The 56,611-nt window shown below is 73.3% G+C and carries 53 protein-coding genes and 1 pseudogene; 25 read left to right on the top strand and 29 right to left on the bottom strand.

Annotation, left to right across the window (positions count from 1 at the left end; translation table 11 throughout):
• Window positions 1-20: 20 nt before the first annotated feature.
• Entirely contained in the window at window positions 21-518 is a 498-nt protein-coding gene (locus LO763_RS16165; protein ID WP_230786175.1) for a tetratricopeptide repeat protein, read from the top strand.
• Between the two features lie 3 nt (window positions 519-521).
• On the opposite strand, the gene LO763_RS16160 is transcribed toward LO763_RS16165, so the two are convergent.
• The 4 genes from LO763_RS16160 to LO763_RS16145 are packed head-to-tail and all read right to left on the bottom strand — an operon-like array spanning window position 522 to window position 3,120.
• On the bottom strand, window positions 522-1,391 hold the full coding sequence (locus tag LO763_RS16160; protein ID WP_230786173.1) for an aminoglycoside phosphotransferase family protein: 870 nt from the start codon (window positions 1,389-1,391) through the stop codon (window positions 522-524).
• Complete coding sequence (locus tag LO763_RS16155) at window positions 1,384-1,932, bottom strand: AAA family ATPase (protein WP_230786172.1); 549 nt, start codon at window positions 1,930-1,932, stop codon at window positions 1,384-1,386. The genes LO763_RS16160 and LO763_RS16155 overlap by 8 nt, the downstream gene beginning before the upstream one ends.
• A gap of 12 nt (window positions 1,933-1,944) precedes the next feature.
• Entirely contained in the window at window positions 1,945-2,688 is a 744-nt protein-coding gene (locus tag LO763_RS16150) for a nucleotidyltransferase domain-containing protein (protein ID WP_230786170.1), read from the bottom strand.
• Between the two features lie 54 nt (window positions 2,689-2,742).
• The gene (locus tag LO763_RS16145; RefSeq protein WP_230786168.1) at window positions 2,743-3,120 is read right to left on the bottom strand and encodes a MerR family transcriptional regulator; all 378 of its coding nucleotides are present in this window, start codon (window positions 3,118-3,120) and stop codon (window positions 2,743-2,745) included.
• Window positions 3,121-3,228: 108 nt separating this feature from the next.
• Between LO763_RS16145 and LO763_RS16140 the strand changes: the two genes are divergently transcribed.
• Window positions 3,229-4,194, top strand: coding sequence for an aldo/keto reductase (locus tag LO763_RS16140; protein WP_230786167.1), 966 nt, complete (start codon window positions 3,229-3,231; stop codon window positions 4,192-4,194).
• An 18-nt stretch (window positions 4,195-4,212) separates the two neighbouring features.
• On the opposite strand, the gene LO763_RS16135 is transcribed toward LO763_RS16140, so the two are convergent.
• A complete protein-coding gene (locus tag LO763_RS16135) occupies window positions 4,213-4,632 on the bottom strand; it encodes a secondary thiamine-phosphate synthase enzyme YjbQ (RefSeq protein ID WP_230786165.1) in 420 nt (139 codons plus the stop codon).
• Window positions 4,633-4,692: 60 nt separating this feature from the next.
• Here LO763_RS16135 and LO763_RS16130 point away from each other — a divergent pair, with 60 nt between their 5' ends.
• The 4 genes from LO763_RS16130 to LO763_RS16115 are packed head-to-tail and all read left to right on the top strand — an operon-like array spanning window position 4,693 to window position 8,288.
• Window positions 4,693-5,241, top strand: a complete 549-nt coding sequence (locus tag LO763_RS16130; RefSeq protein ID WP_230786164.1) for a DUF1697 domain-containing protein — start codon at window positions 4,693-4,695, stop codon at window positions 5,239-5,241.
• A gap of 40 nt (window positions 5,242-5,281) precedes the next feature.
• A complete protein-coding gene (locus LO763_RS16125; RefSeq protein ID WP_230786162.1) occupies window positions 5,282-6,256 on the top strand; it encodes a tyrosine-type recombinase/integrase in 975 nt (324 codons plus the stop codon).
• 50 nt (window positions 6,257-6,306) lie between these two features.
• The gene (locus tag LO763_RS16120; RefSeq protein ID WP_230786161.1) at window positions 6,307-7,806 is read left to right on the top strand and encodes a DNA-3-methyladenine glycosylase 2 family protein; all 1,500 of its coding nucleotides are present in this window, start codon (window positions 6,307-6,309) and stop codon (window positions 7,804-7,806) included.
• Window positions 7,803-8,288 carry a methylated-DNA--[protein]-cysteine S-methyltransferase gene (locus LO763_RS16115; RefSeq protein WP_230786159.1) on the top strand — a complete coding sequence of 162 codons (486 nt, stop codon included), beginning with the start codon at window positions 7,803-7,805 and terminating at the stop codon, window positions 8,286-8,288. The genes LO763_RS16120 and LO763_RS16115 overlap by 4 nt, the downstream gene beginning before the upstream one ends.
• A 50-nt stretch (window positions 8,289-8,338) precedes the next feature.
• On the opposite strand, the gene LO763_RS16110 is transcribed toward LO763_RS16115, so the two are convergent.
• Entirely contained in the window at window positions 8,339-8,974 is a 636-nt protein-coding gene (locus LO763_RS16110) for an MFS transporter (protein WP_230786157.1), read from the bottom strand.
• Between the two features lie 8 nt (window positions 8,975-8,982).
• Here LO763_RS16110 and LO763_RS16105 point away from each other — a divergent pair.
• Window positions 8,983-9,474 (top strand): annotated as a pseudogene (locus LO763_RS16105) (LysR substrate-binding domain-containing protein); the annotation flags it as partial.
• Window positions 9,475-9,687: 213 nt separating this feature from the next.
• Here the strand turns inward: LO763_RS16105 and LO763_RS16100 are convergent.
• The 5 genes from LO763_RS16100 to LO763_RS16080 form a co-directional block, all read right to left on the bottom strand.
• Complete coding sequence (locus tag LO763_RS16100) at window positions 9,688-10,131, bottom strand: hypothetical protein (RefSeq protein ID WP_230786147.1); 444 nt, start codon at window positions 10,129-10,131, stop codon at window positions 9,688-9,690.
• Between the two features lie 216 nt (window positions 10,132-10,347).
• Window positions 10,348-10,986 (bottom strand): maleylpyruvate isomerase N-terminal domain-containing protein, encoded by a 639-nt coding sequence (locus LO763_RS16095; protein WP_230786145.1) that lies wholly within the window; start codon window positions 10,984-10,986, stop codon window positions 10,348-10,350.
• Between the two features lie 13 nt (window positions 10,987-10,999).
• A complete protein-coding gene (locus LO763_RS16090) occupies window positions 11,000-11,962 on the bottom strand; it encodes a VldE C-terminal domain-containing protein (RefSeq protein ID WP_230786128.1) in 963 nt (320 codons plus the stop codon).
• A gap of 57 nt (window positions 11,963-12,019) precedes the next feature.
• Window positions 12,020-12,799, bottom strand: a complete 780-nt coding sequence (locus LO763_RS16085) for an exodeoxyribonuclease III (protein WP_230786126.1) — start codon at window positions 12,797-12,799, stop codon at window positions 12,020-12,022.
• 24 nt (window positions 12,800-12,823) lie between these two features.
• Entirely contained in the window at window positions 12,824-15,088 is a 2,265-nt protein-coding gene (locus tag LO763_RS16080; RefSeq protein ID WP_230786125.1) for a hypothetical protein, read from the bottom strand.
• A 90-nt stretch (window positions 15,089-15,178) separates the two neighbouring features.
• On the opposite strand from LO763_RS16080, the gene LO763_RS16075 reads away from it, so the two are divergent.
• The 6 genes from LO763_RS16075 (at window position 15,179) to arfB (ending at window position 22,375) form a co-directional block, all read left to right on the top strand.
• Entirely contained in the window at window positions 15,179-15,979 is an 801-nt protein-coding gene (locus LO763_RS16075; protein WP_230786123.1) for an exodeoxyribonuclease III, read from the top strand.
• A gap of 52 nt (window positions 15,980-16,031) precedes the next feature.
• Window positions 16,032-18,524 carry a DEAD/DEAH box helicase gene (locus LO763_RS16070; RefSeq protein WP_230786122.1) on the top strand — a complete coding sequence of 831 codons (2,493 nt, stop codon included), beginning with the start codon at window positions 16,032-16,034 and terminating at the stop codon, window positions 18,522-18,524.
• A gap of 36 nt (window positions 18,525-18,560) precedes the next feature.
• A complete protein-coding gene (locus tag LO763_RS16065) occupies window positions 18,561-19,625 on the top strand; it encodes a hypothetical protein (RefSeq protein WP_230786120.1) in 1,065 nt (354 codons plus the stop codon).
• Between the two features lie 71 nt (window positions 19,626-19,696).
• Complete coding sequence (locus tag LO763_RS16060; RefSeq protein ID WP_230786118.1) at window positions 19,697-20,860, top strand: hypothetical protein; 1,164 nt, start codon at window positions 19,697-19,699, stop codon at window positions 20,858-20,860.
• Window positions 20,861-20,899: 39 nt separating this feature from the next.
• Window positions 20,900-21,946, top strand: coding sequence for an aminoglycoside phosphotransferase/kinase family protein (locus LO763_RS16055; RefSeq protein WP_230786116.1), 1,047 nt, complete (start codon window positions 20,900-20,902; stop codon window positions 21,944-21,946).
• Window positions 21,947-21,955: 9 nt separating this feature from the next.
• Entirely contained in the window at window positions 21,956-22,375 is a 420-nt protein-coding gene (arfB, locus tag LO763_RS16050; RefSeq protein WP_230786112.1) for an alternative ribosome rescue aminoacyl-tRNA hydrolase ArfB, read from the top strand.
• Window positions 22,376-22,438: 63 nt separating this feature from the next.
• Here the strand turns inward: arfB and LO763_RS16045 are convergent, their stop codons facing one another.
• The 9 genes from LO763_RS16045 to LO763_RS16005 form a co-directional block, all read right to left on the bottom strand.
• The gene (locus LO763_RS16045) at window positions 22,439-23,443 is read right to left on the bottom strand and encodes an NAD(P)-dependent alcohol dehydrogenase (RefSeq protein WP_230786110.1); all 1,005 of its coding nucleotides are present in this window, start codon (window positions 23,441-23,443) and stop codon (window positions 22,439-22,441) included.
• 94 nt (window positions 23,444-23,537) lie between these two features.
• A complete protein-coding gene (locus LO763_RS16040; RefSeq protein WP_230786107.1) occupies window positions 23,538-24,365 on the bottom strand; it encodes a DMT family transporter in 828 nt (275 codons plus the stop codon).
• A 3-nt stretch (window positions 24,366-24,368) separates the two neighbouring features.
• Window positions 24,369-24,896 carry a MarR family winged helix-turn-helix transcriptional regulator gene (locus tag LO763_RS16035; RefSeq protein ID WP_230786105.1) on the bottom strand — a complete coding sequence of 176 codons (528 nt, stop codon included), beginning with the start codon at window positions 24,894-24,896 and terminating at the stop codon, window positions 24,369-24,371.
• A 74-nt stretch (window positions 24,897-24,970) separates the two neighbouring features.
• On the bottom strand, window positions 24,971-26,428 hold the full coding sequence (locus LO763_RS16030) for an FAD-dependent monooxygenase (protein ID WP_230786103.1): 1,458 nt from the start codon (window positions 26,426-26,428) through the stop codon (window positions 24,971-24,973).
• A gap of 145 nt (window positions 26,429-26,573) precedes the next feature.
• Window positions 26,574-27,299, bottom strand: a complete 726-nt coding sequence (locus LO763_RS16025; protein ID WP_230786102.1) for a TetR/AcrR family transcriptional regulator C-terminal domain-containing protein — start codon at window positions 27,297-27,299, stop codon at window positions 26,574-26,576.
• A gap of 48 nt (window positions 27,300-27,347) precedes the next feature.
• On the bottom strand, window positions 27,348-28,304 hold the full coding sequence (locus LO763_RS16020) for a glycoside hydrolase family 43 protein (RefSeq protein WP_230786100.1): 957 nt from the start codon (window positions 28,302-28,304) through the stop codon (window positions 27,348-27,350).
• 31 nt (window positions 28,305-28,335) lie between these two features.
• Window positions 28,336-28,947 carry an IMPACT family protein gene (locus LO763_RS16015; protein ID WP_304608833.1) on the bottom strand — a complete coding sequence of 204 codons (612 nt, stop codon included), beginning with the start codon at window positions 28,945-28,947 and terminating at the stop codon, window positions 28,336-28,338.
• A 1-nt stretch (window position 28,948) separates the two neighbouring features.
• Entirely contained in the window at window positions 28,949-29,596 is a 648-nt protein-coding gene (locus LO763_RS16010; protein WP_230786097.1) for a response regulator, read from the bottom strand.
• Window positions 29,597-29,632: 36 nt separating this feature from the next.
• Window positions 29,633-30,013, bottom strand: a complete 381-nt coding sequence (locus tag LO763_RS16005; RefSeq protein ID WP_230786095.1) for a CBU_0592 family membrane protein — start codon at window positions 30,011-30,013, stop codon at window positions 29,633-29,635.
• Between the two features lie 488 nt (window positions 30,014-30,501).
• Between LO763_RS16005 and LO763_RS16000 the strand changes: the two genes are divergently transcribed.
• From LO763_RS16000 to LO763_RS15970, 7 genes are all read left to right on the top strand, one after another.
• Window positions 30,502-31,434, top strand: a complete 933-nt coding sequence (locus tag LO763_RS16000) for a LysR family transcriptional regulator (RefSeq protein ID WP_230786093.1) — start codon at window positions 30,502-30,504, stop codon at window positions 31,432-31,434.
• A gap of 87 nt (window positions 31,435-31,521) precedes the next feature.
• Window positions 31,522-32,862 (top strand): UDP-N-acetylglucosamine 1-carboxyvinyltransferase, encoded by a 1,341-nt coding sequence (locus LO763_RS15995; protein WP_230786091.1) that lies wholly within the window; start codon window positions 31,522-31,524, stop codon window positions 32,860-32,862.
• Window positions 32,863-32,909: 47 nt separating this feature from the next.
• Window positions 32,910-33,473, top strand: a complete 564-nt coding sequence (locus LO763_RS15990) for a hypothetical protein (RefSeq protein WP_230786089.1) — start codon at window positions 32,910-32,912, stop codon at window positions 33,471-33,473.
• 144 nt (window positions 33,474-33,617) lie between these two features.
• Window positions 33,618-34,166, top strand: coding sequence for a PadR family transcriptional regulator (locus tag LO763_RS15985; protein WP_230786088.1), 549 nt, complete (start codon window positions 33,618-33,620; stop codon window positions 34,164-34,166).
• A gap of 194 nt (window positions 34,167-34,360) precedes the next feature.
• Window positions 34,361-34,696 (top strand): hypothetical protein, encoded by a 336-nt coding sequence (locus LO763_RS15980; protein ID WP_230786086.1) that lies wholly within the window; start codon window positions 34,361-34,363, stop codon window positions 34,694-34,696.
• Window positions 34,697-34,825: 129 nt separating this feature from the next.
• Complete coding sequence (locus LO763_RS15975; protein ID WP_230786085.1) at window positions 34,826-35,386, top strand: hypothetical protein; 561 nt, start codon at window positions 34,826-34,828, stop codon at window positions 35,384-35,386.
• A 174-nt stretch (window positions 35,387-35,560) separates the two neighbouring features.
• On the top strand, window positions 35,561-37,522 hold the full coding sequence (locus LO763_RS15970; RefSeq protein WP_230786083.1) for a potassium transporter Kup: 1,962 nt from the start codon (window positions 35,561-35,563) through the stop codon (window positions 37,520-37,522).
• Here LO763_RS15970 and LO763_RS15965 read toward each other — a convergent pair.
• Both LO763_RS15965 and pnuC read right to left on the bottom strand, forming a co-directional pair.
• Window positions 37,519-38,598 (bottom strand): AAA family ATPase, encoded by a 1,080-nt coding sequence (locus LO763_RS15965; protein WP_230786081.1) that lies wholly within the window; start codon window positions 38,596-38,598, stop codon window positions 37,519-37,521. The two genes, LO763_RS15970 and LO763_RS15965, sit on opposite strands and share 4 nt — an antisense overlap.
• On the bottom strand, window positions 38,595-39,239 hold the full coding sequence (gene pnuC / locus LO763_RS15960) for a nicotinamide riboside transporter PnuC (RefSeq protein ID WP_230786079.1): 645 nt from the start codon (window positions 39,237-39,239) through the stop codon (window positions 38,595-38,597). The genes LO763_RS15965 and pnuC overlap by 4 nt, the downstream gene beginning before the upstream one ends.
• A gap of 354 nt (window positions 39,240-39,593) precedes the next feature.
• Here pnuC and LO763_RS15955 point away from each other — a divergent pair, with 354 nt between their 5' ends.
• Together LO763_RS15955 and LO763_RS15950 are read left to right on the top strand one after the other, a co-directional pair.
• Window positions 39,594-41,123: an alpha-N-arabinofuranosidase gene (locus LO763_RS15955; protein ID WP_230786078.1), complete on the top strand. Its 1,530-nt coding sequence runs from the start codon at window positions 39,594-39,596 to the stop codon at window positions 41,121-41,123.
• Window positions 41,124-41,300: 177 nt separating this feature from the next.
• A complete protein-coding gene (locus tag LO763_RS15950) occupies window positions 41,301-42,296 on the top strand; it encodes a LacI family DNA-binding transcriptional regulator (RefSeq protein ID WP_230786076.1) in 996 nt (331 codons plus the stop codon).
• 6 nt (window positions 42,297-42,302) lie between these two features.
• Here LO763_RS15950 and LO763_RS29910 read toward each other — a convergent pair whose 3' ends face one another.
• The 5 genes from LO763_RS29910 to LO763_RS15925 all read right to left on the bottom strand — a co-directional run bounded on the left by LO763_RS29910 (window position 42,303) and on the right by LO763_RS15925 (window position 49,075).
• On the bottom strand, window positions 42,303-43,055 hold the full coding sequence (locus LO763_RS29910) for a LuxR C-terminal-related transcriptional regulator (protein WP_230786074.1): 753 nt from the start codon (window positions 43,053-43,055) through the stop codon (window positions 42,303-42,305).
• A gap of 61 nt (window positions 43,056-43,116) precedes the next feature.
• Window positions 43,117-45,615, bottom strand: a complete 2,499-nt coding sequence (locus tag LO763_RS15940; RefSeq protein WP_230786072.1) for an FtsX-like permease family protein — start codon at window positions 45,613-45,615, stop codon at window positions 43,117-43,119.
• A gap of 111 nt (window positions 45,616-45,726) precedes the next feature.
• Window positions 45,727-46,323 carry a DUF305 domain-containing protein gene (locus tag LO763_RS15935; RefSeq protein ID WP_230786070.1) on the bottom strand — a complete coding sequence of 199 codons (597 nt, stop codon included), beginning with the start codon at window positions 46,321-46,323 and terminating at the stop codon, window positions 45,727-45,729.
• 5 nt (window positions 46,324-46,328) lie between these two features.
• Window positions 46,329-48,515, bottom strand: a complete 2,187-nt coding sequence (locus tag LO763_RS15930) for a peptidase domain-containing ABC transporter (protein WP_230786209.1) — start codon at window positions 48,513-48,515, stop codon at window positions 46,329-46,331.
• Complete coding sequence (locus tag LO763_RS15925) at window positions 48,515-49,075, bottom strand: hypothetical protein (RefSeq protein WP_230786068.1); 561 nt, start codon at window positions 49,073-49,075, stop codon at window positions 48,515-48,517. Before LO763_RS15925 ends, LO763_RS15930 begins: the two co-directional genes overlap by 1 nt.
• 283 nt (window positions 49,076-49,358) lie before the next feature.
• Here LO763_RS15925 and LO763_RS15920 point away from each other — a divergent pair, with 283 nt between their 5' ends.
• From LO763_RS15920 to LO763_RS15910, 3 genes are all read left to right on the top strand, one after another.
• The gene (locus tag LO763_RS15920) at window positions 49,359-49,598 is read left to right on the top strand and encodes a mersacidin/lichenicidin family type 2 lantibiotic (RefSeq protein WP_230786066.1); all 240 of its coding nucleotides are present in this window, start codon (window positions 49,359-49,361) and stop codon (window positions 49,596-49,598) included.
• 92 nt (window positions 49,599-49,690) lie between these two features.
• Window positions 49,691-52,828, top strand: a complete 3,138-nt coding sequence (locus LO763_RS15915; protein ID WP_230786065.1) for a type 2 lanthipeptide synthetase LanM family protein — start codon at window positions 49,691-49,693, stop codon at window positions 52,826-52,828.
• A 23-nt stretch (window positions 52,829-52,851) separates the two neighbouring features.
• Window positions 52,852-53,397 carry a thioredoxin-like domain-containing protein gene (locus LO763_RS15910; RefSeq protein ID WP_230786063.1) on the top strand — a complete coding sequence of 182 codons (546 nt, stop codon included), beginning with the start codon at window positions 52,852-52,854 and terminating at the stop codon, window positions 53,395-53,397.
• 49 nt (window positions 53,398-53,446) lie between these two features.
• Here LO763_RS15910 and LO763_RS15905 read toward each other — a convergent pair whose 3' ends face one another.
• Both LO763_RS15905 and LO763_RS15900 read right to left on the bottom strand, forming a co-directional pair.
• Complete coding sequence (locus LO763_RS15905; protein ID WP_230786061.1) at window positions 53,447-55,513, bottom strand: cellulase family glycosylhydrolase; 2,067 nt, start codon at window positions 55,511-55,513, stop codon at window positions 53,447-53,449.
• A gap of 136 nt (window positions 55,514-55,649) precedes the next feature.
• Complete coding sequence (locus LO763_RS15900) at window positions 55,650-56,264, bottom strand: LysE/ArgO family amino acid transporter (protein WP_230786060.1); 615 nt, start codon at window positions 56,262-56,264, stop codon at window positions 55,650-55,652.
• Between the last annotated feature and the right edge of the window lie 347 nt (window positions 56,265-56,611).

Genomic DNA, 56,611 nt, shown 5'->3' with positions numbered 1-56,611 from the left:
CCGGCGTAGGGTTCGCTTCCGTGACCGATGAGGCTTGGGAAGCGCGCTGCGCGGCATTGTGGGAACGGTTCGACGACATGGGCCGCGACGAGTTCGTGCAGGCCATGAAGGACCTCGCGGCCGAGTGCGGCCCCGACGACCCGGTGGCGCTGTTCGAGGTCGGCGGCGCCCACGACTCGACCGGGTACACCGAGGCCGCGGTCGGTTACTACGAGCGGGCCGTCGCCGCCGGGCTCTCGGGGGTGCGGCGGCGGCGCGTGTCGATCCAGATGGCGTCCTCGCTGCGCGAGACCGGGCGCCCCGAGCGGGCCCTGGCCCTCATCGAGGAGGAGAAGGCGCGCGGCTCGGACGGGTACGACGACGCCCTGGCCATGTGCGAGGCCCTGACGCTCGCGAAGCTCGGCCGCGACCGGGAGGGCCTGTCGGTCGCCCTGCGCGCCTTGGCCCCGCACCTGCCGCGGTACCAGCGGTCGACGGTGAACTACGCGCGGGCCCTGGTCGGCCTGGGCCCCCTCTGAGGGTCAGGCGACCGGGTCGGCCAGGACCGCCTCCAGGACGCGCTCCTGCTCCGGATCGGGCTCGGGGTGCGACAGGGTCATCACGAGCAGGGCCTTCCACAGGGTCCAGGCGCGGGCCCGGGCCCAGGTGCCCGCGTCCAGGCCCGCGGCCTCCCGGAAGGCCCGGCGGTCCCCGCCGGTGAAGTAGGTCCAGGCCATGGGGAGCTCGCAGGCGGGGTCGCCGACGCCGCAGGTGCCGAAGTCGATGAGCGCCGACAGCCGCCCGTCCTCGGTGAGGAGGTTCCCGGGGGCGATGTCGCCGTGGAACCACACCGGGTCCCCGGTCCAGACCGTTCGCATCCCCGCGGCCCACACCGCCGCGCACGCCGCGGTGTCGACGCGGCCCGCGAGGGTGTGCAGGTACTCCTGGAACTCGTCGGCGTAGGCGCTGGGGTGGCAGCCGCGGAAGAACGAGTGCCGGCCCCCGGCCGGGCCGTCGGCGGCGGGCACGGCCCGCAGGGTCCTCAACAGCGCGCCGAGGTCGGCGGCCAGGCGGGCCCGGTCGACGTCCGGTGCGTCCATGAGGGTCCGGCCCTCGATCCAGCGCCGGACCGACCACGGGTGCGGGTAGGCCGGGCCGGGGCGGCCGGTGGCGACCGGTTCGGGGACCGGGACCGGCAGGTGCGCCGCCAGCAGCGGCAGCCAGCGGTCCTCCTTGGCGACGGCCGCGACGTAGCCTTCGCCGCTGGGCAGGCGGACGGTGAGCTCGGTGCCGAGCCGGAAGGTGCGGTTGTCCCAGCCCTGGCGTTCGACCGGTGCCACCGGGAGGTCGGCCCAGGCCGGGAACTGGTCGGCGACCAGGTCGCGGACGAGGTCGGCGGTGATCTCAGGCATGGGGCTCCTTGGCGAGGTCGAGGATGCGGGCGGCGCGGGACCGCGGGTCGGCGGCCCGGACGCGGGCGATCGTGAAGCCGTACTCGGCGTAGGCCTCCAGGTGCAGCTGCTCGAAGCGGCGGGCGCCGGCGAGGTCGATGCGCCGGGCCGCGGTCGGGGTGACGAACCCGAGCAGGTCCAGGAACAGGACCCGCTCCCGGTAGGGGCGTTCGGTCCGGAGGCGGTCGAGTTCGGCGGCGAGGACGGGCCCGACGGGCCGGCCGGTGAAGCGGGCCAGCGCGAGCGTGCACACCGGGGACCGGTCGAAGTACTGGTCGGGGCCCGGGAGGGTCCCGGCGGCGAGGAGGCGGTCGCGTTGGAGGGCGGCGACCTCGTCGCAGAAGCCGTCCCGCTCCCACGGGGCGGCCTCGCCGGCCTCCTGGGCGGCGGCGATGCGGTCGGTGGCGGCCTCGGCCACGGTGGCGTGCCCGGCCGCGGCGAGCAGGCGCAGGACGGTGGTCTTGCCGGCGCCGGGGGCGCCGGTGAGGATGTGGCGGCGCACGGGCCTCCCGTTCTAGCTGTCGGTCAGGTGGCGGGCGGTGCGGACGACCGCCCGCCCGTTCGCGTCCAGGTGGTGGGCGAGGTGGTCGGCGGCGAGGCGGTACAGGGTCAGGGCGGCCCGGCAGCCGGCGTCGTGGCCCGCGCCGGTGACGCCGGCGGCGTCGTCCCACGCCCGCGCCCAGTCCGGGCCGGCCGCGGCGGCCAGGGCGTCCCACAGGGTGTTGTCGGAGTCCCATACGAGCCGGTGGGCCGCGGCCATGGGGTGGCCCAGTCGCAGGGCGAGGATCGCGCGGTTGGCGGCCGCGGCGCGGGCCCGGCCCGCCTCGAGCATTCCGGCGACCTTGTGGACCTCTTCGGCCAGGCCCACCAGTTCGCCCGCGGCCCACCGGTCCGCCTCGGGGCCGAGGCGGTCCCATGTCCATGCGCGCGCTGCGGCCTGGAGGGCGGCCAGGCGCCCGTCGGGGTCGTGCAGGAGGCGCGCGAAGCGCCAGGCCCCGGCGGCGGCGCCGGCCTCCCACGGGTGGTCGAGCGCCGCGGCGAGGGCCTCGGGGGTCTTGCGGGTGAGGGTGGCCATGCGGCCCTCCACGTGGCGGACCGCGACGCCCTCGCCGTCGGCGGCGATGACGAGGTCGATGTCGGAGCCGGGGTGGTCGGTGCCGTTGGCGAGGGAGCCGAGCAGGGCGATCCCGATCGCCTCGGGGGCGAGTTCGGCGGCGAGGCGGTCGGCGATGTCGAGGGCGTGCCGGGTGTGGTCCACGACCGGGAGTATGGACGACCGCGCCGATCCGGGTCGAATGGTTTTCCGGCCCGGCTACTCCAGGCCCCGGTAGTAGTCGATCTTCCCGGAGATGTAGTCGCGCTTGGCGTCCAGGTCGGCGATGCGCTCGTCCACGGCCTCGCGGTGGGTCCGCAGCAGTTCGATCCGCTCGGGCACCGTGGCGTCGCCGTCGCGGACCAGCTGCGCGAAGCGGCACATCTGCTCGATGGGCATGCCGGTGTCGCGCAGGCATTTGAGGGTGCCGAGCCATTCGAGGTGCGCCTCGGTGAAGCGGCGCTGGCCGGTGGGGGTGCGGTCGACGTCGTCGATGAGGCCCACGCGCTCGTAGTAGCGGAGGGTGTCCATGGAGAACCCGGAGCGGCGGGCGCACTCGCCGATCGTGTAGGCGGGGGCGGTGGGGGCGGCGGTCATGGGTATCGATGATACCGCCGCGAACCGCACGCCTCCTGCCTGCGGGTTTGCGTTGGAGTCCACTCCAAGTCCTAGCGTCGGAGCCACCTTCGAGGAGAGGAGACCGCTGTGGAGCGGATCGCATTGGGACCGGACGGCGTGGGCGTCTCGCGGCTGTGCCTGGGGGCGATGGCCCTGGGCGCGGTGCAGGACGAGGCGACGAGCTTCGCCATTCTGGACCGGTTCGTCGAACTGGGCGGCAATTTCATCGACACCGCCAACTGCTACATGTTCTGGGTCGAGGGCGGCACCGGGGACGAGTCGGAGCTGCTGCTGGGCCGCTGGCTGGCCGCGCGCGGCAACCGCGACGACCTGGTGATCGCCACGAAGGCGGGCCGCCGGCCCTCCTTCCCCGGCGGGGGCCTGGAGCACTCCGAGCCCTTGACGCCCGAGCGGATCGCCGCCGCGCTCGAGGAGTCCCTCGGGCGGCTGGGCACCGACCGGGTGGACCTGTTCTGGTCGCACCGCGACGACCGCGACACGCCCCTGGAGGCGACCGTCGCCGGGTTCGACGCGGTGGTGCGCGCCGGGAAGACGCGCCTGGTGGGGGCGTCGAACCACGTCGCGTGGCGCGTCGAACGGGCCCGGGCCCTCGCCGGGGCCGCCGGGGCGGCCGCCTACACGGCGATGCAGAACCGGTACTCGTACCTCCAGCCGCGCCCGGGCGCGGCCCTGCCCGAGGGCGGGCACGTGCACGCCGCGCCCACCGACCTCGACTATGCGGCGAGCACGCCGGGGATGGCGATCCTGACGTACTCCTCGCTCCTGTCGGGGGCCTACACCAACCCGGCCAAGGCGCCGGGGCCGCACTACGAGCACCCCGGGACGCAGGCCAGGCTGGCGGCGCTGGACGCGGTCTGCGCCGAGACGGGCGCGACGCGCAACCAGGTGGTGCTGGCGTGGCTGGCCGGGCACGAGGCGCCGGTGGTGCCGCTGGTGGGCGTCTCGAGCGTGGCGCAGCTCGAGGAGGCGGCCGCCGGGGTCGGGCTGAAGCTCGACCCCGACCAGTGGCGGCGCCTGACCGACGCCGCCTGACCTGCCGGGCGGTCCGGCCTATCCGTAGAAGGAGAGCCGGACCGTCCGGTCGGGGTTGTCGCGGTTGGTGTCGACCAGCAGCACCGACTGCCACGTCCCCAGGGCGAGGCGGCCGGAGACGACCGGGAGCGTGGCGTGCGGCGCGCACAGCGCGGGCAGCACGTGGTCCCTGCCGTGCCCGGTCGAGCCGTGCTGGTGGCGCCACCGGTCGGTGCGCGGCAGGAGGTCGCCGAGGGCGTCGAGGAGGTCCTCGTCCGACCCGGCGCCGGTCTCGATGACGGCGATGCCGGCCGTGGCGTGCGGGACGAACACGTTCAGCAGGCCCTCGCGGGCGCCGGTCTCGGACAGGAACGCCTCGCAGGCGGCGGTGAGGTTGTGGACGGTCTCGCGTCGTCCGGTGTGGACGGCGATGGTGGTGGTGCGGAACGCCGGGCTCATAAACGCCGATCTTGCCACGCCGGTGCGCACCGCGTCGTCACACCATGGCGGTAGGGTCGCATGACCGTCGAGGAGGAGGCACCGGTGGAGACCTATGTGGCACTGCTGCGGGGCGTGAACGTGGGCGGCCGCCGCAAGCTGCCGATGGCCGAGCTGCGCGCGGCCCTGACCGGGGCCGGGTTCGACCGGGTGCGCACCTACATCCAGTCGGGGAACGTCGTCCTCGACGCGGACGGCGCCGCCGAGGCGGTCGCCGCGGACGTGCGGGCGGTCATCGCCGGCCGGTTCGGGCACACCGTGCCGGTCGTGGTCCGCACCGCCGGCCAGATCGCCGCGGTCGCCGACGCCGACCCGTTCGCCGGCCGCGACCTGGACCCCGCGAAGGTCACCGTGTCCTTCCTGTCCGGCCCCGCCCCGGCCCTGGCCGTCCCGGCCGGGCAGCCCGAGGAGGCCGTCGCCGCAGGCACCGAGGTGTGGGTGTACTACCCCCGGGGGCAGGGCGCCTCGACACTGGAGCGCACCGCCTTCTGGAAGCCCCTGGCGGGCCTGGACGTCACCGCGCGGAACCTGCGCACCGTCCGCAGGCTGCGCGACATGGCCGCGGCCTAGCCGCCGGACCGATTGCGCGGCTTGGACTATGGTGGGACGCATGTCCGCAGAGATCACCGGTGTCGACTGGAGCGACCGCACCGTCGTCCTCGCCCCCGGCGCCGACCCGTACCGGGCCTACCTGGACTCGCTCGGGTCGGCCGAGTCGCGCCGGACCATGCGCGGATGCCTCGACCGCATCGCCCAGCTCCTGTCCGGCGACGCCGCCACGACCGGCGAGGGCCAGCCCTGGCACCTGCTGCGCTACGAGCACACCTCCCGCCTGCGGGCGGCGATGATCGACTCGGGCTGGTCGGGCGCGTACGTCAACAAGCACCTCGCGGCCCTGCGCCGGGTCCTCAAGGAGGCCTGGCGGCTCGACCTCATGGCCGCCGAGGACTACCAGCGGGCCTGCGACCTGCCGCCGGTCAAGGCCCAGCGGCTCCCGGTCGGCCAGGCCGTCGACGCCGAGGCCCTCGGCGCGGCCCTGTACGCGTGCGACGCCGACCCCGGCCCCGCCGGCGCCCGCGACGCCGCCGTGCTGGCCACGCTCTACTCCACCGGGTGCCGCCGCTCGGAGATCGCCTCGATGCGCCTGTCCGACTACGACCGAACCGAGCGCTCCATCCGCATCGTCGGCAAGGGCAACAAGGAGCGGGCCGTGTACGTCACCGAGGCCGCCCAGGCCCGGATCGAGCGGTGGACGGCCGTGCGCGGCAACGACCCCGGGGCCCTGTTCTGCCCCATCAACAAGGCCGGGCGGCTGCGCCGCACCGGCAACCGGCTCTCGGGCATGACCGGGCAGGCCATCGCCGACCTGCTCACCAAGCGCCTCATCGAGGCCGGGCAGCAGCGCCACACCCCGCACGACTTCCGCCGCACCTTCATCGGCGAGCTCCTGGACGCCGGCGTCGACCTGGCGATCACGCAGTCCCTGGTCGGGCACGCCTCCCCGGCGACGACGGCCCGCTACGACCGGCGCCCGGCCCGGCGCTCGCGCGAGGCGGTCGACCGGCTCCAGCTCCCCGAAGCGTGATGTCGCATCCTGGCTAGCCGATGTCGCACCCCGGGTGCACGCTTGGGGGCATGACGATCAACGCGGTCCACTCGTTCAACGAGGCGCAGCTCCAGGCCGCCGTCGCCGGGAGGGACGCCCGATTCGACGGCTGGGTGTTCCTGGCCGTGACCAGCACCGGCATCTACTGCCGGCCCTCGTGCCCGGCGGTCAAGCCCAAACGCGAGCACCAGCGGTTCTACGCCTCGGCGGCGGCCGCGCAGGAGGCCGGGTACCGGGCGTGCAAGCGGTGCCGGCCCGACGCCTCGCCCGGCTCCCCGGCGTGGGACTGGCGCTCGGACGTGTGCGCCCGCGCGATGCGCCTGATCGGCGAGGGCGTGGTCGACCGCGAGGGCGCCGCGGGCCTGGCCCGGCGCCTGGGCTACTCGCTGCGCCAGCTCGAGCGGCTCCTGATCGCCGAGGTCGGCGCGGGCCCGGCGGCCCTGGCCCGGGCCCAGCGGGCGCAGTGCGCGCGGACGCTCATCGAATCGACCGACCTGCCCATGGGCCAGGTCGCCTTCGCGGCCGGGTTCGCCTCCATCAGGGCGTTCAACCGCGTCGTCGCCGAGGTCTTCGCCTGCTCCCCCACCGAACTGCGCGCCAAGGCGAAAGACCCCGCGACCGGCGGGGGCGCGATCACGCTGCGCCTGGCCTACCGGGAGCCGTTCGAGCCGTCGAACCTGTTCGGGCACCTGGCCGCGGCGGCCGCCCCCGGCGTCGAGGAGTGGCGCGGCGGCGCCTACCGCAGGACCCTGCGCCTGCCCCACGGCCCCGGGACCGCCGCCCTGCGCCCGGGTCCGGGCTATGTCGAGTGCCGCCTGCGCGTGGCCGACCTGCGGGACGTGACCGCCGCCGTCGCCCGCTGCCGCCGGGCCCTGGACCTGGACCACGACCCGCACGCGCCCATGGAGGCGCTGGCGGCCGACCCGGTGCTCGCGCCCCTGGCGGCCAAGACCCCCGGCCGGCGGGTCCCGCGCAAGGCCGACGGCCCCGAGTACGCGATCCGGGCCGTGATCGGCCAGCAGATCGCCACCGCCTCGGCCGCCACGGTCGCCGCGCGCCTGGCCGAACGCTACGGCGAGGCGGTCGAGGACCCCGAGGGCGGCCTGGCCCGCCTGTTCCCGTCCCCGGCGGCCATCGCCGAGGCCGACCCCGGGCACCTGCCGATGCCCGCCTCCCGCAAGCGCACCGTCCTCGCCCTGGCGCGGGCACTCGCCGACGGGGTGGTCGACGTGGGCCCGGGCGCCGACTGGGCCCGGTCCCGGGCCGCGCTCGCGGCCGTCCCCGGAGTGGGGCCGTGGACGGTGGAGATGATCGCCATGCGGGCCCTGGGCGACCCGGACGCGTTCCCGGTCAAGGACCTCGGGGTGGTCAAGGGCGCGGCCGGGCTGGGGCTCGGCGCGGGCCGGGACCTGGAGGCCCGGTCGCAGGCGTGGCGGCCGTGGCGGTCCTACGCCGTGCAGTACCTGTGGGCCTCCAGCGAGCACCCGACGAACCGAATGCCCGACGACGAGAAGGCGAGTGTGCGATGAACGCAAGGCACCTGACGATGCAGTCCCCGCTGGGGCTGCTGGCGATAGCCGCCGTGGACGAGGGACTGACCTGCATCAACATGGGCGTGGAGGAGGTCGATGAGGCGTGGGGCCCCGAGGAGCCCACGCCGGTCCTGGAGGCGGCGGTCGACCAGATGGAGGCCTACTTCGCCGGGGACCTCAAGGAGTTCGACCTGCCGCTGGCGGCGGCCGGGACGCCGTTCCAGCGGCGCGTGTGGGCCGAGCTGGTGAAGATCCCCTACGGCGAGACCTGCTCCTACCTGGATGTGGCCCAGCGCCTGGGCGACCCGAAGGCGGTGCGGGCGGTCGGCCTGGCGAACGGGCGCAACCCGATCGCGATCGTCGTCCCCTGCCACCGGGTGATCGGCGCGAACGGGAAGCTCACCGGCTACGCCGGGGGCCTGTGGCGCAAGGAGCGGCTGCTGTCGCTCGAACGCGGCGAGCCGGCCCTGTTCGCCTGACGACCGGCCGGGCCCCGCGGACGCGCATGACCGCGGGGTCTCACCGGTCGTCAGGCCCTGCCGGACGAGGGCGCGCGGCCCGCCGCCGCCAGCAGCGCCGCGAGCGCGAGCACGCCGCCGGCCCACATCACCGAGGTCACGCCGAAACCGTCCGCGATCCGCCCTCCGGCCAGCGCCCCCAACGCGATCGCCCCGTTGAAGACGCCGACGAACAGTGAGGACACGCCTTCGCGGGCGTCCGGCGCCGCCGCCAGCAGCCAGGTCTGGGTCGCCACCGAGACGCCGCCGTACGCCAGCCCCCACACCGCCATCAGGGCGCCCGCCGCGAGCGGCGACCCGCCCACCGCGGGAAGCAGCAGCACCGAGGCCGCCAGCACCGCGGCGATCACCTGGAGCGTCCCGCGCGGCGACCGGGCGGCCCCGGCGCCCGCGGCGGCATTGCCCGCGACGCCGGCGACACCGTAGGCCAGCAGCAGGGTGCCGATCATCCCGGCGCCGACCCCCGGCACCGTCTCCAGGACCGGCCGCACGTACGTGTAGGCCGCGAAGTGCCCGGTGACCAGGAACGCCACCACGAGCAGGCCGATGCGCACCCTCGGTCCACCGGCCAGGCGCAGCACGCCGCCCAGGCGGACCGGGCCCTCGGCGGGCAGCTTCGGCAGCAGCACCGCCATCGCGACGAGCACCAGGACCGGCGGACCCGTTCGGCGCGGTGCGCCGCGGCGAGGTCGACCTCGCGGTGGTGCTCCTGCCGGTGGAGGAGGACGACCTCGTCCTGGGGCGGGTCTTCTCGAAGCAGCCGCAGACGCTCGCGGTCGCCGCCGGCCACGCGCTCGCCGCCCGCGGCGGCGTGGGCGCGGAAGCGCTCGCCGAGCTCCCGCTGGTCGAGGCCGTGGGCCCGGCGCCGGAGTACTGGCGCCGGGCCCAGGCGCCGCGGGAGACCCCCGGAGGGCTGCGGGTCCCCGCCGGGCCCGCCGTCCGGACGCTGCAAGAGGGACTCGCACTGGTGGCGGCCGATCGGGGGGCGATGCTCCTGTGCCGGTCGACCGCCGACTACTACGGCCGCCGCGACGTCGCGTTCGTCCCGGTCGCCGGGCTCGAGGACTCCTTCCTCGGCCTCGTCTGGCACCGCGACCGCGAGACCGCGCGCACCCGGGCCTTCGCGGCGCAGCTCGCCGCGGCCTAGGTGTGATGTTCAGGGACGTTGTTCCGCGGTTGTAGCGGATTCGTGTGACAGGTGAAGGCCTCCGGGAGTGAAGTGGAGCTGTCAAGTGCACTGCTTCACGACCTGGAGGCCTTCATGTCCCACGCTGACGCAGCCCTGACCCCGCGCGCCCGTCTCCGGAGGGTCCGGCGACCCGGTGACGTCCATCGGCCGGACGCCGCGCGGCGTCCTGGCCTAGAGGAGGGTGACGGCGAGGTCGACGGTGACCGCGTCGTCGGTGACGACGATGGTCGCCGACCAGCACGACTCGGGGCCGCACCCGGCCGGGATGATCCCCGAGGCGTTCCCCGCGGGCGTGGCCCCGGCCAGCAGGGGCGCGTCCATGCCGTTGGCGTCGATGAACTCGCCGAAGGCCTCGGCGGGGATCTCGACGCTGATCTCCGCGCGGTCACCGGGGGTGGGCGGCTGCATCTGGGCCAGGTCGGCGTCGAGGACGTCCGTCCCGTCGGGGAAGTCCAGGCGGGTGGCCTCGGCGACCGTGCCGATCCCCGGCTGCGGGCCGCCCTGGAGCGCCCAGGCGACGCCCCAGACCGCGGCGAGGAGCCCGGCGAGGACGACCGCGAGCCAGACCGCGGCGATCAGGGCGCGGCGGACGGTGGGGGCCGGCGGGGAGACCATGGCCGCGACCCTACCCCAGGCCGGTGCGTGCCCGCCTCGTATACGGGGCCGCTGTCAGACCCTGTTCATGAACTCCCGGGGCGGTGGCATCCGAGTTCATTGGTTCGGTCGCAAGGCGGCAGGCGCTCCAGACACCGGTGCTGTACCTGGAGCGCCGACGACGCGGCGAGCGGGCCAGGAGGCCGGATGCCGCCCCGCGCAGTTCGTGAACGGGGCCTAAAGGCCGCTGACGGTCTCGGGGGCCCGCTCGCTCCGGGCCAGGGCCCGCACCAGCGCGGCCTGCCCGTGGCGCTTGGCGGACAGCCGGGTGAGCATGTGCGCGGCGGTGTCGAAGGCGTCCTGGTCGAACACGGGGGTGTCCACGCCCACCGAGTGCGCCAGGTCGTCGGTGTGGACGACGAGTTCCAGGATGCGGGTGTGCAGGAAGTCGTGGAGCGTCGTCGCATAGGGCCAGCGCGTGTTGCCGCTGATGCGGGACCCGTCCAGGCCCGGCAGGGCCGCCTCGAGCTCGGCCAGGGCCTCCCGGGCCTGGTCCAGGACGGCGTCGGGGCCGCGCTGGGCGGCCTCTTCACCGCCGGCCCGGATGGCGGCGTTGGCGTCGCCCTCGGTGCCGGTGCCCACCCAGGCGGCCCGGTCGTAGTGCTCGAACAGGCCGATGAGCGGCTTGCCGGCGTAGTCGGCGGCGAGCGCGCCGGTGACGGAGGTGACCTGCTGGGCGAGGTGGGCGGCCAGGCCGCCGACGGTGAACCCCTCCAGCGCGGAGGGCCCGTCCCAGGCGCCGGCGACGGCCGGGTCCTCCAGGAGGCCGAGGGCGGTGCGGGCGGCGGCGAGGTACTGGCTCGGGGTGTCGGTCATGACGGTCCTTTCGCTACTGCACGGAGACGTGGACGTGGTTGGTGTGGTCCCCCGCGGGGGTGCCGTCGGCGCCGGAGTAGGAGCGCCAGCCCCCGCCGGGCGACCAGAACTGGCGGTACCAGATGACGTACTCGATGTCGAGGGCGTCGGCGTTGTTGACGTACCAGGCGGCGAGCTGGTCGCCGTAGGCCTTGTCGTCGCCGGAGGCGTCCGAGTTCTGGAAGCCGGAGGCGTCGGCCGCCCAGTCGCAGGCGCGCCCCAGCGGGTGCTCGCCCGAGCCGCCGGAGCGGTAGCAGGACACGTAGTGGTCGAACCCGGCCTCCTTGGTCTCGTTGTAGACGTGGAGCGTGGCCGGGGTCAGGCACCCGGAGGTGGTGGGGTCGTCCTCGGTGCAGCCGCCGCCACCGCCGGGACCGCCCTCGGCGGCCGGGGCGCCCCCGTCGGAGCCGGGCCCGGAGGCCTCCTCGGCGCGTAGCGCCTCGAGCTCCTCCTCGAGGTCCTCCTGGGCCTTCTCGGCGTCCTCGAGGGCATCGGCGGCGTCGGCCGCGACGTCGTCGTGGGCGGCCTGCTCGGCCTCCAGCTGCGTGAGGATCTCGCCGGCCTCGGTCAGGAGCGCGGCCCGCTCGTCGCCGAGGAACCCGGTGTAGGTCATCGCGTCGATGAGGTCGCGCGAGTCGCTCGCCGAGAGGATCGCGTTGGTCTGCTGGAGGTCGCCCTCGGTGTGCAGGTAGAGGGCGTACTCGTTGAGGTCGACGCGCAGCTCCTCGAAGCGGGCCTGGGTGTCGGCGATCTGGGCCTCGAGCTCGGCCGTGCGCGCCTCGGCGGCGTCGACCTGGTCCTGGGCGTCGTTGACGGCCGCGATGGCGTCGGCGAGGTCGGCCTCGAGGGTCTCCTCGTCGGGTTCGGCGGCGGCCGGCACCGGGAAGAGCGCCACGAGCGCGGCGAGGAGGACGGCGGAGAGGATCTTGTTGCGCACGGTGGGAGGTGGTGCCTTCCGGACGGTCCAGGGCCCGAGCCCCGGCAGGGGTCGTGGTTACAGGTCGAGGTCGATCACGAGGGGGGCGTGGTCGGAGGCGCCCTTGCCCTTGCGTTCGTTGCGGTCGACGTAGGCGTCGGTGACGGCTGCGGCGAACGCGGGGTTGGCCAGGGCCAGGTCGATGCGCAGGCCCCGGTTCTTCGGGAAGTCGAGGTTGCGGTAGTCCCAGTACGTGAACGGCCACTCGTACTTGAGGGCCCGCGGGAACACGTCGGCCAGCCCGGCCGCCTTGACCGCGTCGAGCGCGGCCCGCTCCTGGGGGGTGACGTGGGTGGTGCCGGTCCACGCCGCGGCGTCCCACAGGTCGTCGTCGGTCGGGCAGATGTTGTAGTCGCCGACCGCGGCGAACGGCGTCTCGCCGCGGGCGTCGGCGGCCGCGTCGGCCGCGAGCGCCTTGAGGAACGCGAGCTTGTACGGGAAGTGCGGGTCGGCGACGTCGCGCCCGTTGGGCAGGTACAGCGACTGGACGCGGACGGGACCGCAGGTGGCGGTGATGGCGCGCGGCTCGGTCGCGTCGGCGAAGTCGGGCTGGTCGGCGAGGCCGGTGCGCACGTCGCTGATGCCGACCCGCGAGAGGATCGCGACGCCGTTCCAGCGGCCGGTGCCCCAGGCGGCGGTCTCATACCCCGCGTCGGCGATGGCCTCGACGGGGACATCGGCGGTGGCGCATTTGAGCTCTTGGAGGCACACCACGTCCGGGGAGGCGGACTCGAGCCAGGCCAGGAGCCGGTCGAGCCGCGCTTTGAGCGAGTTGATGTTCCACGTGGCCACGCGCATGGGCCTCACCCTACTCGCCCCGGGTCAGTTCGCGGCCGGACCGGGGGTGCGCGGGCGGGCGTCGGCCACTTCGGAGCCGGGGACCGCGGCGGCGGGCGCGGCGGCGGGGCCGACGGCGACGGCCAGGAGCCCGAACCCGAGGGCGATGGTGAACCCGGGGATGGCGATCCCGGAGTCGTTGACCAGGGCGCCGATGACGGCGACGGCGGTCAGGCCGATCACGGCCGCGGCGACGGCGTCGCGTCCGATCGGGGCGCGGCGGCGCCAGATGACGAACGCGCCGATGAGGGCGGCCAGGGAGATCCACGTCAGCGAGTTGCCGATGGTGCCGATGGCGGCGTCGGCCTTGCGGATGAGGATCTGGGCCGCCGAGCCGTCCAGGACGGAGGCGACGAACCGGCCCAGGTGGGTCTGGTCCTCCTCGGGCCGCAGGTAGTCGAGGAACCCGGCGACGGCGAACACGCCGAAGGCGATGCCGCCGGCGGCCGCGAGCGCGGCGATCGACAGCCGGCGCCCCCACAGTTTCAGGCAGGTGAGGATCCCGGCGGCGACGAGGGTGAGGGTGCCGCCCATGTCGCGCCCGAGCATGGGGGCGCCGACGATGACCACGGCGCACACGCCGATGGCGACCGGCCCCCAGATGCGGGCCCGGCCCCGCCAGGGCGTGAAGGCGACCAGCAGGATGACCGCGGCCGCGAGGACCGAGAACGCGTAGTTCCCCAGGCCGGTGAAGCGGGCCCCGGCCTGCGCGGTGTACCCCATGGGCGTGTGCAGGGGCCAGGTGGCGCCCGAGACCTGGTCGACGGCGATGAGCCCGGCGGCGATCCCGGCCACCAGGAGCGCCGGTCGCGCCCCGCGGCGCGTCCACGGCAGCGAGGCGGCGATCGTGACGGCGGCGGTCCCGGCGGCGATGAGCCCCCAGAACATCAGCGTCGGGTGCTCGGACCGCCACCACGGGGGGATGCCGGCGGCCACGCCGGCGACCGGGACGGCGGCGACCGCGATGCAGACGGTGCGCGCCAGGCCCCGGAACCGGTCGGTCCCGCACAGCAGCCACACCGCGGCCGCGACCATGACGCACCCGATCGCCGAGAGGGTCACGTAGAACGGCCAGGAGACCTCGGCGACGGCACTGGAGGCGGCGGTCTCGTCGACGCCGGTGGCGACGGCCTCGCCGCTGGTGCGATCGGGGTCGGGCAGGACGGTGACGGGGGCGCCGGCGACGGTGGAGGGCAGGTCGGCGCCGACCACGGCCAGGGCGGTGGCGGTGAGGTCGACGAGCTGGACGTACCCGTCGCGGCCGGTGGTCGAGGAGGTCAGGCCGCCGGCCTCGACGCCGGCGCCGGTGTAGAGGACCGGGTGCAGGGCCGAGGGCGCCGAGGCGTCGGCGATGCCGGCGACCATGAGCCGCCACCCCTCGGGCAGGCGGTCGTCGACGTCGCCGACCGCGTCGTCGGCGGCCCCGGCGGCGGCGGCGCGGACCGGGTCGGCCTCGGGCGCGATCTCCCCGGGCTCGTCCTCGCCGCCGGTCTCGTCGGTGCCGACCTCGGTGTCGTCCTCGCCGAGCTGGTCGTAGTCGGTGGCGGTGTCCGGGGCGTTGTCGGCGGTGTCGCCGATGACGACGCCGGGGTCGACGATGACGATGTCGCAGGTGTCCATGGCCGCGCCGAGGGCGTCGAGCCCCGGCGCCCAGAACGCGATGCGCCCTGCGGTGTCGGCCGCCGCGAGGGCGGCGCCGTCGCCGATGCCGGCCACGCACGACCCCGGTTCGACCTCGAGCGGCGGTTCGGCGGCCTCGCGGGCGGCGGCCATGTCGGCGACCGCGTCCGCCAGCGACCCCAGCCGCGCCCCGTAGTTGAACGCGCTGTTGGCCTCGACCAGGTCGGGCCAGGCCGGGACGGTCCACGCCCCGTCCTCCCCGGTCGGCGCCGCCAGCTGCGACTGCGCCTCGCACTGGGCGTCGCGGGGCGCGGCGCCGCCGGCCCGCTCCCCGGCGCCCAGGCTCACCCAGGCGGCCTCGGGGCACGTCCACGACCCGATGGTGCGCGCGCTCATCGCGGCCGAGGCGCCCTCGCCGGCCATGTCCCACAGGTGCGGGGTGGTCTCGGGGTCGATGTCGGACCAGGCCAGGCCCGGGATGCCGACGATGATGATCCCCTCGGCCTCGGGTTCGGCCGCGGCGGCGGTCCCGGGGACGGCCAGCGCCGCCACCGCGGCGGCCAGGCCGGCCGCGGCCAGGCGTACCCGTGCACTGCCCCAGGGCATTCGCGCCCGCGCCACCGTCGTCATGCCACGTAGTCTATGGGGTCCTCGCGTCCGGTCCCGGTCCCTCCCGCGCCGCGGCCGGGCCCGCCGGGCCCTGCGGGTTAGGGTGGGCGCATGCGCACCATCGCCACCGCCAACGTCAACGGGATCCGCGCCGCCGCCAAGAAGGGCATCGTGCCCTGGCTCAACACCGTCGCAGCCGACGTGGTGCTGCTCCAGGAGGTCCGCGCCGACGAGCACCAGATCCCGCCCGAGGCCCTGGCGGCCGGCGGGTGGCACTGGGTGATCGCGCCCTCCCTCGCCGCGAAGGGCCGCGCCGGCGTGGCCGTCCTCACCCGCGAGGCGCCCGAGGCCGCCCGCATCGGCTTCGAGTCGGACGAGTTCGACACGCACGGCCGCTACGCCGAGGTCGACCTGCCCGGCCTCACCGTCGCCAGCCTCTACCTGCCCTCGGGGGAGACCGACACGCCCCGCCAGGTCGAGAAGGAGCGGTTCATGGCCGTCTTCGCCGACTACCTCGTCGCCGCCGCCGCCCGCGCCGCCGCCTCGGGCCGCGAGCTGCTGGTGTGCGGGGACTGGAACATCGCCCACGCCGAGGCCGACCTGAAGAACTGGAAGGCCAACAAGAAGTCCGCCGGGTTCCTCCCGGTCGAACGCGACTGGCTCACCGCCTTGTACGGCACGCACGGGTTCATCGACGTCGTCCGCTCCCTCCACCCCGGCGTCGAGGGCCCCTACTCGTGGTGGTCCTACCGGGGCCGCGCCTTCGACAACGACACCGGCTGGCGCATCGACCTGCACGTCGCCACGCCCGGCCTCGCCGCGAAGGCCGTCAAGGCCTGGGTCGACCGCGCCGCCAGCCACGACGCCCGCTGGTCCGACCACGCCCCCGTCCTGGTCACCTACGACCACTAGCGGCGGGCCCCGGCTGGCCGACCGGTAGGCCGGCCGGGCACCATTGACCCCTGTGAGCCTCATCGACTACCTGCCCGCGAGCGACGCGCCCGAACCCGACGACGTCTACACCGCCTTCGCCCAATGGGCCGACGACGCAGGGATCGTCCTCTACGAGCACCAGGAAGAGGCCCTCCTGGCCATCTGCACCGGCCAGAACACCATCGTCGCCACCCCCACCGGCTCGGGCAAGTCCCTCATCGCCGCCGCCGCCCACTTCAACGCCCTCGCCAACCAGCGCACCTCCTTCTACACCGCCCCGATCAAAGCGCTCGTCTCGGAGAAGTTCTTCGAACTGTGCGACCAGTTCGGGCACGAGAACGTCGGCATGCTCACCGGCGACGCCGCCGTCAACCCCGACGCGCCGCTGATCTGCTGCACCGCCGAGATCCTCGCCAACCTGGCCCTGCGCGAGGGCGCCGCCCTCGACTGCGACTCGGTCGTGGCCGACGAGTTCCACTTCTACGCCGAGCCCGACCGCGGCTGGGCCTGGCAGGTCCCCCTCCTCGAACTCCACCGCGCCCAGTTCACCCTCATGTCCGCCACCCTCGGCGACACGGCGTTCTTCCAGGAGGACCTGACCCGCCGCACCGGCCGCGAGACCGCCCTGGTCGCCTCCGCCACCCGCCCGGTCCCCCTCCACTACGAATACCGCAAGACCCCCCTCCACGAGACCGTCGAGAACCTCGCAGGCGCCGACCGCGCCCCCGCCTACATCGTGCACTTCACGCAGGCCGCGGCCCTGGACACCGCCCAGGCCCTCTCGAGCCTCAACCTGGTCGACAAGGACGCCAAGGCCGCCATCGGCGCGGCGCTGGGCGGGTTCCGGTTCACCACCAAGTTCGGGCAGACCCTCGCCCGCCTGGTCCGCTCCGGCATCGGCGTCCACCACGCCGGGATGCTCCCCAAGTACCGGCGCCTGGTCGAACGCCTCGCCCAGCAGGGCCTGCTCAAGATCATCTGCGGCACCGACACCCTCGGCGTGGGCATCAACGTGCCCATCCGCACCGTCGTCTTCACCGGCCTGACCAAGTACGACGGCCGCCGCACCCGGCGCCTGCGGTCCCGCGAGTTCCACCAGATCGCCGGCCGGGCCGGGCGCGCCGGCTACGACGTGGAGGGCTTCGTCGTCTGCCAGGCCCCCGAGCACGTCATCGAGAACGAGAAGGCCATGGCCAAGTTCGGGCTCGACCCGAAGAAGCGCAAGAAGATGGCCAAGAAGAAACCCCCCGAGGGGTTCGTCGGCTGGTCCGACGAGACCTTCGCGGCCCTCGCCGAGGCGCCGCCCGAGGCGCTGGTGTCGCGCATGCGCATGACCCACGCCATGCTCATCAACCTCCTGGGCCGCGGCGGCGACACCTTCGAGCACGTGCGCACCCTCATCGAGGACTCCCACGCCGACCGCGCCACCCAGCTGAAGATGGCCCGCACCGCGCTCACCATCGCCCGGACCCTGCGCGAGGCCGGGATCATCACCATCGACGAGGGCACCGTGAAGCTCACCGTCGACCTGCCCGACCACTTCGCGCTCAACCAGCCGCTCGCGCCGTTCGCGCTCGCCGCCCTCGAACTGCTCGACCCCGAGTCGGACACGTACCCCATGGACGTCGTCTCCATCGTCGAGTCCACCCTGGAGGGTCCCGGGCAGATCCTCGCCGCCCAGCGCAACAAGGCCAAGGGCGAGGCGATCGCGGCGATGAAGGCCGAGGGCCTGGACTACTACGACCGCATGAACCAGCTCGAGGACACCGAGGTCGACTACCCCAAGCCGCTGGCCGACCTCCTCGACGAGGCCTTCGACGCCTACAAGGCCGGTCACCCGTGGGCCGCCGACTACCAGCTCGAGCCCAAGTCGATCCTCCGCGAGATCTGGGAGGGCCGCCTCAGCTTCGGCGAGTACATCGGCCTGTACGGGCTGCCCCGCGCCGAGGGCCTGCTGCTGCGCTACCTCTCCAGCGCCTACAAGGCCCTGGTCCAGACCCTCCCGGAGGACACCGGCGGGCCCGAGCTCGACGACCTGTCGGCGTGGCTGGGCGAGACGATCCGCCAGACCGACTCCTCGCTCATCAACGAGTGGGAGCAGCTGACCAACCCGGCCGACCAGGAGGAGGAGATCGACACCGGCCGGCCGGCGCGGGCCTTCACCGACAACGAGCGGGCCTTCACCATCGCGGTGCGCAACGCCGCGTTCCGCCATGTCGAGCTCGCCGCCGCCGACCGCGTCGACGCCCTCGCCGCCCTGGAGACCGGCTGGCCGACCGCGAAGTGGGACGCGGCCCTGGAGGCGTACTTCGCCGCCCACGACGACATCGGCACCACCGGTGCCGCGCGCGGCGCCGAGTTCCTCGACATCGCCAAGACCGGGCGGACCTGGACGGTCCGCCAGACCGTCGACGACCCCGCCGGGGACCGCGACTGGGCGATGGTCTTCACCGTCGACCTCGACGCCTCCGACGAGACCGGCACGGTGGTCATGGCCGTGCAGGACTTCTCCGACCAGCGGTGAACCGCAGGGGGTGAGCGGGATCGGTAGCATCACCGGATGCCCCGACTCCTCACCCCCCGGGCCCTCGGGGGACCCCTGCTATGGCCTCGCTGGGCCGTGATCGCCGCAGCGGCCGCCCTCGCGTTGGTTCCGGCGGCGCGACTGGCCGCCGACGTCACTCCTGTGGCGTTCTTCCAGGAAGCGGACCGGTTCGACTGGGACGCCGACCAGATCCAGGCTGCGATCGGGGCACCCGCATCGCACCTGACCGACCGCCTGCCCGACGGCACCGACGCCCGCGGAGCGGCCTTGACCGCGCATGTCGACGGGGAGCCGCTGGTCGTTGCGGCCGCCTGGGATCGAGACCTGACGGTTACCGCGATCCGCGTCGAGACCTACACCGACCGGCACGGTGCGGGCCTGCGCCTCGGCGTCACCGCCTGGGCCGACACCGCTGAGAAGACCCGCTGCCTGGCCGCCGCCGTCATCGGCGACCCCGTCCGCGACAGCGGCGACACCATCGTGTCCCTGTGCCTACGCGCCGACAACCAACCGCAGGCCGACACCTACCCCGGCCGCGGCGACACCGGCGACACCGACTGGGAGCCGACGCACCTGTACCTGTCCCAGACCGCCGAGCTCATCCCGGCCACGACCGACGCGATGCTGTTCGACTACATCGGCATCGGCGCGGACACCGGCGACCCCTACGAATCAGGTCTGTGGCGCACCTGGTGGTCGCCGATGGACTATGGCGAACCCTACGGCCGGTGGCGCTGGTCCTGCGGAGCTGACACACCGATCGTCGACCTGACCGCCGACCCCGACTACGGCTCGGGCCTCGCACCACCGGTCGCCGACGCCCCGGCCCCGCCGTTGCCCGTCTCCGCCTGCGCTCCCATCGCCGACGCTCCCGGCCGCTTCTCTACCGGGCCGTTCATCGCAGCCGAGGCCGCAGCGCTGTCCGGATGGACACGCTACAACGACGCCACCCTCGGCCGCCCTCAGCCGCTGCAACTCGCGTTCGTCGCCGACCTGCGCACCTGCGACACCGCCCCCGGGCGCTGCCACACCGACACCGGGCCCGAATGGATGCGCGAACTGTCCGACCTCGACCGGTAGCGCCGGGGGCTCGGGCGGGGCGGGACTTGACGGCCCGCGCCATAATGCGAAGCCTGCCCCGTTACCCCACGGTGGAGGCGATACGCATCGACGCGCACGAGTTGCAGGCGGTCCTGCCCGACAACGGCCCCTCGGCCCAGATGTACGGCTCGCTCGCGGCCGTCCTGGCCGGGTTCGCCTTCACGGCCCTGGTGCTCTACCTCGGACGCCAGGACGCCCGTCCCGACGGCGGCCGCGACACCGGCCGCATCGAACCGAAGTTCATCGTCAAGACCCTCTTCTACGCGATGTGCTCGCTGATGATCTGCGCCTTCCTGTACGCGCATCTGGCCAGTCAGAGCCACTCGCCCCGGCAGGCGCTGCTGGGCCTGTGCCTGTCGGGCCTGGTGCTGGGCCCGGGGGTGCTGTCGCTGTTCTACGCGATCAATCTGGCCATGGTCAACCACACCGTCACCAGGGCGGCGGCCGAGTCGACCCGCTGGGTGGTGGCCGCGGTCGGCCCGGCGGTGACCATCAGCTTGATGACCGACGTGTTCGACCGGGCCTGGGACGCGGGGTGCGCGGACTGCCCGGGGTGGATGTCGCCGCGGTGGTGGGGTTTCGCCATCGCCGCGGCCCTGGCGGGCGTGGGGCTGCTGATCACGATGCCGCCGTTCACGACCGGGGAGCCGCTGCGCCGCTTCGCCATGGGGATGGTGCGCCTGGGGTGGGTGCGGCGCACCGGCGGCCTCATGCGGCGCTGGCCCGACGCGCCGACGCTGCTGACGCTCGTGCTCGCCTCGGCCATCGCCGTCACCTCCATGTGGTCCCGGGGCGGGGCGGCCGATCTCGACCCCCGGTACTGGGTGCACGCGGTCATGGCGCTGATGGCGGTGACGATGGTGGCCTTCGCGTTCGCCACCGGCAGTGTCCTGGCGCCCGGGCGCGTCGTGGCGTTCAAGCGGATCGGCGGCCGCAAGCTGCGGTTCTCCCTGGTGGCCGGGCGGCCCTGGGCGCGGGTGGCCACCTGCGGCCGGGCCGGGGCCCGGCTCGGGACGGTGGTCGGGCTCGACTCCGACCGGCCCCGCTGGAAGGCCCTGCGCCGCAGCGACACCGCCGACGCAGGGCCCCGGCCCGGCAGGGCCGAGCGCGATGTCGAGCGCGATGTCGAGCGCGATGTCGAGCGGTTCGCCAAGCAGGTGTGGGAGTCGCGCTACGGCGCCGCCGCGGCCCGGACGCGCCGCAGCGCTGAATAAGGCCGTGCCGGATCGGCTCCCGGGTGGCAGAATCCTCGGGTGCTCACCGACCTTCGCCACTCCCCCATCGGCGTGCCGTTCGACTGGCCCGCCGCGCTGCGCCACAACACCGGCAATCAGGCCACCGGCGGGATCTGGCGCCTCTCGGGGCCCGGCGGCGAGGCGGTCCTCAAGCACCTGACGCCGCACGGGGGCGGCCACGACCACTGGCCCGCCTCGCGTGATCCGCGGCACTGGAACTACTGGCGCCGCGAGTACCTGGCGTACACCACCGGTTTCGCCGCCGCGTACGGGCGCGAGGCCGGGATCGGCGCCCCGGCGCTCCTGGCGGCCGGGGAGCGTCCTGACGGGAGCCTGGAGTTGTGGCTCGAAGCGCTCGACGGCGTTCCGGGCCGTCATTGGACGACGCCGATGCTCGCCGATTTGGCCCGCCGCCTCGGCACCGCCGGGGCCCTCCACATGTCCGGTGCCGAGCAGCCGTGGCATTCGCGGCGGTTCCTGCGCCAGTACGCCGGGCGCCGCGGTTTCGGTCCCCTCGACTGGGACCATCCGCTCGCCGCGGCCCACTGGCCCGAGGACTTGCGTGCGGGCCTGCGCACGGTCTGGGAGCGCCGCGGCGACCTGTTCGCGGTCGCCGAGGCGCTGCCGCAGACGGTCGCCCATCTGGACGTGTGGCCCATGAACCTCGTGCGCCGGGGCGACGTGCCGGTCCTGCTGGACTGGTCGTTCACCGGTGGCGGCGCCGTCGGCGAGGATCTGGCCAACCTCGTGGCCGACACGTTCTTCGACGGCCTCCGGCCGGTCGCGGCGCTGGCCGACACCGAGGAGGCGCTCACCGGCGCCTATCTGGAGGGCCTGGCCGGGGCCGGGTACCGGAACGAGGCCGCGACGCGCCGGGCCGTCGCGGCGACGGGTGCGGCCAAGTACGCTTGGCTGGCCCCGGCGATGCTGGCGGGCCTGGCCGCCGGGCGGTCGACCGCCAGTGCCGACTACGACGCCGAGAGCGACGACGCGCTCGTGCTGGAGCGGCGCCGCCCGATCTTCGCGATGCTGGTCCGCTGGGCCCGCGCCGCACTCGAGACGTGAAGGACTGTCATGCCCGTCCCGATCACCGACCGCTTCACCGTTCCCGACGCCGAACTGCGGTGGCGCTTCTCCCGTGCCTCGGGCCCGGGCGGGCAGGGGGTCAACACCACTGATTCGCGGGTGGAGCTGGTGTTCGACCTGGCCGCCACGACGGCGCTGCCGCCGGCGTTGAAGGAGCGGGCGCTGGCGCGCCTGGGCGGGCGCGTGGTGGAGGGGACGGTGGTGATCGCGGCCTCGGAGTTCCGCTCGCAGCTGCGCAACCGGCAGGCGGCGATGGAGCGCCTCGGCGAGCTGCTGCGGCGCTCGATCGCGGCGCCGCCGCCGGTCCGCAAGGCCACGAAGCCCTCGAAGGGCCAGAAGCGGCGGCGCCTGGAGGACAAGCGTCGCCGCTCGCAGGTCAAGCGCCTGCGCCGCGACACCGCTGATTAGGGGCGGGCTCGCCGTGTTGCGGGCCCTGCGAATGCCGGTGCGGTATTCGCAGGGCCCGTCGTGTTACGACCGGGCGGGTCGGGGCCGCATGGTGATGACGATGTTGCCGCGGGCGTGGTGGCCGAGCATGTGGGCGACGGCGGCGGCGGTCTGCTCGAGCGGGTAGGCGCGGTCGATGACGGGGGTGACGGCGCCGGTCTCCAGGAGCCGGGCGAGGGCGGCGAGGCGGTCGCGGGTGCAGGCGGCGTCGGTGGTGCGGACGTCGGCGCGGCCGAGCCGGCCCAGGAGGGCGGCGCCGGCGAACCGGTCGAGGCCGGCCAGGAGGCCGCCGGTGTTGCCGACGCTGTTGGGGATGTAGACGCCGCCGGGGGCCAGGGTCCGGAGGGCGCGCCGGGGCGGGTGGTTCAGGACGTTGTCGAGGATCGTGTCGTAGCGGTCCTGCCCGGTGGTGAAGTCCTCGGTGGTGTAGTCGATGGCGCGGTCGGCGCCGAGGCCGCGGACGAGGTCGCGGTTGTCCGGTCCGCAGACGGCGGTGACGTGGGCGCCGCGGTGCTTGGCGATCTGGATCGCGAAGGTGCCCACGCCGCCGGAGGCGCCGTTGACGAGGATGCGTTGGCCTTCGCGTGCGGGGGCGGTCTCGGTGAGGGCGGTCAGGGCGGTGAGGCCGGACATGACGGCGGCCGCGGCGTCCTCGTAGGCGAGGCTCGCGGGTTTGGCGATGAGCTGCGCGGCGGGGGCGACGGTGTACTCGGCGAAGGTGCCGGCGCGGGTCGTCTTGGAGGCCCAGGCGGAGCCGAAGACGGGGTCGCCGACGGCGAGGTCGTCGACGCCGGGGCCGAGGGCGGCGACGTCGCCGGCGATGTCGGTGCCGCGGACGGCGCCGGCGGGGCGGCCCTGGAGGCGCAGGAGGTAGGGGACGCCGGCGACGGCGATCCAGTCGGGGGTGTTGACGCTGGTGGCGCGCAGGCGGATGAGGACTTCGCCGGGGCCCGGTGCGGGGCGGGCGAGGTCTTCGAGGCGGAGCACCTGCTCGGGTGCGCCGTAGCGGGTTTGCGTGACGGCTTTCATGACCGCTCCTTCGAGGGGCTTACGTTGTAAGGTTCACGATAGCCTTACAACGTAAGCCCGTCAAGGCCCGGCCCGTCGCCGCGGCCCTCCGCGCTCACGCCACCGCGATGAGCACTGCCGCGGCCAGCCCCGCGGCCTGGGACCGGCGCAGCCGCTCGCCCAGGAACAGGAGCCCGACGATGACGGGGACGACCGGGTAGAGCGAGGACAAGACGACGGTGACGGTGATGAACTCGGTGCGCAGCGCGAACAGGTAGGCGGCCAGCACGCCCGCGCCGACGCTGAGCGCGAGGACCGAGGGGGACCGCGGGGCGTCGTCGCGCGCAGCGGTACGGCGAAGGAGCACCGCCGCGGCCACCAGGATCGTCGCGATGGCCGCGGCGCGGCCGCTGAGCACGGGCCACAGGCCGGAGGCCGCGTCCGCCTGGGCGAGGCACAGGTACTGGAGGGCGATGCCGCCGCTGGCGGCGAGGCCGTCGCAGACGGCGCCGCGCGAGGCGGGGCCCGCCCCCTCGGCGCCTTTGCCGATGAGCCACAGCGCGGGCAGCGCGACCAGCAGGCCCGCCCATGCCGGCCACGGCGGGCGTTCGCCGAGGAACGCCGTGCTGACCAGGACCGGCAGCGCGACGCCCCCGACGGCGCTGAGGGGCACCACGACGGACATCGCGCCGCGGCCGATGCCGCGGAAGAGGAACGCCATGGCCAGTCCGGTGCCGACGCCCGAGCCCGCCCCCCAGACGAGGTCCGCGCCCTGCAGGGGCACGGACGGGAGGGCCGGCAGCAGGAGCGCGGCCGCGCCGAGCCCGCCGATCTGCCCGACGAGCGCCACGCGCATGAAGGCGGCGCGGCGCGCGGCCAGTCCCCCGAGCACATCGGAGACGCCGTAGCTCAGCGCCGAGGCCAGCGCCAGGGCGATGCCCATCGGCTACGGCTCCCCGGCGCGCTCGGCCCGCCCCACCGGGCAGGGGGCCGAGCGCGTGCAGCGCTCCCGGTCGCAGAGCCGGCAGATCCGCTGGCCCTGGCCGACCTCCTCGTGGAGCTGCACCAGCATCTTCTCCAGCAGCCCGGCCAGCGTCCGCTGCTCGCCTTCGTCGAGCTTCGCCACGGCCTCGACCAGCGGCGCGTTGCGGCCCTCGAGCAGCTGCCGCGCGAGCCGCTCCCCTTGCGGGGTCGGCCGCGCCGTCACCCACCGTCGATTGACGGTGCTGGGGACGCGCTCCACCAGTCCGTCGGATTCCAGCGCGTCCACCATGCGGGCGGCGGCGGGCTGGCTCAGGCCGACCCGCCTGCCGAGCTCGCTCACGCTGAGTCCCGGATTCGCGAACAGGGAGGCGAGTGCCGCGGCGCTGCTCGTGCTGAGCCGCCTCACGCGCACGGCTCCGTCCGCGGCGAGGTCGGTGAACGCCAGGGAGGCCGCGCCGAGCAGGTTCGCCGTCCGCTCAATATCATGCAATATGCATGATAGAGGGGTGGGGAGCGCAGTAGGACGCGCCGGCACCCCAGACCGCCGCTGCGGCCGTTTCGGCGCTACCGGGCGGGTGCGCCGAACCAGCGGGCGAGGCGCTCGTCAAGGGCCGCCTGGTCGTCGCCGATCCAGGCGACGTGCCCGTCGGGGCGCAGCAGCACGCCCGGCGCCGCCAGCGCCGCATCCGGGTCCGCGACGTGGTCGACCCGGTCGGCCCAGCCGCCGGTGCCCAGCTTCCCGGTGCGGTCCAGGAGCAGGCCGCGGCCGCGGCGCAGCAGGTCGTAGAGGCGGCCTCCTCCGACATCGAGGTCGCCCAGGCGGCGCCCCAGCAGGTCGGGGCCCTCGCCGAAGTCGTACCGGAGGTCGATCGCGGCGATCTTCGCGGTCAGGTGCCGGTTCACCGCGTCGAAGCCGATCAGTTCGGTGAGCAGGCGCCGCATCGCCCGCGCGCCCGCTTCGTCGGCCGACAGCGCCGCTTGGGCGCGGGTGTTGTCCAGCACGTCCGCCGCGACCGGGCGCCGTTCGGCCGCATACGTGTCCAGGAGCGCGGCCGGTGCCCAGCCGCGGACCTGGGCGGCCAGTTTCCAGCCGAGGTTGCACGCGTCCTGCACCCCCAGGTTGAGGCCCTGCCCGCCCAGGGGCGGATGGACATGCGCCGCGTCGCCGGCCAGGAGCACCCGCCCGATGCGGTACTGCTCGGCGAGGCGGGTGGCGTCGCCGAAGCGCGACATCCAGCGCGCCGAGTGCGCCCCGAAGTCGGTGCCGGTGACGGCGCGCAGCCGCTCCCGGAAGTCCTCGATCGTGGGCGGCGCGGCGCGGTCGCTGACACCGGCGGCGGGGACGACGACGCTGTAGACGCCCTCGCCGAAGGGCCGCAGCCGGACCCCGTGGGGGGTCTGGCGCAGTGCGGCCATGGCGGCGGCGATCGCCTCGGGTGCGGCGTCGAGCCGCATCTCGCCCATGAGGGTCTCGGTCCGGGCCGGCTCGCCGGGGAAGGCGACGCCGAGCAGGCGGCGCACGGTGCTGCGCGCGCCGTCGCACCCGACCAGGTAGCGCGAGCGCAGGCGTTCGCCGCTGTCCAGGGCGACGCTCACGCCCGCCTCGTCTTGTTCGAGCCCGGTCACGGCGGCCCCGTGCCGGACCTCGGCGCCCAGGTCGGCCGCGTGCGCTTCGAGCAGGTCGACGACGACCGGTTGCGGCAGGCCCAGCAGGTAGGCGTGGGCGGAGTCGAGGTCGGGCGCGGGGGCGGGGATGGCGGCGAAGAGCCCGGCGGCCGGGCGCTGCCGGCCGTGCGCGAGGAGGCGCTCGAGCAGGCCGCGCATGGCCATCAGTTCGAGGGTGCGCACGTGCAGGCTGACGATGCGCACCGGTGAGGCCGGCTCGGTCTCCTGCTCCAGGACGAGGACCCTCGCCCGGTGCAGGCGCAGTTCGGCGGCGAGCATCGCGCCGGTGGGCCCGCAGCCGGCGATGATCACATCGTATGCGGCGGTGGTGTCGGTGGGGAACGGCGAAGCGTTCATGGTGCGGCCTTTCGGAGTGCCTTCAGTTCGGGCGCTCCGGCGACGGCGGTGTCAGTCGCTCGGCCGTGACGCGAAGGGGAGCACCCACGTCGATCCTGCGTTCATGGGTCTCACCTCCTCGGGCGGTGTCACGGTCCAGTGGAGGCTAGCGGCCCGGGCGCGGCGGTGTCGACCGGTTTTCGGGGCCGGCGGCGCGGAGGCGTTCGAGGCCGTCGAGGACGAGGTCGAGGGCGAACTCGAACTCCGCCTGGGAGTCGCACCAGCCCAGTACCGCCCCGCCGTGGGAGGCGTCGGCGATCATGGCGGCCAGGTGCGGCGCCTGGTCGGCCATCGCGGCCATGGCCGCTGCGGGCGCTGGGGGGGCGTCGACCGCGCCGGGGTCGAACAGCTCCTGGGAGAACCCCAGGGCCCGGCTGCCCAGGGCGTGGAGGGCCCGGTGGCCCAGTTCGTACGTGAAGCCGCCGCGGCGCATCAGCCCCAGGACGCCGTCGAAGTAGCGCACCACCGCCAGGCTCGTGCCCGTGCGCGTCTCGAACACGCCCGGCGCCCAGGGGTGGCGCAGCAGCACCCGGCGGGCGGCCAGCACGCGGACGCGCATCGCCCCCTGCCAGTCCGCCTCGGGCTCGGGTCCGCCCGCGGCGGCCACGGCGGTCTCGATCTCGTCCATGACCACCTCGACCAGGCCGTCGAGGACCGCGTTCTTGTTGGCCACGTGGTGGTACAGCGACATCGCCTCGACCCCGAGCGACTCGGCGAGGCCGCGCATAGTCAGCGACCCGATGCCGCCGCCGTCGGCGATGGCGACGGCGGCGCGCAGCACCCGGTCCCGGCTCAACCGGGCCGGCGCGCCGGTCCCTGCTTCTGCTGCCACGTCCGCCCCTTTCGCGCCAGACCAGCTTAGATCCCGCCGGGCGGGCGCCTACTGCTCGGGGAGGGGCCGGCCGAAGTCGGGGGTGCCGTCCTCGTGCCAGCCGAAGGGCTGGACGCGGCAGTGCCGGTCGGGGTTGTCGAGCGGGTCGCCTTCGATCTCGGCGTAGGCGCGGGCGTGGAAGACCAGCAGGTCGCGTCCGTCCTCGTCGACGGTGAAGGCGTTGTGGCCGGGGCCGAAGATCCCGGCCTCGGCGCTGGTGGCGAACACCGGGGTCGGGCTCTTGGTCCAGGAGGCGGGGTCGAGCAGGTCGGCGTCCGCGTCGGCGCTGAGCAGGCCGACGCAGTACTCGGCGCCGGTCCCGGCCGCCGAGTAGGTGAGGAAGACCTTCCCGCCGCGGACGAGGGCGGCGGGGCCTTCGTTGACGGCGAAGCGGACGGTCTCCCAGTCCAGTTCGGGGCGCGAGAGCTCGACCGGCGCGGTCGCGAGGGTCCAGGGGTCGGCGAGCGCGGCGAGGTAGAGGCTCGTGTTCGTCTCCGGCAGGGCCGGGTTGTGCTGGGCCCAGCACAGGTAGCGGCGCCCGGCGTGGGCGAAGGTGGTCGCGTCCAGGGCGAACGAGTCGACCGGGGTCGTGATCGGGCCCTTCTCGACCCAGGTGCCGGTGAGCGGGTCGGGGCTGCGGTTCTCCAGGACGTACATGCGGATGCGCCACACGTCGGCGGTGGCCGCCTCGGCCTCGCCGGCGGCGAAGTAGACGTACCAGGCGCCGTCGATCCAGTGCAGTTCGGGCGCCCAGATGTGCGAGCCCATGGCGCCTTCGGCGTGGCGGGTCCAGATGGTGGTCTCGGCGGCGTCCCGCAGCCCGGTGAGGGTGTCGGCGCCGCGCAGCACGATCCGGTCGTAGGCCGGGACGGTCGCGGTGAAGTAGTAGCGGCCGTCCTCGTGCCGGGTGATCTGTGGGTCGGCCCGCTCCAGGATGAACGGGTTCGGCAGTTTGTTATCGATCACAACCTGGTGGGTCACCATCGGTCCTCTCAACTCAAGACAACTCCACGCGCAGCGTACCCGCCGGCACCACCACCGCCGCCCCCGCCGTCTGCGACGCCACCCAGTCCACCAGGATCTCCGCGTCCGCGCACGCCAGGTCGAACACCACCTCGGCCCCGAACACCACCTCGAGCAGCCGCACGTCCTCACGCAGCCGCAGCAGCCCCTCCAGGCTCCCCGCCTCGCCGTACCCCACCCGCACCTCCAGGCGCGGCCACCGCGCCAGCGCCACCGTCCCGGCCTGGTCCAACGCCGCCGACACCGCGCCCCCGTAGGCCCGCACCAGCCCGCCCGCGCCCAGCTTCACACCCCCGAAGTACCGCGTCACCACCGCCAGCACGTCCGTCAACCCCCGGGCCCGCAGCACCTCCAGCATCGGCACCCCCGCCGTCCCCGCCGGCTCCCCGTCATCCGACGAACGCGCCGACCGGCCCTCCTCCACCACGTACGCCGTGCAGTTGTGCGACGCGTCCCAATGCGCACGACGATGCGCCTCGATCCGCTCCCGCGCCGCCCCCTCCGAGTCCACCCGGTACAGCGCGCACACGAACCGCGAACGGCTCACCACCGTCTCGGTCACCGACTCCGCCGCTATCGCACGCAACTCAGCCCACGACCCCGTGCTCCCACGCCCACGCCGCGATCTCCACCCGGTTGCGCGCCGGCAGCTTCGCCCGCACCGCCTCCAGATGCGTCTTCACCGTCGACACCGACACGAACAGCGACGCCGCGATCTCCGCGTTCGTCCGCCCCCGCGCCACCAGCTCCACCACGTCCAATTCCCGCTCGGTCAGCACCTCGACCGCCTTCGGACCCGACGACACCGGCTCGCTCAACCGCTCCAGCAGCCGCACCGTCACCGACGGCGACACCAGCGACTCACCGCTGGCCGCCGCCCGCACCGCCTCCACCAGCAGCGTCGGACCCGAATCCTTCAGCAAGAACCCCGTCGCCCCCGACCGCAGCGCCCCGTACACGTACTCGTCGGTGTCGAACGTCGTCACCACCACGATCCGCGGACCCGACCCGTTCGCCCCCGACAGCAGCGTCCGCGTCGCCTCCAGACCGTCCAGGCGCGGCATCCGGATGTCGAACAGGCACACGTCCGGCTTCAGCCGCCGCGCCTGCGCGACCGCCACCACCCCGTCCGGCGCGTCCGCCACGACCTCCATATCGGCCTGGGCGTCGATGATGGCCCGGAACCCTGCCCGGACCATCTCCTGGTCGTCTGCGATCAGCACTCGGATAGCCACGCCCCGAGCCTAACCGGCCCAGGCCCGCCGCCGCGGCTAGGCCGCCGCCGCCAACTCCAGCTCACGCGCCGCCACCGGCTCCAGCGCCGGCTCGACCGGCTCGGGCACCATCCGCACCGGCGCCGGCACCGCCGAGGCCACCGCCTCCCGCTCCAGCACTGCGCGCCGCAGCGCCTCCCGGCCGCGCACGGCCATCGTCACCGCCACCATCACCAGCCAGGTCCCCTCCAGCAGGATCAGGCCCCAGTCCAGGCCCATGACCGCCGAGGTCAACAGGATCGCGCACGAGGAGATCACGATGCTCAGCGACACCGGACTGGTCGCCTTCACACGGTGGGTCTGAACGAGCAGGTAGTTGGTGATGGCCAGAACCGCACCGCAGATCTGGAGCATGATGCGGACATCGAAGTCGTGCATGAGAAATCCTCAAAAAACTCGCGCAGGCAGGACACAGCCCCGCACCCCCGGGCACGGCACTGACAGAAAAGAAAAAAGGGAAAGGAAACGAAAGGGGATTACGCGGCAGCGGCCCGAGGGCCCACCGGTCTACTCCGAGCGCAGACCACCAGCGACCCGCCACGACGCACCCGCGACTGCAACGAACCGCAGATGCACCGCGTCCACACCGTCACGCCCGACGCGCTCCGGTGCCGGGACACGGTCGTCACCGGATCATCATCAGGCCAACCACAAAACGGGCAGCAACGCATACCGTGTCCTCCTCACAAGACATCGGTGAACTTCTGGGACGAGCGCCCGCCGAGCCCGCCACACCGACGGCACCCGCGCGACCGAACACGCTCACGATCGAGGTTAAGGTCCCATTCGACCGGGCTACAACACCTCGGCGTCGCTAGTTTGCGAAACTCATCGTGAAGCAATCACTAAAGGGAGGGAGGCCACACATGATCGATCTCCGCCGCCTGCACGTCCTGCGGGCCATCGCCCACCACGGCACCGTCTCCGGCGCCGCCAAAGCCCTGCACATGTCCACCTCCGCCGCCTCCCAGCAGATCCGCCTGCTCTCCAAAGACCTCGGCGTCCCCCTCCTCGAACCCGTCGGCCGCGGCGTCCGCCTCTCCTCCGCCGCCCAAGTCCTCATCGCCCACATCGACGCCATCGAAGCCATGTGGCGCCTCGCCGAAGCCGAACTCCAGGCCACCGAAGGCGAACCCTCCGGCATGCTCCGCCTCTGCGGCTTCCCCACCGCCATCGCCACCCTCCTCGCCCCCCTCGTCGACACCGCCCGCCACAAATACCCCGCCCTCCACCTCCGGCTCCGCGAAGCCGAAGCCACCGAGAGCTTCGACCTCCTCTTCGCCGGCGAAGCCGACCTCGCCCTCGTCGAAGCCACCCCCGACAACCCGCCCCCCGAAGACATCCGCTTCGACGCCCAGACCGTCTTCACCGACCCCTTCGACCTCGTCGTCCCCGGCGGCCACTGGGCCGCCGACGCCGACAGCGCCGACCTGCGCGAACTCGAACGCGAACCCTGGGTCCTCGGCGTCCCCGGCTCCATGCACCGCCGCCACGTCCTCACCGCCTGCTCCAACGCCGGCTTCCGCCCCACCGTCACCGGCGAAGCCCGCGAATGGCTCGTCATCGCCGTCATGGTCGCCCACCGGATGGGCGTCGCCCTCATCCCCCGCCTCGTCGACCTCCCCCACCACCTCGACCTCATCCGCGTCCCCGTCACCGGCCCCTTCACCCCCTACCGCCACTTCCAAGCCGTCACCCTCCGCGGCGGCTCCCGCCGACCCGCCGTCGCCGCCGTCATGGAACTCCTCGACGAACAAGTCCGCGCCGCCGAAGGCATCGGCCCCGCCCCCGAAATGTGAACCCAACACCCACCATCACGCCTGAGCAGGGACACCAGACCCACCGATCGCCCCTACTGGACACTGAAACTCCGTTACGCTGACCCAATGTTCGACAACGACGGCACCGGCCGCACCCGGACCCCGCAGCACCTGCGCGTCCGCGGCGGCGCCCTCCTCTCGGGCTCCATCGACGTCAAAACCTCCAAGAACGCCGGCGTCGCACTCCTCTGCGCCAGCCTCCTCAACCGCGGCACCACCACCCTCCGCCGCGTCGCCCGCATCGAAGAGGTCAACCGCATCCTCCGCGTCCTCGCCTCCATGGGCGTCCACTACGAATGGCTCGACGACGGCGACCTCCGCCTCACCCCGCCCGAACGCCTCGACCTCACCCGCATCGACGCCGACGCCGCCCGCCGCACCCGCTCCATCATCATGTTCCTCGGCCCCCTCCTCCACGACTACCCCGAATTCGACCTCCCCTTCGCCGGCGGCTGCAAACTCGGCGACCGCACCGTCGAACCCCACATGGTCGCCCTCCGCCGCTTCGGCCTCGCCGTCGAAGCCGCCCAAGGCGTCTACCACGCCACCGTCAAAGACCACGTCGACCCACCCGGCGCCATCGTCCTCACCGAACGCGGCGACACCGTCACCGAAAACGCCATCATGGCCGCCGCCAGGCACCCCGTCCCCACCACCATCCGCAACGCCTCCTGCAACTACATGGTCCAAGACCTCTGCTTCTTCCTCGAACGCCTCGGCGTCCGCGTCGACGGCATCGGCACCACCACCATCACCGTCCACGGCCGCACCGACATCAACGCCAACATCGACTACGCCCCCTCCGAAGACCCCATCGAAGCCTGGAGCCTCCTCGCCGCCGCCATCGTCACCGAATCCGAGATCACCGTCCGCCGCGTCCCCATCGAATTCGTCGAAATCGAACTCGCCCTCACCGAAGAAATGGGCCTCGTCTACACCCGCAGCGGCGAATACCTCGCCGCCAACGGCCGCACCCGCCTCACCGACCTCACCGTCTTCCCCTCCCACCTCCACGCCCCCTCCGACAAGATCCACCCCATGCCCTTCCCCGGCCTCAACATCGACAACCTCCCCTTCTTCGCCCTCATCGCCTCCTGCGCCGAAGGCGCCACCATGATCCACGACTGGGTCTACGAGAACCGCGCCATCTACCTCACCGAACTCAACCGCCTCGGCGCCCGCGTCCGCCTCCTCGACCCCCACCGCATCCACGTCGAAGGCCCCGTCCGCTGGACCGGCGCCGAAGTCGTCTGCCCACCCGCCCTCCGACCCGCCGTCGTCCTCCTCCTCGGCATGCTCCGCGCCCGCGGCGTCTCCGAACTGCGCCACATCAACGTCATCCACCGCGGCTACGAACAACTCGCCGAACGCCTCCACCGCCTCGGCGCCGAGATCGAACCCTTCTGACCGGACGACACCACCCCGCCGCGCCACCGTATGTGACACTTCCACTCATGAACATGCCCTCAGACGTGCCCCCGCAGACCTACGCGCTCCTGAGCCTCGTCCAGGCCCACCTCCGGCACCTCGACAAGACCGAGGGCCAGACGCTCCCCAGCCCGCAATGGGAGGCCACGGTCGAATCGGCCCGCACCGTCGCCGCCGTCAAAGCCCCCGGCCTGGAGGCCACCGCCGAGGACATCCCCATGATCATCGGCACCGGCTCCCCCGACCGCCGCAGACGCCTGTACACCTCCATGCCCGTCAGCCCACCGGTCGCCGCACTCGCCGACGAATCAGAAGTGGCCCTGTTCGCCTACAACCGGCGCGGCCGCCTCCAACCGGCCAACCGCACCGCGACCCAGGCCCAGCCCCGCGCCTGGTACCCGCCGGCCAAGGCCATCGCCCCCATGCGCATCCTCGACGACGCGGTATGGGAGCCCGTGGTGGCGGCCACCGGCGACACCGGCCGCCCGAGCGTCTTCGAAGCCGCCGCCGGCTGGCTGGTCCTGCTCCTCCTCATCGCCTTCCTCGCTGGCACCGCCTGGCTCGCCCTGTGGTACTTCGACATCCTCTAACCCCAGCCGACCGAGACCGTCGTTTTGCCGGTGAGGGCGCGGGCGGAGCCCGTGCTCGTTCTTTGAAGTCGCTGAGAGGTGCATTTCGCCGAGACATCTTGTCTCGGAGTCGATATACCTTGTAGAAAGTGCGATACTGGGCCGATGCTGAAGATGGCCATACTCGGATTCCTGCGGGACTTCCCGCTCCACGGCTACGACCTCAAGAACCGCGTCGCCAGCCTCGCCGGACACGTCCGGCCCGTCGCCGACGGCACCCTCTACCCCACCATCAAGAAACTCGAGGACGCCCAGTGCCTCACCCGGCGCACCGCCCCCGGCTCGGTCGCCGCCCCCCGGCACATGCTCGAGATCACCCAGACCGGCACCGACCAGCTCCGCCGATGGCTGCGCGACCCCGAACCGGGCTTCATCACCGACGACAACAAGTGGTACGTACTGCTCGCATTCCTCCACCACCTGGAGAACCCGCGCGAGCAGGCCCTCGTACTCGCCCGCCGGAGAGAATTCCTCGACCAGCCCGCCCAGCTGTTCTTCGACGAGCACGGCACCCCGATCCCGCCCGAACGGCTCGAATCACCCTTCCGCAAGGGACTCATGCAGATCCACCGGTCCACCAACCTCACCGAGATCGACTGGCTCGACGGCCAGATCACCGACCTCAACCGCCGCGCCGGCTTCACCGCGGCGTAACCGCGGGGTGCGAGGACCGTCCGGTCCTCGCACCCACCGCATGACAAGTGAATGGCAAGACCCGCCGCATAAGGTCCCTTCCTGGAGACGACGCGGCCGAGCCGCAGGCGTACCTCCCGCCGGCCCCGGCCCCGCCCGGTATCGCCGCGAACCCATGCGACCGAAGCCACCACTGGAAACGGACCCGAAGACTCATGCTCATCTGGCAAGGCAAAGGCATCCTGGCGCTCGTCCCCGCGCTCCTCATCGGAGCGATGTTCGGCCTGACCGAAGCGGTCACCCCGCTCGAGGGACCCGCGGCCGGCGGCGTCGGGATGATCGTCGGCGGCATCGCCGGAGCCGCCCTGCTGTGGTGGTTCGACCGCTGGCTCGAACGCCGCAACCCGCCCCGCACCATGGTCGACCAGCGGACCGGCCGGCAAATGGTCCTGCGCCGCCGCGACACCCTCTTCTTCCTCCCCATGCGCTGGTTCCCCTACATGTACGGCGCCCTCGCGCTCGGCGGCATCGCCGTGACCGCCACCGCATGAACCCGGCGGGCGGGGCCCGCCCTCCTCCCCCGCGGACCCCGCCCGCCACCCCCGAACACCACTAGGACGAGCCGAGGTGCCCCTTGCCGCGGCTCGCCCCCCACCGACACCCGCAGAAAGGCCCCGAACATGCCCCGAGCAACCGAACCCCGCCGCCTCCGCGCCCTCGCCGCCGGCGCCGCCGCCGTCCTCGCACTCACCGCCTGCGGCGGCACCGACACCGAGACGACCAGTACCGACGACGGCGACACCGCACAGGGCACCACCCCCGAGACCCCGCTCGACCTCGGCAGCAGCGTCGAAGCCCTGGGCTGGACCGTCACCATCACCGGCGTCGACCTCGACGCGACCGACGAGATCATGGAGGCCACCGGCATGCTGGCCACCGAACCCGACCCCGGCCACCAGTACGCCATGGTCACCTACGAGGGCACCTACGACGGCGACGACCCCGAGAACAGCTTCCGGACCGACCTGGTCGTCACCGTCTGGATCGACGGCGTCTTCTACGACGACTGCGGCGCCAACGTGCCCCCCGGCTACAACACCGGCGGCGCGGTCGAACAGGGCGGGACCGCCTCCAGCGCCGCCTGCGCCCAGATCCCCACCGACGGCGCCGACCGCGCCCTGGTCCACCTCGTCGACTGGCAGCCCATCAGCCAGCCCGGCTTCTACTTCACGACCGCATGAGCCCCACGGCCGCCGCAGTCCCCGAAGACCGCGGCGGCCGACCCCGCGTCAACGACGCGTCAAGAACGGCCCGACGAGCGTCAAGAAGCCGTATGAAAACCCGAAGACCACCCGTTGAGCAGCCCGCAAGCCGCCCCGACGCGTTAGGGTCCGGCTCCGAAAGGAGCTTCACCCGTGACCGCTCGAACCGACCCCGGACCGCCCGCCCCGGCCCTCGAACCGCTCCCCGGCGCACCGCGCCGCAGCCCCGTGCGCCTCGCCCTCGTCATCGGCGCGCTCGGCGTCGTCTTCGGCGACATCGGCACCAGCCCCATCTACGCCCTCCAGACCATCTTCAACCCCGACGACCCCCACCCCGTCCCCGTCGACACCGCCAACGTCTTCGGCGTCGTCTCCCTCGTCTTCTGGTCCGTCACCATCATCGTCACCGCCTTCTACGTCGGCCTCGCCATGCGCGCCGACAACGACGGCGAAGGCGGCATCATGGCCCTCATCACCCTCCTGCGCCGCCACCCCGCCGGCCGCGGCCGCAAAGCCGCCCTCACCCTCGCCGCCCTCGGCATCTTCGGCGCCGCCCTCTTCCTCGGCGACAGCATGATCACCCCCGCCATCTCCGTCCTCTCCGCCGTCGAAGGCGTCAAGACCGTCAGCACCGGACTCGAACCCCTCATCATCCCCGCCACCATCGCGATCATCGTGCTGCTCTTCACCCTCCAACGCCGCGGCACCGCCGTCATCGGCCGCTGGTTCGGCCCCGTCATGGCCCTCTGGTTCGCTGCCCTCGCCCTCCTCGGCATCGGCGGCATCGCCCGCCACCCCGGCATCCTCCGCGCCCTCTCCCCCGCCTACGCCCTCGACTTCGTCGCCGGCCACTTCCGCATCGCGTTCTTCGCCCTCGCCGCCGTCGTCCTCGCCTTCACCGGCGCCGAAGCCCTCTACGCCGACATGGGCCACTTCGGACGCAAACCCATCTCCCGCGCCTGGCTCCTCATCGTCTTCCCCGCAGTCCTGCTCAACTACATGGGCCAAGGCGCCCTCATCCTCGAAGACACCGACAACGTCTCCGGCACCTTCTTCCTCCTCGCCCCCGAACCCCTCCGCATCCCCCTGCTCCTGCTCGCCACCGCCGCCACCGTCATCGCCGCCCAAGCCGTCATCAGCGGCGCCTACTCCGTCGCCGCCCAGGCCTCCGAACTCGGCTACCTCCCCCGCCTGCGCATCGCCCACACCTCCGAACACCGCTACGGCCAGATCTACGTGCCGTGGATCAACTGGCTCCTCATGGCCTCCGTCCTGGTCCTGGTGTTCGCCTTCCGCACCTCCGAGGCCCTCGCCTTCGCCTACGGCATGGCCGTCATCGGCACCATCACCATCGTCTCGCTGCTGTTCCTCTACGTCGCCCGCATCCGCTGGGGCACCCCCCGCTGGGCCCTCGCCCTCGGCGGCGGCCTCCTACTCGGCATCGACCTGCTCTTCCTCGCCGCCAGCTCCACCAAGATCGTCCACGGCGCCTGGCTGCCGCTCCTCATCGGCGTCACCGCCTTCACCGTCATGGTCACCTGGCAGCGCGGCCGCGCCGTCGTCACCGCCGAACGCCAACGCCGCGAAGGCCCCCTCCAGGCCTTCGTCGACGGCCTGCGCAAGAGCCGGCGCAAGACCGCCACCGTCCCCGGCACCGCCGTGTTCCTCGGACGCGGCAAGGAGACCGCCCCCCTCGCCCTGCGCTCCGTCCTGGAGCACACCTGCGTGCGCCACTCCCAGATCGTGATCCTGTCGGTCGAGACCGAACCGGTCCCGCGCGTACCCGACGAAGAGCGCATCGCCGTCGACGCCCTCGTCCACGAACGCGACGCCATCCTCCACGTCACCGCCCGCTACGGGTACATGGAGACCCCCGACGTGCCCTCGGCGCTGCACGCGGTCGGACCCGAGCACACCGAAGGACGCGAACTCGACCTGGACCGGGCCGTCTACTACCTCTCGGCGATCCAGCTGCGCGTCGGCACCGCCCCGACCATGGCCGCCTGGCGCAAGCACCTGTTCATCGCCACCTCCCACATCACCGCCGACGCCGCCGAGCACTTCCGCCTCCCCAGGGAGCGCACCGTCATCGTCGGCTCCCGCATCGAGGTCTAGCGGTACTCCGGCAGGGGCGCCGCGAACCGCCAGCCCCTGCCGATCAGCTCGTCGACGGCCGCCACCGCCTGCGCCAGACGCGCCTCACGGGGGCCGCGGAGCATCACGTACGGGCGGCCGGTGCGCTCGAGCTCCTGTTCGAAACGCCCGGTCATCCACGGCCGCAGCCCCTCGCCGTCGCGCAGGCCGTCGTCCTCGAACGGCACGCCCTCATGGTCGGCCAGCAGATACAGGTCGTGGCGCAGGGCCGCGGCGAACGGCTCGACCCCCGGATTGCGGCCCCCGACGTACCGCTCGTGCCAGACCGCGGTCGCGAACGCGTCGGTGTCGCAGAACAGGACCGGCCCGCCCTCGCGGGCCGCGGCCTCCTCCAGCGCGTTCTGCCGCTCGGCGATCACCGGGAAGTCCTCCGTGGCGAACCGGACGTCCGCCCAGACCGCGCCCGGGCGCTCGCGCCGGAGCGCCCGGAGCCTCTCCTCGCTGAAGGCGCGCCCGTACTCGGGGACGCACCGCGTCGCGGCCCACACCCCGCCCCGGCCCCGGTAATGCGCGGCCAGATCCTCGGCGACCGTGGTGGTCCCGGTCGACTCCGCGCCCACGGCGACCACCCGCAGCGCCAGCCCCGCCCGCACCGGCCCCTCGAGGTACTCCCAGCACCCGGCCGGATCCTCGCGGACCTTCGTGCCCGAGACGGGGAACCGCGCCCGGTCCAGGTCCACCTCGACGTGGACGGCGCCGAAGCGGCGCGCCAGCTCCTCCCCGTAGGACTCGGAGGTGAAGACCGCGTCGACGCGCTCGGGCACGGCGGCCTTGAAGACCGCCATGTGCGCGTTCCAGACCTCCTCGGAATGCAGGTCCATGTGGACGTCGTCGACCGCGCCGATGACGCGCACGCCCGGGTGCGCCTCCTGGAGCCAGGCCATGCGCGCCTCCATCGGGATCGACTCCACGGTGGCGTGGCTGACCAGGACCGTCAACCGCTCGCACCCGGCCTCGGCGGTCCGGATCAGGTGGTGGTGGCCGGCGTGCGGCGGGTAGAACTTGCCCAGGACCAGGCCGTGCTCGGGCCGGCTCACGCGGCCGCCTCCACCGGCCGGACCCGCAGGTCCCGGCGCCAGGCGAGCAGCCCCGCCACGCACAGCGCCATGAACCCGACGTAGAGGATCGCAGTGAGGTAGAGCCCCTTGTAGGCGTAGAGCGGCACGTAGACGATGTCGGCCGCGATCCACAGGTACCACGACTCGACGCGCTTGCGGCACTGGCCGTACGTCGCCAGCAGCGACAGCACGGTGGTCAGGGCGTCCCAGAAGGGCACGGTCGAGTCGGTCGCCACGGCCAGGAGCGTCGTGATCGCGGCCAGTCCGGCCGCGCCGGCGACGGCGAGGCCGATCCACTCGCGGCGGCCGGTGCGGCTCACCGGGAGCGCGACGGCGGCGGCGCCCGCGCCCTTCACCCAGTTCCACCAGCCGTAGACGCCCAGGGCGATGAACACCAGCTGGAGGGCGGCGTCGGCGTACAGGCCGCTGTCGGTGAAGATCAGGATGAACAGCAGGCAGTTGGCGATGCCGATGCCCCAGTTGGCGAGGTGCTGGCGGGCGACGAGCCACACGCACAGCGCGCCGGTCACGAACGCGAGCGCTTCGGCGAGGGTCGTGGGGTAGGCGGCGCCGTAGAAGGTGAACAGGGGCAGGTTGAGCACGTCCATGAGGGCGTTCATCGGGGCGGTCCTCTCCGGGGCCGGACTCGGGGGCGTCGGCGCGCGGGGGACGCGTCCATGACGCATGGAAGCACATGGGCCACATCCGTGTCCAGCGGTATCGGATCGGATTCACGGAACGGGACGCGGCACCGCTGTCGAGGATGAGTGACAGCACAGCTGTCGCCGTTTCGTCTTCTCGGCTCTGCGCGGCGCCGGTCCATGGAGGAGGTGCTAAACCTCGGAGTCGATATATCTAATGAATAGAGTCTGATTGCAAGCGCTTCTCGGGGCTTGACAACGATGTCCGGACACCGGGTAGAGTGAAGCCGCTTTACCGATAAACATCGCTCAGTCCCGCCGAGGAAGGCACCCATGACCGACACCGCCGTCAACGCCGTCATCAACGTCGACATCGAGGGCCCGCAGATCAACCGCCACGTGTACGGCCACTTCGCCGAGCACCTGGGCCGGTGCATCTACGGGGGCTTCTACGTGGGCGAGGACTCCGACATCCCCAACGAGGGCGGCATCCGCCTCGACGTGGTCGAGGCCCTGCGCGCCCTGGACATCCCCAACCTCCGCTGGCCCGGCGGCTGCTTCGCCGACGAGTACCACTGGAGGGACGGCATCGGCCCCAAGGCCGACCGGCCCGTCATGGTCAACACCCACTGGGGCGGGGTCGAGGAGAACAACCACTTCGGCACCCACGAGTTCATGGCCCTGTGCGAGCTGCTGGGCACCGAGCCGTACATCTCCGGGAACGTCGGCTCCGGCACCGTCCAGGAGATGAGCGAGTGGGTCGAGTACCTCACCCGCGAGGGCGACTCCCCGGCGGTGCGCGAGCGCAAGGCCAACGGCCGCGAGGAGCCCTGGAAGGTCAAGTACTGGGGCCTGGGCAACGAGACCTGGGGCTGCGGGGGCAACATGTCCGCCGAGCAGTACGCCCTCGAGGCCCGCCGCTACGCCACCTACTGCCGCGACTACGGCGACAACAAGCTCTACCGCATCGCCGCCGGCGCCTCCGACTTCTCCTACGGGTGGACCGAGACGCTCATGAAGCAGCTCTCCCACCTCGGCTGCCAGCGCGTCGAGCGCCCGCTGTACCAGGCGGTCTCGGTGCACTACTACACGATCGCGGGCACCTGGGCCGACAAGGGCGCCGCCACCGTGTTCACCGACGAGGAGTACTACGCGACCATGGCCAAGGCCGCCCGCACCGACGAGCTGCTCACCGGCCACGGCAACGTCATGGACCTGTACGACCCGACCAAGGAGATCGGGATCGTCCTGGACGAGTGGGGCACCTGGTGGAACGTCGAGCCCGGCACCAACCCCGGGTTCCTGTACCAGCAGAACACCATGCGCGACGCCCTCGTCGCGAGCCTCCACTTCGACATCTTCCACAAGCACGCCGACCGCCTCGTCATGGCCAACATCGCCCAGACGGTGAACGTCCTCCAGGCGATGATCCTCACCGACCCCGACACCGAGGCCCTGGTCCTCACCCCGACCTACCACGTCTTCCGCATGAACAAGGGCCACCAGGACGCCGCCAGCCTGCGGGTCGACACGCTCGGCGAGGCGCCCTCGCGAGAGGTCGACGGCACGTCGCTGGAGACCGTGTCGATCTCGGCCTCCCGCAAGGACGGCCGCTTGCTCGTCTCGCTGTCCAACCTGGACGCCGACGAGGCGCGGGACGTCGTGATCGACCTGCGCGGCGGCACCGTCGCCGACGTCGAGTCGCTCATCCTGACCGCCGGCGCGCTCCAGGACCACAACACGCCCGAGGCGCCCGAGACGGTCGCGCCGCGCGCGCACGAGGGCGTCGCGGTCGAGGGCGGGAAGCTCCGCGTGCACCTGCCGGCGCACTCGTTCGTCACCGTCGCGGGCGCGCTCGCCTGAGCGGCCGCCTGGTCCGCGCCGGGCGCCCGGCGCGGACCAGGCGGACCCTTGTGGACGCACAGGCCCGCGGCGGCGATGGCGGTGACCTGGCGTCGCCGCCGCGGGCGCCCGCCAAGGGCGCCGGGCCGGCTGGTGGCAGCATAGGAGGACCGGCAGCGAGCGAAGGCAGGACTTGACATGGTGACGATGAGCGACGTGGCGCGGTTGGCGGGGGTCTCCAAGATGACCGTGTCCAACGTCGTCAACAACCGGGCCGGGGTGAGCGAGCCCGTGCGGCGGCGCGTCCTCGAGGCGATCCAAGAGTCGGGCTACCGCCTCAACGTCAACGCCCGCACGCTCAAGGCCGGGCGCACCGGGGTCATCGGCTTCGCGGTGCCCGGCGTCGACCAGGCCTACTTCGGGATGCTCGGCGCGCACGTCATCGAGGCCGCCAAGGCGCACGGCTTCCACGTCGCGATCGAGCAGACCGGCGCCGGGGCCGAGGGCGAGGCCGCCACCATCGCGCAGTCCCACAAGCTCCAGTTCGACGGGCTCATCCTCAGCGCGGTGACGCTCGACCCGCGCGAGCAGGGCCAGACCTGGGGCGACTTCCCGATCGTGATGCTCGGCGAGCGGGACTTCGGGGCCAGCATCGACCACGTGGGGATGGCGAACGAGGCGGGCACGCGGGCCGCGACCGAGCACCTCGTCGAGCGCGGCTGCACCAGGATCGCGAACGTCACCGGCCGGAGCCTGGAGGGCGTGCACGTGGTCTCGCGGCGCCACCGCGGCTACATGGAGGCCCTGGAGGCGGCCGGGATCGGGCCCGATCCGGCGCTGGTGTCCCTGTCGGGCATGGGCGCCGAGGACGGCCGGAAGGCGGTCCACACCCTGCACGCGGCGGGCGTGGACTTCGACGGGGTCGTCGCGGTCACGGACACCGTGGCGATGGGGGTCCTGCGCGGCCTGGCGGACCTGGGGCTGCGCTGCCCCGAGGACGTGCGGGTGGCCGGGTTCGACGACATCCCGTACGCGGTCTACACGGTCCCGGCGATCACGTCGGTGGCGCCGGACCACCGGTGGATGGCGGAGCGGGCGGTGTCGCTCATCGTGTCGCGCATCGAGGACCCCTCCAGGCCGCCGGAGGAGCACACCGCCCCGTTCCGGCTCATGGTGCGCGAGTCGACCGGCTGAGCCGCCTCAGCCGCCTGGGCGGGCCGTGACGTCGCCGATGCCGAGGACCCCTGACTGAAGGGCCTGGCGCACGGCCTCGGTGCGGCTGCCCACCTGCATCTTGCGGTAGACGTTGTGCAGATGCCGCTTCACGGTGCCCTCGGACATCTCCAGGGACCGGCTGATCTGCCGGTTGGACAGTCCCTTCCCGACGAGGGAGAGGATCTCGGTCTCGCGGCGGGTGAGGCGGTCGATCGGCGCCGGTTCGAGGCTGTCGGCGAAGCCGGGCGGTACGACGAGCACTTGGCGGTCCCGCATCCGGGCGACGGCTCGCACCGCGATGAGGATCTCGTCGCCGCTGGTGGGGTTGATGAGGCAGGCCTCGGCACCGAGCCGGACCGTCCGGGCGACCATGCGGTCACCGGAGACGTTGGCGCACAGGACCACGGGAAGGCCGCGACATCGGCGCATCGCGAACGCGACGGTGTCCAGGCTGGTCGCCGTGTCGTCGAAGCCGAGGACCACCAGGTGGGCCTTGGTCAGCGCGGGGCACGAGGCCAGGAGTTCGTAGTCCCCGAACTGGTCGCGGACGACGATGCCGTCATCGCGGGTCAGGGTGTCGATGATGACCGAGCGGTAGAAGTCGACGGGATGGACGACGACGGTCTCCAGGGCCAGGGCGTCGACCGGGTTCGGCGGGACGGGCGGGGCCGTGTCGACCCGTTCGAAGCGTCCCCGCTGTCGCGGGAAGGCGCGAGAGGCCTTCGGGTTGACACTCACCGTGTTCTCCTCGGGGTGGTACTCGACTGGCGGGCACGGCAGGCAGGACGTCGGGAGCGGGTCACTCGGTGCGGAGGTTGGCGATGATGTTGGCCCTGGCGGCTTTCGAAGCGGGCACGAGTGCGGCGAGGACGGCCGCGGCCATGGTCGCGGCCACCAGCGCGGCGAGGTGGCCGTACGGGACGGCGAGCGCGACCGGCTGCTCGGCGGCCACCACCGCGATCGCGCCGTAGGCCCCGGCGAAGCCGAGGGCGAGGCCGACGGCGGCCCCGAGGACCGTGACGAGCACCGACTCGGTGGTGACCATGGCGCGCAGGCCGCCGCGGGTGGTGCCGAGTGCGCGGAGGGTCCCGTGCTCGCGGATGCGTTCGTACATCGAGAGGCTGAGCATGTTGGCCAGGCCCACGGCGGAGATGAGCATCGACAGGGCCAGCAGCGCGAGCATGGCGCGCAGGACGAGATCGATGCCGGCGGTGCGGCTGTCGCGGTAGGCGATGAGGTCGTTGACGCTGACGCCCGGATAGGCGGCGGCCACGGCGGCGACGTCGGCGCCGGCGGTGCGCGGCGCGAGGACCTCGATCGTGGAGACTGGGGTCTCGGGCAGGATCGCCGCGGCCCCGGCCTCGTCGGTGAGCAGGTCGAATCCGGCCAGGGGCGCGGGGTCGTCACCGACGGGGAACACGTCGGCCACGGTGACCGCGGTGTCGCCGACGGCGATGGTGTCGCCCACTGCCCAGCCGTGCTCGGCGGCGGCGGGTGCCGCGACGGCGACGGAGGGTCCGGTGTCGAAGCGGAGGTCGAGGCCGGCGCGGGCGGCGATGGCCGGGTCGGTGGAGGTCACGGTGAGGCCGTCGACCTCGCCGGTGCGGCGGGCGTGGACGGCGTCGAGCGCGGGCAGGGCCCGCAGGTCGTCCAGGAGCGCGTCCGGGAGGGCGCCGCCCGAGAGCGAGAAGTCGGCGGGGTACTCGCGGGCCGCCTCGTGCTCGACGCTGGTGCGCGCCGAGTGGGTGCCGATGAGGACGGCCGAGACGAGGGCGGTGCACAGGACGATCGCCGCGGCGGCTCCGGCGGCGCGGCGCCGGTTGCGGGCCACCTGGCGCACGGCCAGGCGGACCGGTGTGCGTCCCAGGGGCATCCGGTCGACGAGCCAGGCGAAGGCCGGGACGAGGGCGGGCAGGACCAGGACGGTGCCGGTGAAGCCGAGCACGCCGCTGAGCAGGAGTGCGATCAAGCCCGCGTCCAGTGCGAGCGCCCAGAGGGCGGCCGCTGCGGCCAGGGCTGTGGCGCCGAGAGCGAGGCGCGCGCGTCCGGCGCCGGTCCCGGCGGCGGTGGCGCTCTCGCGCAGGGCCTGGATCGCGGCGGTGCGGGCGGCCTTGCGGGCAGGGAGGTAGGCGCTGGCGACGGTGACGATGATGCCGACGGCGAGGGTGATCGCGGCGGTCCGCGCTCCGATCGCGCCGAGCTCGGTGGGCGTTCCCGAGGAGGCGAGCACCGCGCTCAGGCCGCGGGCGATCGCCGCGCCCGCGGCGAGGCCCAGGAGCGAGGCGGCCAGGCCCATGAGGGCGGCCTCGGCGAGGGCGAGGCGGGAGAGCTGGCCGCGGGTGAGTCCGATGAGGCGCAGGGTCGCGAGCTGGCGGGTGCGCTGGGCGAGGGTGATCGAGAAGCCGTTCGCGATGACGAACGCGGCGGTGACGATCGCGATGAGGACGAACACGTTGAGGACCTGGAGGATGAGGTCGACGTTCTGGAAGGCCCGTTCGCGCTCCTCGGCGACGAGTTCGCCCCCGGTGAGGACGGTGACGCCGGCGCCGAGCTCGGCGCCGAGGGCCGCGGCGAGCCCGGCGGCGTCGGTGCCGGGCTCGGCGGCGGCGATGATCTCGCTGTAGCCGTCGGCGCCCGCGAGCGCCAGGGCGGTCTCGGGGAGGACGGCGGCCAACCGGTTCGCGTCGTAGGGCGTGCCCTCGGTGCGCGCGATGCCGGTGAGGCGCAGGGTCGTCGGCTCGCCGGCGCCGCTCTCGGCGGTAAAGGCGTCGCCGACGGCGAGGCCGAGGCGCTCGGCGGTGCCGGGGTCGACGAGGGCGTCGCCGGAGGCGGCGGGGTGGGCGCCTTCGAGGAGGTCGAACGAGCGCAGCGGCACCTCGGCGGGGACGGCGAGGACCATGCCGGGCAGGGTCTCGCCGTCGGGGCCGGTGAGTTCGCCGCCAGCCTGGATCCGGCCGGAGGCGGCGGCGACGCCGGGCGCTGCGGCGACGCGGTCGACCAGGCCGGGGTCGAGGGGGCTCTCACCGTCGGCAGGGCGCACGGCCGCGTCGGTGGCGGCGTAGCGGGCCTGGGAGCGCTCCTCGATGGCGGCGCGGACGCCGTCGGTGAAGATGAGCGTCCCGGCTACGAAGGCGATGCCGACGACGGCGGCGCAGAACGTCAGGGCGTGGCGGCGGCGCTGGCCCCAGGCCAGGCGGGCGGCCAGGGCGGTGAGCGAGCCGACCGAGCCGACGCGGAGGTCCGCGTCGCCGGGTTCTCGCCGCCGGGTGTCATTCGAACGGCCGGTGTTCAAAGGCATGGTGTCGTGACTGTCCTTTGCGTTCGGTTCTGCGGCGCGGACGGTGCGGTGCGCATCGCCGGATCAGGGACGGAAGGCAACGGGCACAATGGTGCTAACATCTGGTTTCCTTTAATTGTTAAGCATATCGCTCATCATGACCACTTCGTTCCTTTGAGCCTCCACCATACCCGCCGCGAGCGTGCGGACGTGGTCCACGGAAGCGTGTTCGGCGGCGTAGGAGGCCATGTCGACTCCGGCGGTGTGGTGATCGATCATGAGTTCCAGGAATCGCGTTTCGAATGACGGTCCGGTCGCCTCGGCGAGGTCGTCGAGTTGCGCCGGGGAGGCCATGCCGGGCATGAGTGCGTCGTCGCCTTCGGCATGCGATTCGTGATGGCCCATCCAGGCCATCGGCGGCGCCTCGCCGGTGGCGGGCACCTGCCACTCCTCGAGCCAGCGGGTCATCATGCCGATCTGGTGCTGCTGGCTCAGGGCGATGTCGTAGCCGATCGCCTTGACGAGGGGGTCCTCGGCGTGGTCGTAGGCCAGCTGGGCCATGAGGACGGCCTGCTCGTGGTGGCGGATCATGTCGCGGGCGAAGCCGACCTCGACCGAGCCCTCGCCGGGGGCGGAGGGCTCGGCGGTGAGCCGCCCGAGGCCGAACCCGGCGGCGGCCAGAAGTACGGCGAGCAGCGCGAGCAGGGCGCGGAAACGTGTGAAGGCCATGCGCCTCAGGCTTTCTCCGCCGGTTCGAGCTGCGCCGCGACCAGCGCGGCGTAGCGGCCCGAGGCGGCGACGAGTTCGACGTGGGTGCCGGTCTCGACGACGCGGCCGCCGTCGAGGACGACGATGAGGTCGGCGTCGCGGACGGTGCTGAGGCGGTGGGCGATCACGATGCGGGTGCAGGTGAGTTCGGCGACGGCGGCGTTGACGGCGGCCTCGGTGACGGCATCGAGGTGGCTGGTGGCCTCGTCGAGGACGAGCACCGCCGGGTCGGCGGCGAGGACGCGGGCGAGCGCGAGCCGCTGGCGCTGGCCGCCGGAGAGCGACTCCCCGTACTCGCCGACGCGGGTGTTGTAGCCCGAGGGCATGGCGGCGATGTCGGCGCCGAGCCCGGCGCGGCGGGCGGCGTCCTGTATGCGGTCGAAGGACGCCTGGGGGTCGGCGAGGCGGAGGTTCTCCGCGATGGTGCCGTCGAGGACGAAGGCGTCTTGGAGGACGGCCCCGAGCTGGCGCCGGGTGTGGGCGAGGTCGAGTCCGGACAGGGGGCGGCCGTCGTAGGCGACGGTGCCCTCGGTGGGCTCGTAGAGGCCCAGCAGAAGCCGGGCCAGGGTGCTCTTGCCGGAGCCGGTGGGGCCGACGACGGCGACGGTGGCGCCGGCGGGGACGGCGAGGTCGACGCCGTGGAGGACCGGTCCGGTGCCGTCGTAGTGGAATCCGACGCCGCGCAGCTCGATGCCGCCGCGGAGGTCGACTCGTTCGCCGCCCTGCCGCTCGGGGGCGGTGCGCAGGACGTCCTCGATGCGCTGGAGCTGGGCGCCGACGAGCTGGAGCTGCTGGCCGGTGGTGACGAGGTTGGCCATGGGGGCGAGGAAGGAGACGCCGATGCTGGCGACGGCGACCATCGAGCCGATGGTGAGGGCGCCCTCGAGGACGTAGAGCGCCCCGGCGAAGAGCAGGACCAGGGGTGACATGGTGCGCAGGGCCGCGGCGAGCGAATCGACGACGGCGGTGGCGCGGTGGCGGCGCAATCCGGCGTCCACCTGCGACTTGAAGAGGCCGTGCCAGCGGTCGAAGACGCGGTCCTCGGCGCCGAGGGACTTGAGGGTGGCGATGCCGGTGACGGCCTGGACGGCGAAGGACTGCGAGTCGGCCTGAGCCGCGACGTCGCGCTTCATCAAGCGGTGGACCTGCCGCGCCGAGCCGACGAGGACGAGCGCCTGGAGGGCCGCCAGCGCGAACGCGACGACGGCGATGGGCGGGGCCACGACGAGCAGGACCGCGCCGTAGACCACGGCGATGAGGCTGTCGAGCAGGAGCGAGACGGTCTGGCTGGAGAGCAGGTCGCGGACGGTGGCGTTGCTCGTCATGCGCAGCAGGAGGTCGCCGGAACGGCTTTGCTGGAAGAACCGGGAGGGCAGCGCGAGCAGGTGCTCGAAGAACTGCGGGACGATCTGGGCGTCGAGCCGGGCTTGGAGGCGCACGGTGTGCATGGCGCGCAGCATGTTGAAGGCGAGGACGCATACGAGGACGCCGGCGCCTGCGACCGCGATGAGGCCGAGCAGTCCCGACATGCGGGCGACCACGACCTGGTCGATGAGGGCCATGGTGAGCACCGGGACGAGCAGTCCGAGCGCGGTGACGAGGACGCTGGCGGCGACGATGCGGGCGAGGACGCCGCGGACGCCGGGGGCCGCCGCGAGGGCCTTGAGGTAGGCGGCCCAGGGGCTGCGTTCGCGGCTGCGGGAGCGGGTGAGGTCCGGTCCGGGCCGCAGCAGGACCGCGCGGCCGGTGTAGTGGGCCGCGAACCGCTCCCGGGGGACGGACCGGCGGCCCGAGGCCGGGTCGACGATCCTGACGGCTTTGCGCCCCAGCCGCTCGACGACCACGAAGTGGTTGTCGTCCCAGTGGGCGATGAACGGCAGGTCGGCGTCGGTGACGGCCCCGGCGGGGAGCAGGACCCCCTTGGCGTCCAGGCCGAGGCGGCCCGCGGCCCGGGCGATGTCGAGCAGGCTCAGGCCGTTGCGGCCGAGGCCGCTGATCTCGCGGCACTCGGCGGTGCGGGTGCGCCTGCCGTGGAAGGAGGCGACCATCGCCAGGCAGGCCGCGCCGCATTCGACGGCGACGAGCTGGATGCGGACGGGGACCCGCGCACCGCGGCGCAGCAGGGCGGACAGCCCGGAGAGGATCGACCGCATCACGAGGCCCCCTGCGAGCCCGCGGTGAAGAACTGCCGGACCATGAACGGGAGGGTCCGCCGCTCCCCCACGACCGCGGCGACGGTGAAGACCGCGCCCGCGTAGTCGGCGGTCGGCAGGCCGCCGATCGAGGCGGGTGCCTCGACCTCGGCGAGGAGGACGGGACCGGTCAGCTGCGCGGCGACGGCCTGCGACAGGTCGTACTCGGTCGCGACCTCCTCGGCGGAGCGCGGTTCGGCCTCGACCGAGACGACCGTGTGCTCGGCGGTGGCCGCGCCCGACGTGATGGTCACCGTGTCGCCCGCGGCGACGTCCCGGCCCTGCTCGGCGGGCAGGAGGAGCAGAATCCGCTCCCCCGCGCCGTTGGTGAGGACGGTGGCGGTGCCGAACGCGTAGACCGGGGTGACGACCGCGAACGACGCCGCCAGCCCGGTCAAGAGCAGGAGCAGGGCAGCGGTCCAGCCGGCGAGCATGGCCCTGCGGGACAAGGAGGGGGGTGCGATGCCGGCGATGAGGGACTCGGCCGCCTCGGCGTGGCTCCCGGCGGTGCGGTAGCGCATGGATGCGATCAGCTCCAAGGGAATCGGTGCGATGTTCGATGCGATCGGTTTCAGGCTAATCGCGGAGCGTGGCGACGCGAGGGGTTGTACACCTTTCGTTCGGGCCGGACCGACGAACGTTCGCACGCGATTTACCTTCCCTCCCAGGCGAACCGCGGGGCGCAGCCGGTCGTACGCCGTTCGTCCCGCAGTCCTCCATGGATGGTGGAGAACGCGTTGACCTGCGACTGCGAGCGGCCGTACGTTCTCGATGGTTCCGAACACCCTTCAAAGGAGGTGAATCATGGACAACAACCTGATCATCAACGCCTGGACCGACCCGGTGGCGCGCCTCGCGCTCTCCGAGGGCGACCTCGCCGCGCTGCCGGCCCACCCGGCCGGTGCGATCGCGCGCGAGCTGTCGGAGGAGGAGATGGCCGCCACCATCGGCGGTGACTGCGGCTGCGGCTGGGTCTGCTCGATCACGGGCGAGTGCACCTGCGACAACGGCATCACCGTCTGCTCGTGGTCCGGCTGCTGCTAGGCATCACGGCCCAGCCGGGGCCGGGGCCCGTTTCGGGACCCCGGCCCCGGCTGGAGTGTTCGGTCCATCCCGCGACCCCATATGGAGGGACGATGACCATCGACAAGCAAGGCGGACGAGACGACCGGCTTCTGGCGGCGCTGTGGCTGCACGAGCGCGACGCCGCGGCAGTCCCCGAAGGGGGCGAGTCCGGCGTGGACGTCCTCACCGGACTCTGGCGGCGCGAGGCGGGCATGACCGATGACGCGGCCTTCGGTGCGCGGCTCGCGGCGGACGGCCTCACCCCCGAGGCGTTCCGGTCGGTCCTGTCGTCCATGCGAGCCCCCGTCCCCGCCGCGGGGGCCGACACGGCGTGGATCGTCGAATGGCGGACTCTGCTGCGCCACGCCGCCGAGGCTCCCACCGCCGACCGCGAACGCTGCCAGGCATATCTCGACAACGCCCCACTCGGACGCGGCGCCTGGCCGGCCCTGTGGGAGGCCGTGGTCCGCATGCGCGAAGCGCTCGCACCGCACCGCGACCTCCTCGAGGACCCCGAGCGCCTGGCACGCAGGCTCGCCAGCGACCTCGCGCCCCGCCTAGTGGCGGTCATGGACGGGGTGATGGCGCTCGAACTGCACCTCGCCCGGCTGCGCGGCGAACTCGCCGGAGAGACCGATGCCGAACGTCTGCAAGGCTTCCGGGAGCGCACCGCCGACCTCGACTGGTTCACGGAGGCCTGCCGCCGCCATCCGGTCGTGCCGCGGCTCCTGCTCGCCCGCATCGGCGGCCGCGTCGCCGCCGTCGACGAGGCCCTGCACCGCTTCCGCGGCGACCGCGACCGTTTGGACGCCATAGGTGTCGGGTCCCGGGAAACGATCACCGCGATCGAGGGAGGTGGATCCGACCCGCACCGGGGCGGCCGCACCACATTGGTGTTCAGGACCGCGGAGGCCTCCGTGGTCTACAAGCCGCGCCCGGCCGGGGCGGACGCCTGCTTCGAGCGGTGCGTCGACTGGCTGAACGGGCGCGGCTTCACGCCCCGCCTCGAGACCGTCCCCACGGTGGCGGGCGAGGCGTGGCTGTGGCAGGCGTTCGTCGCCCCCGCCGCGTGCGCCGACGAGGCCGCAGTGCGCCGCTTCTACCGCCGCCAGGGCGGCCTCATCGCCTTGCTGCACGCCCTCGGCGCCTCGGACCTGCACCGCGAGAACCTCATCGCCGCGGGCGAGCATCCGCTCCCGGTGGACTTGGAGACGCTCTTCCACGTCCACCACCGGCCCTCCAAGGAGGACTCGGCGACCTACCGGGCGTACAGCCTGGTGTCCGACTCGGTGCTCGCGACCGGTCTGCTGCCGTTCTATCTTGAGGACCCCGACGGCCGCACCGGCACCGACCTCAGCGGTGTCAGCGCCGCCACGGGGCAGACCGCTCCCGGCGAGGTCCTGCGCTGGACCGGAGAGGGGACCGTCCACCTGCGGGCCGAGCGGACTCGGGTCGCCCTGTCCGACACCGACAACCAGCCGATGCTGGACGGCAGGGCGCGCTCCGCGGCCGACCACGCGGGCGAGGTGGAGGCCGGATTCACCGCCGCCTACCGGATCATCGCGGCCGACCGGGACGCCTTCATCGCGCTCCTGGACGGGTTCGCGGACACCCCTGTGCGCCACATCGTGCGCTCGACCTCCACGTACGCGCTCGCGCTCGAGGCCGGACACCACCCCGACCACCTCGGGGACGGTCTCCACCGCGACCGCCTGCTCGACCGGTTCTGGTCGGGCATCGCCGCCTCGTACGACCTCGCCCCCGTCGTGCGGGCGGAGCGGCTCGACCTCCTCGCCGACGACATCCCGTACTTCGCCTCCCGCCCGGACTCGACCTCGCTGTGGGACAGCCGGGGGCGGGCCCTGCCGGACCAGTTCGAGACGACCGCCCTGGCGACGGCCCGGCGCCGCGTCGGCGGGTTCGGGGAGGCGCACCTGCGCTCGCAGGTGGAGATCATGAAGGCCTCCCTGGGGAAGCCCTACCGGCCGCCGTTCGCGGCGGACCGGTTCTCGCTCGGCGGGGACCGGCCCGAACCGGGTCGGGAGTCGTACCTGGAGGCCGCCGTCCGGATCGGCGACCACCTGGCGGCCACCGCGATCCGCGCCGGGGACACCGCCTCGTGGACCGAGCGCCGCTGGGTGGGCGGCCGCCGCTGGCAGCTCGGCCCCATGGACCTCGGGCTCTACAACGGGCTCACGGGCACCGCGTACTTCCTCGCCTACCTGGAGGCCGCGACCGGCGAGCGCGGCCACGGTTCGCTCGCCGACGCCGCGCTCGCCTCGATCCGCGAGATGCTCGCCGCACCCGTCGGGCAGCCGCTCGGCGCCTTCACCGGCAGGGCCGGAGCCGTCCACCTCCTGACGCACCTCGCCGCGCTGCGCGGCGACGGCGCTCTCATGGACGAGGCGCGCAGCGAAGCGGCCCGCCTCGCGGGGAAGTCCCCGGCCGCCAGCGCCGACCTGCTCGAAGGCGCGGCCGGGATCATCCTGGTGCTGCTGGGGGTGCACGGGCGCACCGGCGACGCCGCCGTGCTGGAGACCGCTGCCGAGTACGGCGAGTCCCTGCTCAAGCGCGCGAAGCCGCAGGACCGGGGCGTGGCATGGGAGACGCCGGTCGCCTCGCGACCGCTGGCCGGGTACGCGCACGGCGCGGCCGGGATCGCACATGCGCTCGCAGCCCTGGGTACCCGTGTCGGCGATCGCAGGTTCACCGAGGCCGCCGCTGCGGGCATCGCCTACGAGCAGAGCGTGTACCGGCCGGAGGCGGGGAACTGGGACGACCTGCGTACACCGGGGACCCCTGCCGCCGAGCTGCCGGTCGCGTGGTGCAACGGGGCGGCCGGGATCGGCATCGCGCGGCTGCTCGCGGCCCCGCACCTCGACGAGTCGCCGGAGGAGGACATCGCAGCGGCGGTGGCGTGCACCGAGCAGTACGGCTTCGAGCGCAACGACTGCCTGTGCCACGGCGACCTGGGGAACCTGGAGCTGCTGCGACTGGCGGGCCGGGGCGACCGGGCTGAGGCGCGGCTGGCCGCGTCCTTCGCCGAGGCGCACCGCAGGGGCGGCTGGCTCAGCGGCTGGGGGCATCAGCGGCACGAGACGCTGGGATTGTTCACCGGCCTGTCCGGGACGGGCCTGGCACTGCTGCGCGGGGCCCTCGGCGACCGGGTGCCGTCCCCGCTCTGGCTGGAGGGCCCGGGGCGATGGTAGGGGTCTTCCACTCTCCTGAACCGGTGCGGCGACGCACCGGGGTCTGGGCGGCGGGCACCGCGGCACTGGCGCTCGGGGCCGCCGCGCTCCTCGTCGCCGGGCTCCGCGAGGAGGAGCCCGCGGCGGCCGAGGGCGTCGAGGGGGTGGAGCGGGTCGACGTCGCCGGGGCGGGCGACCACACCACCGAGTCCGTGGCCTACCGGAACCATCCGCCCGCGGGCGGGCCGCACCACCCGATATGGCAGAACTGCGGGTTCTACGCCGAGCCGGTCCAGGACGAGCACGCGGTGCACTCGCTGGAGCACGGCGCGGTGTGGATCGCGTACGAGCCGGGCCTGGACGAGGCGGCCCTGGAGCCGGTCCGGGAGGCCGTGCGCGACCGCCGGTACACGCTGGCGAGCCCGTACCCGGGGGTCGAGGGGCTCACCCTCGTCGCCTGGGGGTACCGGCTCGAACTCGCCGGCGCCGACGACGAGCGGCTGGACGCCTTCCTCACCGCGTTCGCCGGCGGCACCGACGTCCCCGAGCCGGGAGGCCCCTGCCACGGGGGTGTGGGCACCCCCGTGTGAGCGGGGCGCCGCCCCGGCCTCGGGGCCGGGGCGGCGGTTCGGGTGCGGGTCAGGAGAGGCTGCCGGTCACGTTCCCTCCGGACTCGGTGACGTAGTAGGTCACGGTCTTCCCGCTCCAGAAGTGGAACGTGAGGGTGACCTTCTGGCCGTCGTTGACCTCGGCCCAGAACGCCTCGGGCAGGCTGACCGTGCCGGCGGCGTAGTCGGGGCTGAAGGCGCGGGCGAACTCCTTGTAGGTGGTCCAGTTCTGCGGCCCCGCGGGGGTGCCGTCGGCGTACTCGGCCTCCATGGTCGCCAGCTGGTCGCCCTTGAACTGGGTCGGGATCGCGAACGTGCTCGCGGCGCCCGAGGCGGCCGACATCGTCGGCTGCTCGTAGGAGATGACGCTGATCCGCCACGGCGCGCCGTCCGAGAAGTCGGCGTGCAGGTTCGCCTTGACGCCGTGCTCCCGGTCGCCGAGGAGCGCGGTCAGCTTGCCCGCCTTGATGGTGAGGGTCGAGCCCGAGACGGTGTAGTCGGTGCCCTGGACGAGCTCGGTCGAGCCCTGGCGCAGGCCCTCGAAGGTGTTCCCGTTGAGGTTGAGCTGGAGGGAGACGTCGGCGACGGCGGCCGACTTCTCCACGTACACCTGGTCGCTGGAGGCCGTGGCCGAGCGGGAGGACCACGAGGCCTCCATCATCGCGAACAGCTCCGGGTCGTTCCACTCGAACGCGGTCCGGTCGAAGTGCTGGCCGTTGTCCCACAGCTGGAGCGTCATGCCCTTCTCGGCCGCGTAGTGGCCCGCGTACTCGAAGAACTTGAGCTTCTCGCCCTGCTCGACGGTGCCGGTGTGGGCGTCGAAGCCGAGGAGGCCGAACTCGCCGATGAGGACCGGCACGCCGTTGGCGACGAACTCGTCGTAAGCGCGGTCGAAGGTGGCGGTGACGTCCTGCTGGACCTCGGCGTTGAAGGTGGTGTAGCCGGCGATGTTGACGCTGAAGGGCCAGAAGCCGTAGTAGTGGATGGTCGCGGCCAGGTTGGGGTCGTCGAGGGCGTCGATGGTGGCGCTCAGGGCGTCCAGGCGGCCCTGGTCGGCGTTGGTGTGGAGGGTCGGGAGGATGAGGACGCGGTCGGCGTTGCCGCCGCCGGAGCCGCGCACGATCTCGTGGAACGAGGTGTTGAGGTCGTCCAGGAGCGCGTAGGCGGTGGTGTCGTCCACGTTGTTGAACTGCGGCTCGTTGACGCTCTCGAACAGCAGCTCGGGCGGGGCGTCGCGGAAGCGGTCGGCGAGTTCGGTCCAGATGGCCTCGTAGCGGGCCTCGACGACGGTGCGGTTGGTGTTCATGTCGGCGATCCAGATCCACGAGTCGTGGTGGATGTTGAGGACCACGTACAGGTCCGCGTCCAGGGCCCAGCCGACGACCTCTTCGACGCGGTCGAGGTAGGCGTCCTCGACGGCGTAGTCGCCGGACTTGGACTGGTGGTTGTCCCAGGTGACGGGGATGCGGATGCTGTTGTAGCCCTGGTCTGCCACGTTCTGGACCAGGGCCTCGGTGATGCGGGGGTTGCCCCAGGCGGTCTCGTCGGCGCCGACGGCGTCGAGGGAGTTGCCGAGGTTCCAGCCGGGCTCCATGGCCGCGACGGTCTCCATGGCGTCGGCGTCGCCGGTCGGGGGCGGGGTGGTGGTGGGCTCGGTGGTGGGTTCGCCGACGCCGCCGTCGCAGACGGTGCCGTTGAGGGCGAAGGAGGCCGGGACGCCGTTGGCGCCCGACCAGGAGCCGTTGAAGCCGAAGGAGACCGAGCCGTTGCTGGCGATCGTCCCGTTGTAGCTCATGTTGGTGGCGGTGACCTGGTCGCCGACGTTGGCGGTGGTCGCGTTCCAGGCCTGGGAGATGCGCTGGCCGTCGGGGAAGGTCCAGACCAGGCTCCAGTCGCCGACGGCGCTGCCGAGGTTGGTGATGGTCACGTTGCCGGTGAAGCCGCCGCCCCACTGGGCGGTGACCTCGTAGTCCACTTCGCAGCCCTCGTCCGCGTAGGCGATCGAGGGCGCGAGGAGGCCCAGGCCCGCCGCCAGGGTGGCGACCGCCGTCACCGCCAGCGCGATCCATCGGCGGGTTCGTCTCTTGACGCCTTGCATGGCACTCCTTCTGTCCACTGGTGCTGCCGGAAGGACGCGGGCCCGGCGGTGCGCGCACCGCGGGTCATAGATGGTCCTCGATGCAAGGTTAAGTTGGGACACCCAACTTTGTCAATCGCTCCCAAGGCCGTTTCGGTCAGCGCAGCACCTGGACGAACTCGACGGCCAGCCAGACCGCGAAGACCAGCAGGACCACGCCCGAGATCCGGTCGAACCAGACCCGCCGCCGCGCGGTCATGAAGCGGCCCATGGCCGTCGCGGCGCCCGCGAGGAGGAGGAACCACACCCAGGAGGCGCTCACCGCCCCCGCGGCGAAGGCCGGGCGGGCCGCGGCGGCCTGGGCGGTGATCGCCGCGCCGAGGACGCCGACGGTGTCGAGGATGGCGTGCGGGTTGAGCAGCGAGACGGCGGCGGTGCGGCGCAGCACCAGCGCCGGGGACCAGGACCCGGCCGCCTCCTCGAGCTCCTCGGGCGTCGCGCGCAGCGAGCGGACGCCGAGGTAGGCCAGGAAGAGCGCCCCGGCCGCGAGCATCGCGGGCCGCAGCCCCGGCACCGAGTCGAGCAGGGCCGAGGCGCCGGTCGCACCGAGGACGATGAGGAGGGTGTCGCACAGGCCCGCGCCGAGGACCGCCCACAGCGCCCGCGGCATCCCGAGCGCGACCCCCTGGCCGAACACGAACACGTTCTGGGCTCCGATGGGGATGATGAGGGCGAAGCCGAGGGCGAGTCCCGTGAAGAAGGCCGCGGTCACGGCCGCACTGCCGCGGTCGGGGCGCCGCGGCGCTGCGTCGATGGCATCGGTCGATCCTAACGAGACGCGGCGGCGGAGCGGCCCGACCGCGGCGGGTCCTTCCGCCGGGACCGGGCGCGTCGGCGCCCCGGGGTCATCGCGGCGGTCCCGCCGAGACCCCCGGCCGCCGGGTTTCGCGAAATTCGGTTGCCGCGCCGAGCGCGCCCTCTTTAGGTTGGGCGGCAATGACGTACTAGGAGCAGGATCGCAGCGACCGCGCCCCGCGGCGTGAGGCCCGCAACGGCCCCCGCGGGCGCCGCCGCGCCGTACCCGCGTCCCGGCGCCGCCAGGCCGCCCGGACTCCCCCG

Source organism: Glycomyces amatae (genome assembly GCF_020991375.1).
In the GTDB taxonomy this organism is placed as follows: Bacteria; Actinomycetota; Actinomycetes; order Mycobacteriales; family Micromonosporaceae; genus Glycomyces; species Glycomyces amatae.
The sequence above is the reverse complement of the archived record's forward strand: the minus strand, read 5'-3'. Positions and strand labels throughout refer to the sequence as shown.

Bases quoted from the DNA above. Each gene is read 5' to 3' on its own strand.
- LO763_RS16000 (WP_230786093.1), top strand. From the start codon at position 30,502: ATGATCGATCTCCGCCGCCTGCACGTCCTGCGGGCCATCGCCCACCAC.
- LO763_RS16135 (WP_230786165.1), bottom strand. From the start codon at position 4,632: ATGAGCCCGGCGTTCCGCACCACCACCATCGCCGTCCACACCGGACGA.
- LO763_RS15920 (WP_230786066.1), top strand. From the start codon at position 49,359: ATGGACAACAACCTGATCATCAACGCCTGGACCGACCCGGTGGCGCGC.
- LO763_RS16065 (WP_230786120.1), top strand. From the start codon at position 18,561: ATGCCCCGACTCCTCACCCCCCGGGCCCTCGGGGGACCCCTGCTATGG.
- LO763_RS16045 (WP_230786110.1), bottom strand. From the start codon at position 23,443: ATGAAAGCCGTCACGCAAACCCGCTACGGCGCACCCGAGCAGGTGCTC.
- LO763_RS16080 (WP_230786125.1), bottom strand. From the start codon at position 15,088: ATGACGACGGTGGCGCGGGCGCGAATGCCCTGGGGCAGTGCACGGGTA.
- LO763_RS16030 (WP_230786103.1), bottom strand. From the start codon at position 26,428: ATGAACGCTTCGCCGTTCCCCACCGACACCACCGCCGCATACGATGTG.
- LO763_RS15995 (WP_230786091.1), top strand. From the start codon at position 31,522: ATGTTCGACAACGACGGCACCGGCCGCACCCGGACCCCGCAGCACCTG.
- LO763_RS15985 (WP_230786088.1), top strand. From the start codon at position 33,618: ATGCTGAAGATGGCCATACTCGGATTCCTGCGGGACTTCCCGCTCCAC.
- pnuC (WP_230786079.1), bottom strand. From the start codon at position 39,239: ATGAACGCCCTCATGGACGTGCTCAACCTGCCCCTGTTCACCTTCTAC.
- LO763_RS15905 (WP_230786061.1), bottom strand. From the start codon at position 55,513: ATGCAAGGCGTCAAGAGACGAACCCGCCGATGGATCGCGCTGGCGGTG.
- LO763_RS16005 (WP_230786095.1), bottom strand. From the start codon at position 30,013: ATGCACGACTTCGATGTCCGCATCATGCTCCAGATCTGCGGTGCGGTT.
- LO763_RS15915 (WP_230786065.1), top strand. From the start codon at position 49,691: ATGACCATCGACAAGCAAGGCGGACGAGACGACCGGCTTCTGGCGGCG.
- LO763_RS16095 (WP_230786145.1), bottom strand. From the start codon at position 10,986: ATGACCGACACCCCGAGCCAGTACCTCGCCGCCGCCCGCACCGCCCTC.
- LO763_RS16115 (WP_230786159.1), top strand. From the start codon at position 7,803: ATGAACGCAAGGCACCTGACGATGCAGTCCCCGCTGGGGCTGCTGGCG.
- LO763_RS16130 (WP_230786164.1), top strand. From the start codon at position 4,693: ATGACCGTCGAGGAGGAGGCACCGGTGGAGACCTATGTGGCACTGCTG.
- LO763_RS15935 (WP_230786070.1), bottom strand. From the start codon at position 46,323: ATGGCCTTCACACGTTTCCGCGCCCTGCTCGCGCTGCTCGCCGTACTT.
- LO763_RS15940 (WP_230786072.1), bottom strand. From the start codon at position 45,615: ATGCCTTTGAACACCGGCCGTTCGAATGACACCCGGCGGCGAGAACCC.
- LO763_RS15930 (WP_230786209.1), bottom strand. From the start codon at position 48,515: ATGCGGTCGATCCTCTCCGGGCTGTCCGCCCTGCTGCGCCGCGGTGCG.
- LO763_RS16125 (WP_230786162.1), top strand. From the start codon at position 5,282: ATGTCCGCAGAGATCACCGGTGTCGACTGGAGCGACCGCACCGTCGTC.
- LO763_RS15975 (WP_230786085.1), top strand. From the start codon at position 34,826: ATGCCCCGAGCAACCGAACCCCGCCGCCTCCGCGCCCTCGCCGCCGGC.
- LO763_RS15925 (WP_230786068.1), bottom strand. From the start codon at position 49,075: ATGCGCTACCGCACCGCCGGGAGCCACGCCGAGGCGGCCGAGTCCCTC.
- LO763_RS15990 (WP_230786089.1), top strand. From the start codon at position 32,910: ATGAACATGCCCTCAGACGTGCCCCCGCAGACCTACGCGCTCCTGAGC.
- LO763_RS15950 (WP_230786076.1), top strand. From the start codon at position 41,301: ATGGTGACGATGAGCGACGTGGCGCGGTTGGCGGGGGTCTCCAAGATG.
- arfB (WP_230786112.1), top strand. From the start codon at position 21,956: ATGCCCGTCCCGATCACCGACCGCTTCACCGTTCCCGACGCCGAACTG.
- LO763_RS16160 (WP_230786173.1), bottom strand. From the start codon at position 1,391: ATGCCTGAGATCACCGCCGACCTCGTCCGCGACCTGGTCGCCGACCAG.
- LO763_RS15955 (WP_230786078.1), top strand. From the start codon at position 39,594: ATGACCGACACCGCCGTCAACGCCGTCATCAACGTCGACATCGAGGGC.
- LO763_RS16075 (WP_230786123.1), top strand. From the start codon at position 15,179: ATGCGCACCATCGCCACCGCCAACGTCAACGGGATCCGCGCCGCCGCC.
- LO763_RS16040 (WP_230786107.1), bottom strand. From the start codon at position 24,365: ATGGGCATCGCCCTGGCGCTGGCCTCGGCGCTGAGCTACGGCGTCTCC.
- LO763_RS16085 (WP_230786126.1), bottom strand. From the start codon at position 12,799: ATGCGCGTGGCCACGTGGAACATCAACTCGCTCAAAGCGCGGCTCGAC.
- LO763_RS16145 (WP_230786168.1), bottom strand. From the start codon at position 3,120: ATGACCGCCGCCCCCACCGCCCCCGCCTACACGATCGGCGAGTGCGCC.
- LO763_RS15980 (WP_230786086.1), top strand. From the start codon at position 34,361: ATGCTCATCTGGCAAGGCAAAGGCATCCTGGCGCTCGTCCCCGCGCTC.
- LO763_RS16100 (WP_230786147.1), bottom strand. From the start codon at position 10,131: ATGGTCTCCCCGCCGGCCCCCACCGTCCGCCGCGCCCTGATCGCCGCG.
- LO763_RS16120 (WP_230786161.1), top strand. From the start codon at position 6,307: ATGACGATCAACGCGGTCCACTCGTTCAACGAGGCGCAGCTCCAGGCC.